This is a genomic window from Streptomyces sp. NPDC044044 (assembly GCF_056434405.1).
In genome coordinates, this window is the sequence record NZ_JBWKFG010000011.1 from 285,623 (window position 1) to 330,283 (window position 44,661).

A 44,661-nucleotide genomic window follows, 5' to 3' on the forward strand; every position below is an offset into this window, starting at 1 on the left:
CCCTCCGTATGAGCCTCGAACGCGTCAACCCCGTTGAACTCTCCCCGCCCACCGGCTTCTCGCACGCCGTCACCGCGACCGGCGGGCGTCTCGTCTTCCTCGCGGGCCAGACCGCGCTCGACGCCGAAGGGAAGGTCAACGGCACCACCCTGCCCGAGCAGTTCGAGCTGGCGCTGACCAATCTCCTCACCGCCCTGCGCCACGCGGGCGGCACCCCCGCCGATCTCGCCCGCGTCACGGTATACGCCACGGACGTCGCCGACTACCGCACCCAGGCCCCCCAACTCGGCAGGATCTGGAAGAAGTTGGCGGGCCGCGACTACCCCGCCATGGCGGTGATCGGCGCAGTCCGCCTCTGGGACGAGGAGTGCCTCGTGGAGCTGGAGGGGGTGGCGGTGCTCGACTGACCCGCATAGCGTCAGGTCCACCATCGGCGAGGAAACGGGGCCGCGGCCATGGCGCGGATCGAGCTCACCGCAGGACCGGTCGAGTACGAGGACACGGGAGGCACGGGCACTCCGCTCGTCCTCCTGCACGGTCTCGTCCAGGACGGCAGCGTATGGCGCCATGTCGTCGAGGAGCTGGGCGAGGAGTTCCGCTGCCTGGTGCCGACCCTCCCGTACGGCAGCCACCGCGTGCCGCTGAAACCGGGCGCCGAGCTGACGCCGCGGACCATGGCCCGGCTGATCGGCGAGTTCGCCGACGCGCTGGAGCTCGGCGACGACGCCGTCTTCGTCGAGAACGACGCCGGGCGGCTCCAGCAGCTGGCGGCCGAGCGCCCCGACCGCGTCGGCCGGATGGTCATCGCGGGCTGCGAGGCCTTCGACAACTACCCGCCGCGCGCGGGCGGCAAGATGATGGACGCCGCCGCACGCGTCCCCGGCGGCATCGCGCTCCTGGTCCGCATCCTCTCCGTCCGCGCCCTGCGCCGCGTCCCGGGCACGGGGTACGCGGTCATGGCACACCGCCCGGTCCCGCACGACCTGATCGACCGCTGGCTCGAACCCCTGCTCACCGAACCCGAGGCCCGCGCGGTCCTGGTCCGCTATCTGCGCTCCGCGCGCAAGTCGGAGATGGCGGAAGCGGCGGAGCGCCTGCGCACGTACGACAGGCCCGCCCTCGTCGTCTGGGGCAGGCAGGACAAGATGATGCCCCCCGAACACGGCCGCAGATTCGCCGAGTTGCTCCCCAAGAGCCGCCTGGTGGAGCTGGACGACTGCCGCACTCTGATCCCGCTGGACCGCCCGGACGGGCTGGCGGCGGCGATCCGGGAGTTCGTGGCAAGCACCTGAGGGGTCCCCTGAAGTGCGGTCATGGACCCGCGGGCCGGTGGGGGCTGGTCCCGCGGTTCCCCGCGCCCCTTACGGGGCGCGGACCTCAGCCCCGCCCCGCGAACCTCGTCGTGGCGAACGCGGCCTTGTCCCGTGACGACGTGCCGTCCGTGATCCACCAGTGCGTGGGGTTCTCGCCGTACAGACCGAAGAGCGTGCCCCTGCCCCAGTTCAGAATCAGCTCCTCCTTGCCGTCGGCGTCGAAATCGGCGGCGGCGTACGGGCGCGCGTGGCGCCACTTGGCCGGGGTCTTCTTGCCGCTCGCGCGGGCGGGCCCCTCTCTCAGGACCTTCGTCCGCTTCTCGCCCTCGATCAGGAGCGCGCCCGCGTTCGTGGCCACGACGATGGCGTCCTTGCCGTCGCCGTCCGGGTCCGCGGAGGTGTAACCGCCGGGCCCGTAGCCGGAGTTGCGGCTCTCCGGGATCTTGTACGTGACCGGGTCGCCGCCCTTGCCGGGGTAGACCGCGAGTGAGGAGACCGTCTCCGGCTCCTCCTCCGTGTCCGGCTCGTCGTTGCGGCTGCCGTCGTCGCCGATGGCCAGATCCCGGGCGCCGTCGCCGTCGTAGTCGCCGAACGCCACCGCGTTGCCCTTGCGCAGCTCGACGGAGGTGCGGGAGAGGCCGCTTCTGTCGCGCGCCGGATAGAGGATCCCGTCTGCCTGCTCGCCGTCGTCGCCCTCGTGGACGAGGAGACCGGTCGCGTGCGGCTCGCCCGACGGGTCGATGTCGTCCGCGGCGAGCCAGGCTCCCCTGCCCGGCCGGGTGTCGGTGCGGGCCGGGGCGCCGGTGCGGGCGAAGGGACCGTACAGAAGGACCACGGACCCGTCCTGCCGGAGCGCCGCGATGTCGTGGTGGCCGTCCCCGTCGAAGTCGCCCCGCTGGGGGCCGGTCAGATCCACCCCCGGGCCGCCCGCCGGTATCGGGATCCGGGCCGCCTCGGCATCGGTCTTGGGACCGCTGGGGCCACCCCAGTCCACGACCGGCCGCTGCCGCTCCTCGTACCAGCCGCCCTTGGACTCTTCCTCCGGCACCTTCTCGGTGATCGTGGTGACGAAGTCGGGATAGCCGTCGCCGTCCAGGTCGGCGGTGGTGACGGTGCCGGGCGCGTAGTCGTACACGGCGTGCGTCGACGGATCGAGCCCCTTGGCGGAGCCGAAGACGACGCCGGTCGCGCCCTGTCCGTTCTCGCTGAGGGGGGCCAGGGGCACCAGCAGATCGCGGTGCCCGTCCCCGTTGATGTCGTCCGGGTCCTTGGAGCCCTTCCCGCCGGAGGGCACCGGACGGGACGCCGTCGGGGTCGACACGGGGTTGTCGTCACCCTTGGACGACCTTCCGCTGTCGCCCTTCTCGCCGCACCCCGCCGCGAGCAGGGCCAGCGAGGCACAGAGCACGACGAGGGCGCGTGTGCCGGGGACAAGGGTGCGATCTGCCATGCACCCACCCCAACACCGCGCCCTCGTACACCTCCAGGGACGACCGGTGATCGTTGCCCAGTCGTAGCGGGAGAGCCGCGCGGCGGGACCCGCTTGGTCCGCTTGGACCCGCTTGGACCTGCTCTAGATGTCTCGGAACGTCTCGATCTGCGCGCCCACCGAGTTGAGGCGCTCGGCCAGCTCCTCGTACCCGCGGTTGATCACGTACACATTGCGCAGGACGGACGTGCCCTCGGCGGCCATCATCGCGAGCAGCACGACCACGGCCGGCCGCAGCGCGGGCGGGCACATCATCTCGGCGGCGCGCCAGCGGGTCGGGCCCTCCACCAACACGCGGTGCGGGTCGAGGAGTTGGAGGCGCCCGCCGAGGCGGTTCAGGTCGGTCAGATAGATCGCGCGGTTGTCGTAGACCCAGTCGTGGATCAGCGTCTTGCCCTGCGCCGCCGCCGCGATGGCCGCGAAGAAGGGGACGTTGTCGATGTTCAGGCCGGGGAACGGCATCGGGTGGATCTTGTCGATCGGCGCCTCCAGCTTGGAGGGCCGGACGGTGAGGTCGATCAGGCGCGTACGGCCGTTGTCGGCGAAGTACTCCGCCGTGCGGTCGTGGTCGAGCCCCATCTCCTCCAGGACCGCGAGCTCGATCTCCAGGAACTCGATCGGGACGCGCTTGACCGTCAGCTCGGACTCCGTGACGACCGCCGCGGCGAGCAGGCTCATCGCCTCGACCGGGTCCTCGGAGGGGGAGTAGTCGACGTCGACGTCGATGGTGGGGACGCCGTGCACGGTGAGGGTGGTCGTGCCGATGCCCTCGACCTTCACGCCGAGCGCCTCCAGGAAGAAGCACAGGTCCTGGACCATGTAGTTCGACGAGGCGTTGCGGATGACGGTCGTGCAGTCGCTGCGCGCCGCGGCGAGCAGGGCGTTCTCGGTCACGGTGTCGCCGCGCTCGGTCAGCACGATCGGGCGGTCCGGTACGACGTCACGCGCGACCTCGGCGTGATAGAGCCCCTCGGTCGCGGCGATGTCGAGCCCGAAGCGGCGCAGCGCGATCATGTGCGGCTCGATCGTGCGGGTGCCGAGGTCGCAACCGCCCGCGTACGGCAGCTTGAAGCGGTCCATGCGGTGGAGCAGCGGACCCAGGAACATGATGATCGAGCGGGTCCGGATGGCGGCCTCCGCGTCGATCGCCTCCATGTCGAGTTTGGCGGGCGGCACGATCTCCAGGTCGACCCCGTCGTTGATCCAACGGGTGCGGACGCCGATGGAGCCGAGCACTTCGAGGAGGCGGTAGACCTCCTCGATGCGCGCCACGCGGCGCAGCACCGTGCGTCCCTTGTTGAGCAGGGAGGCGCAGAGCAGCGCCACGCAGGCGTTCTTGCTCGTCTTGACGTCGATGGAGCCGGAGAGGCGGCGGTTGCCGACGACGCGCAGATGCATCGGCCCGGCATACCCGAGGGAGACGATCTCGCTGTCCAGCGCTTCGCCGATACGGGCGATCATCTCAAGGCTGATGTTCTGGTTGCCGCGCTCGATGCGGTTCACGGCGCTCTGACTTGTGTTGAGCGCCTCGGCAAGCTGCGACTGCGTCCAGCCCCTGTGCTGACGGGCGTCGCGGATGAGCTTGCCGATACGTACGAGGTAATCGTCTGCCATGTTCCGCAGGTTATCTCAGATATGAGATGACGCACGAGCTGGGGTAGGCCATACGTGAAACGTCCGATTCAGTACGGAAGTTCCCGTACGTCGTTTCCGTACGCCACGTGCCCGTACCGGGTCAGCCGCATCCGCACGAGGCGTGCCGCCCACCGTGCACCGCGGCCTGCGCCGTGGGCCGGGGCCCGGCCGCCGCGCGCGTCACCCGGGCGGCTGCCGCGCGCCCGGCCGACGATTCGGCGTCATGCACCACTGTGCCTCCGGTCAACGTCAGACGCACTTCGGCAGAGCTGATATCGGCCACCGGACACCGCGTCACATCGCGGTCGAGCAGCACCAGATCGGCCGACTTGCCCCGTTCGACGGTTCCGGTGAGATGGTCCATACGGAGCTGACGCGCCGTGCCGAGGGTGTGCATGAGCAGGGCGGACGAGCGGCTCAGACCTTCCTGCTCGCGGTACAGGTCACCTTCTGCCTCTTCTCCCTCGGCCCCGAACCGGTCGACGGAGGTGCGCACCTGGTTCCACACCTGGAGCGGATCGACAGGCCAGTCCGAGCCACCGGAGAGCCGCGCCCCGTGCCGCTCAAGGCTGCGCGCCGGGTACTGCCAACGGTGGCGCGCGGCACCGATGTAGGGCAGCAGGGCGTCCATGGTCCAGGTGTTGCGGGTGGCCCACTGGAGCTGCATGCAGGGGATGACGCCGAGCTGGGCGAAGCGCGGCAGGTCGGCGGGGTCGACGACCTGGAGATGGGCCGTGGTGTTGCGCAGGCCGCGCACGCCGGTCGTGCGCAGGGCGTACGCGTACGCGTCGAGCGAGGTGCGGACCGCGCGGTCGCCGATGGCGTGCGCGTGCATCTGCCAGCCGTCCTTGTTGAAGGCGGCCGTGAGCCTGCCGTAGTCCGCGGCGGACACGTACAGCTCGCCGCGGTGGTCGGTCGGCTTCCCGTCCTCGTCCAGATAGGGCTTGAGCAGCGCGGCGGTCTGGGCGGGGTACTCGATGACCCCGTCGAGGAAGACCTTCACCGTGCCGAACCGGAGCCCGCGCACACCGCCGAACGTGTCACGAAGACCGCGCGCGAAGGCGAGGGCCGCGGCCGGGTCCTTCGTCTTGTCGGTGTCGATGCGCAGGGCGGGCACGATGCGCTGCGGCAGCTTCCCGCTCTCGGAGAGTGCTTTGTAGAGGGCCAACTCGCCCTTGCCGACGACGGCCTCCATGAAGGTGGTGATCCCCGACGCGGCGGCCTCGGCGAGGGTCTTCGCGGCGGCGGCGACGAGCTGCTCCTGGTCGGGCTCGGGGATGTGCCGGGTGACGAGCGGCTGTGCGTCGTCCTTGAGCACGCCGGTCGGCTTGCCGTCCGAGCCCTTGACGATCTTGCCGCCGACCGGGTCGGGCGTCGATGCGGTGATGCCCGCGATGTCGAGGGCGCGCTGGTTGACCCAGATGTTGTGCCCGTCGCCGCCGCGCAGGGCGATGGGCCGCCGGGTCGGCAGGGCATCGAGCATGGAGTGGTGCGGAGCGGTCCCTTGCGGCAGCAGCCCCACGGGGTTCCAGTCCTCCACGACCAGCCAACCGTCGGGCTCCTGATCGGCGGAGTCCTTCAGGAAGTCCGTCAGGGTCTTCTGCAGGTCGGCGACGGTCTGTTCGGCACCGGCAAGGGACGGCTTCAGCGAGCGGCTCGCGGCGTCCATCGGGTGGGCGTGCCCGTCGTGGATCCCGCTCATGAGGGTGCCGCCACGCGCGTCGACGACTTCGGTGTCCCGCCCGATGAACCGCTTGAGCGCGCCGTCGCTCCCGACGGCGAGGATCCGCCCGTCCCGCCCGACGGCGACGGCCTCCGCGCGGGAGTGCCCCCGGGTGCCGGTGAAGACACGGGCGTTGTGCACGACGAGGGAGGCGGAGCGGCGGGGCGATGCGGTGGCGGTGGGCGCACCCACGGCGGTGAGCAGCCCGGCGGCCCCGGCGGAGGCGAGCAGTCCGCGCCGGGAGAGGGGAGTGGGGAGGGGAGTGAGGTGCGGGGAAGGCATGAGCGACTCCTGAGGGCGGCCCGGCCCCGGACGCGCGCGATGTGTCGCGGGGTAATCGGACGGGTGGGCGGGAAAGATCCGCCGCGAAGCGGCGGCACAAAGACTCGCCGCGTAACCCGTTAACCAGAACCCACCCGCCACGACGGAATCCGTACGATGTCCCCCGTGCCAAGGCCAACCCTCGCCGACATAGCCCGCGCAGCGGAGGTATCGACCGCGACGGTCTCCCACGCCCTGAACGGCACGGGCCGCGTGGGCGAGTCCACCCGCCGCCGGGTACGCGAGGCAGCCACGGCCCTGGGCTACGGCGCACCCCAGGCCCCGCGCACGCGGATACTCGGAGTAGCCGTCACCACGTACCCCCGAGCCTGGAACTACACGGAAGTCGCCTACTTCTCCCGGGCCATCACCGCCGCCACCGCCACGGCCCACGCCCGCGGCTACGCCCTCACCACGCTCCCCGCGGACCGCGTGACGGAGGACACCTGGCACAGCATCGCTGTGGACGGAATGCTCGTCATGGACAGCCCGCGAGGCGACCCCATGGTCCGTGCCCTGCGCGCCCGCGGCATCCCGCTCGTCTTCGACGGCGTCCCCGGCGACGTACGCCCCGGGGATCACTGGGTGGACAACGACCACGTGGCGACCACCCGCGAGGTCCTCGACCACCTCACGGCCTCCGGCGCGACCCGCATCGCGCTGCAGTCGGGCGACGGCGACGAGCACTACGCGCGCGTGGTGACCGAGACGTACGTCGCCTGGTGCGCCGAGCACGCGGTGTCCCCGCTGGTGGTCCCCTTCATCGCGTACGACGATGAAGGTCACGCCTTCGACGAGGTGCTCGGACGGATCGACGCCGTCCACGCCGCCTATGACCCCGGCGGCCGCCAGCTCCTCGCCGCGGCGGCCCGGCACGGGCTGCGCGTCCCGGACGATCTGCTGCTCGTCTGTGCGAGCGAGGATCCGGGGTACGCGGAGACCGAGCCGCCTGTCACCACGGTGACCCTCGACCCGGAGCGCACGGCCCGCACGGCGGTGGCGCTCCTGGTCGACCTGATCGAAAAAGGGCAGCCCGATACGCCCCGGCCGGTCATGGTCCCGGCGGGCGTGAGGCAGCGCACCTCGTCGCGACGCCGGGTGATGTACTAGAGTTATCTCGACATCGAGATATCTGCCGAGGCGCACCAGAAGCCGCCACCCGGTAAGGGTTACCTAACTAAGCCTTACCTTAGCGGATCGACGAGGAGTCGTGGCGGCAGGATGTGACGGAAACGCGCACATATATGAAGGAGACTGTCGTGTCGGCGAACAGCTTCGACGCCCGCAGCACGCTGCGCGTGGGCGACGAGTCGTACGAGATCTTCAAGCTGGACAAGGTCGAGGGCTCCGAGCGCCTCCCTTACAGCTTGAAGGTGCTGCTGGAGAACCTGCTCCGCACCGAGGACGGCGCGAACATCACCGCCGACCACATCCGTGCGATCGGCTCCTGGGACTCCCAGGCCCAGCCCTCGCAGGAGATCCAGTTCACGCCGGCCCGCGTGATCATGCAGGACTTCACCGGCGTGCCCTGCGTCGTCGACCTCGCCACCATGCGTGAGGCCGTCAAGGAGCTCGGCGGCGACGCGGACAAGGTCAACCCGCTCTCCCCGGCCGAGCTGGTCATCGACCACTCCGTCATCGCCGACAAGTTCGGCACGGCGGACGCCTTCGGCCAGAACGTCGAGCTGGAGTACGGCCGCAACAAGGAGCGCTACCAGTTCCTGCGCTGGGGCCAGACCGCCTTCGACGACTTCAAGGTCGTCCCCCCGGGCACCGGCATCGTCCACCAGGTGAACATCGAGAAGCTGGCCCGTACGGTCATGACCCGTAACGGCCAGGCCTACCCCGACACCCTGGTCGGCACCGACTCGCACACCACGATGGTCAACGGCTTGGGCGTCCTCGGCTGGGGCGTCGGCGGCATCGAGGCCGAGGCCGCGATGCTCGGCCAGCCGGTCTCCATGCTCATCCCGCGCGTCGTCGGCTTCAAGCTGACCGGTGAGCTGCCCGCGGGCACCACCGCCACGGACCTCGTCCTCACGATCACCGAGATGCTGCGCAAGCACGGCGTCGTCGGCAAGTTCGTCGAGTTCTACGGCGAGGGCGTCGCCGCCACCTCGCTCGCCAACCGCGCCACCATCGGCAACATGTCGCCGGAGTTCGGCTCCACCGCCGCGATCTTCCCGATCGACGACGAGACGCTGAAGTACCTCCGCCTGACCGGCCGTGACGCGCAGCAGGTCGCGCTCGTCGAGGCGTACGCCAAGGAGCAGGGCCTCTGGCTCGACCCGGCCGCCGAGCCCGACTTCTCCGAGAAGCTGGAGCTCGACCTCTCCACGGTCGTCCCCTCCATCGCCGGCCCGAAGCGCCCGCAGGACCGCATCGTCCTCGCCAACGCCGCGCAGCAGTTCGCGCTCGACGTACGCAACTACGTCGAGGACGACGACGAGGCGGGCAAGGAGTCCTTCCCGGCCTCCGACGCCCCGGCCTCCTCGAACGGCGTTCCCTCGCGTCCGACCACCGTCACCGCCCCCGACGGCTCGACGTACGAGATCGACCACGGCGCCGTCACCGTCGCCGCGATCACCTCCTGCACCAACACCTCGAACCCGTACGTGATGGTCGCCGCCGCGCTCGTCGCGAAGAAGGCCGTGGAGAAGGGCCTGACCCGCAAGCCGTGGGTCAAGACCACCCTCGCCCCGGGTTCCAAGGTCGTCACCGACTACTTCGACAAGGCGGGGCTCACCCCCTACCTCGACAAGGTCGGCTTCAACCTCGTCGGCTACGGCTGCACCACCTGCATCGGCAACTCGGGCCCGCTGCCCGAGGAGGTCTCCAAGGCGGTCAACGAGCACGACCTGGCCGTGACGTCCGTCCTCTCCGGCAACCGGAACTTCGAGGGCCGCATCAACCCCGACGTCAAGATGAACTACCTGGCGTCCCCGCCGCTGGTCGTCGCGTACGCCCTCGCGGGTTCGATGAAGGTGGACATCACCAAGGATGCGCTCGGTGTCGACCAGGAAGGCAAGCCCGTCTTCCTCGCGGACATCTGGCCGACCGAGGCCGAGGTGAACGACGTCGTCGCCAACTCCATCGGCGAGGACATGTTCAACAAGTCCTACCAGGACGTCTTCGCGGGCGACGCCCAGTGGCAGGCGCTCTCGATCCCGACCGGCAACACCTTCGAGTGGGACCCGCAGTCGACGTACGTCCGTAAGCCCCCTTACTTCGAGGGCATGACGATGGAGACCACCCCGGTCTCCGACATCACGGGCGCCCGCGTCCTGGCCAAGCTGGGCGACTCGGTCACCACCGACCACATCTCCCCGGCCGGTGCGATCAAGGCCGACACCCCGGCCGGCAAGTACCTCACGGAGCACGGCGTCGAGCGTCGCGACTTCAACTCCTACGGCTCGCGCCGAGGCAACCACGAGGTCATGATCCGCGGCACGTTCGCCAACATCCGCCTGCGCAACCAGCTCGCGCCGGGCACCGAGGGCGGCTTCACGCGCGACTTCACCCAGGCTGACGGACCGGTGTCGTTCATCTACGACGCCTCGCGCAACTACATCGAGCAGGGCACCCCGCTCGTCATCCTGGGCGGCAAGGAGTACGGCTCCGGCTCGTCCCGCGACTGGGCCGCCAAGGGCACCGCGCTGCTCGGCGTCAAGGCCGTCATCACCGAGTCGTACGAGCGCATCCACCGCTCGAACCTCATCGGCATGGGCGTCCTGCCGCTGCAGTTCCCCGAGGGCCAGTCCGCCGACTCCCTCGGCCTGACCGGTGAGGAGACCTTCTCCTTCGCCGGCGTCACCGAGCTGAACGAGGGCCGTACGCCCCGCACGGTCAAGGTCACGACCGACACCGGCGTGGAGTTCGACGCGGTCGTCCGCATCGACACCCCCGGTGAGGCCGACTACTACCGCAACGGCGGCATCATGCAGTACGTGCTGCGCTCGCTGATCCGCAAGTAGGCCTCAGCGGCAAGCAGTTGAGGGCCGCACCCCCGTTTCGGCGGGGGTGCGGCCCTCGTGCTCTGTCCGCGGGCGTGTCCTACCGCTGCGGCCAGCCGCCGTACGGGACCGTGATCAGTTCCATGGCGTGGCCCGCCGGGTCCAGGAAGTAGACCCCTCGGCCGCCGTCGTTGGTGTTGAACTCGCCCGGCAGCTTCTGTTGCGGGTCCGCCCAGTGATCGATGCCGCGTTCCGAGATCTTCTCGTACGCCGCCTCGAACTCCTCCTCGGAGACGAGGAAGGCGTAGTGCTGCGGGGTGATCTTGTCCGCGGGGATGGTCGCGAAGTCCAGGGTGACTCCGTTGGTCAGGGCCACCGCGATGAACGGGCCCCACTCCGAGGTGATCTCAAGGCCCAGCAGGTCCGCGAAGAAGTCGGCGGACTCCCGGTTGTCCCGGGCGTGGATGATCGTGTGGTTCAGCTCGACTGACAAGGAATGCCTCCAGAAGGCATCTCCTGACACCTCCATGCCTCACCCAGCCGGTGACCGACACGCGATGTCGCCGTCGATCTTAGCCACGGCGACCTCGCGCTGTCACCCTTCTTCCCAGCCGACACTGCCGACACCCGTGCCGGCGATGCAGCGGGCACTCGACACGTCGGACGCGCCCGGCTTCAGCGTCTTCCACTCTCCGGCGGTGTCGGGCCACTCCCCGCAGACCACCGTGACGCGGAAGGCCGTCACGACACCGGTGTTGTTGGTGCAGTGCGCGTGACCCCAGTAACCGTCGGTGTCCGTGGTGCAGCTGAGGACATTGGCCGCCGCGGCCGGTTCCTGCTGTGCCGCCGCCGCGCCCGGCGCGACGGCGAACACCGGCAGTACGGCGGCCGCCACCGCCGCGAGCTTGAGGGCGAGCCCGGTGAGGCGGCGAGGCTTGTCGTTGTTCATGGGTGGGTCTCCTTCGGGATTTCCGTGGCGGTGCACCGGACGTGCGCCGCTTCTTCCACTGCTGTGATGTTTGCGAGGAGCCCTCTCGTGCCGGTCACTCGATGGTCACTCGACACTCACCCCTCGTGCTGGAATGATGACTCTGGGTTACGGGGGTGAGGATCACGGAGTTCGAGTACAGGCTTCTGGGGCCGCTTGAAGTGCTGTCCGGCGGCAGGCCCGTGGAGATGCGGGCAGCCAAGCAGCGGGCCCTTCTGGCGTCACTCCTGGTGGACGCCAACAAGGTCGTTCCCACCGACACCCTGATCGCCAGACTGTGGGAGGACGAACCGCCGGACGGCGCCCGCAACGCCCTGCAGAATTACGTGCTCCGGCTGCGCCGCACGCTGAGTGGTCCGTCCGGCGGGCCGATCCGCACCTGCGCCGACGGCTATCTCATCGACGTGCCCGACGAGGCCCTGGACCTGCACCGGTTCGACGCCCTGGTCACCCGCGCCCGGTCCGCCGCGGCGGCGCAGGCTGCGGAGAGGGCTTCGGCGCTGCTCGGCGAGGCCCTTGCGCTGTGGCGCGGAGAGCCGTTCGCTGACGTTCCGTCGGAGCGGCTGCGCCTTGACGTCGCCCCCGCGCTGGACGAACGCCGCCTCGGCGCCCTGGAGTTGCGCACCGACGCCGATTTCCAGCTCGGACGGCACACGGACGTACTGCCGCGCCTGCGCGAACTCACCGACGCCCACCCGCTGCAGGAGCGCTTCTGGGCGCAGCGCATGCTGGCCCTCTACCGCTCCGGCCGGCAGAGCGAAGCCCTGGAGTGCTACAGGACCGTCGGCGCGCTGCTGAGCGAGGAGCTGGGCGTCAGCCCTGGCCCGGAGCTGTGGCAGCTCCATCAGCGGGTGCTCACCGCGGACCCCTCCCTGACCACGCCCTCGTCGCCGCGGGGCCCACGCGCCGAGGGCAATCTGCCCGCCGAGACGACGACGTTCATCGGCCGGGAGAGCATGCTCCGCAGGACGCGGAAGCTCCTGGAGAACGCCCGCCTCGTCACGCTCACCGGGCCGGGCGGAGTCGGCAAGACGCGCCTCGCGCTGCGCGCGGCGGCCGAGGCCTCCTGGGCCTTCCCGCACGGGGCATGGCTCGCCGACCTCGCACCGCTGACCGAACCGCAGCTCCTGGACCGCGCGGTCGCCGAGGCGCTCGGCATCCCCGACCAGTCACTGCGCCCCGGCACGGAGGTGCTCGTCGAGCACCTGCGGGAACGGCAGTTGCTGCTCGTCCTCGACAACTGCGAGCACGTCGCCGATGCGGCCGGCCAGCTCCTGAGTACGCTCCTGGCGGCGGCCCCAGGCCTGCGCGTGCTGGCCACCAGCCGCCAGGGGCTGCGCGTGCCCGGCGAGTATCTGCTGCCCGTACCGCCGTTGGCCGTCCCGCACGACCGGGGCGCACCACCGGTGGCCGCGCGCTGTGAAGCCGTGCGGTTGCTGGCCGACCGCGCCGAGGCCTGCGCCCCGCACTTCCGGATCACCGGACGCAACGAAGAAGCCGTGGGTCGCCTGTGCCGCCGCCTGGACGGCATTCCGCTGGCGATCGAGCTGGCCGCCGTGCGTCTCGGCGCGCTCTCGGCCGAGGAGATCCTGGAGCGCCTCGACGACCGGTTCCGGCTCCTCTCCCACACCGGGAAGCCCACAGGACCCCGGCATCAGCGCACCCTGCGCGGCGTCGTCGACTGGAGCCACGACCTGTGCGACGAGCGCGAGCAGAGGCTGTGGGCAGAGGTGTCGGTGTTCTCCGGCGGCTTCGACCTCGCGGCGGCCGAGGCCGTGTGTCCGGGCGAGGACACCCACCGCGAGGACATCGTGGACGTCCTCGCCGCCCTGGTGCACAAGTCGGTGCTCACCGTCGACACCACCGGCCCCCGAGCCAGGTACCGCATGCTGGAGACCCTGCGCCAGTACGGGCAGTGCAGGCTCCAGGAGCTCGGCAGGGACATCCCGCTGCGGCGGCGCCACTGCGCGTACTACGCGGACATGACCGCACGGGCGGCGGAGCGGTGGTGCGGGCCCGACGAGGTCGCCTGGCTGTCCCGGCTGCGCCTGGAGTCGCCGAACCTGCGGGCGGCCCTGGACTTCTGCGTCACGGGGGAGGGCGACGCCACGGTCGGCCTCGGGATCGCCGCGAACCTCACCCGCACCCGGTACTGGTTCTTCAGCAGCTCGCTCGGGGAAGGCCGCCACTGGCTGACCCGCGCCCTTGACCTCGCCCCGACGGCGCCCGCCCCGCTGCGCGTCGGCTGTCTGGCGCTGGCCGCCTGGATCGCGCTGTGCCAGGGAGACCAGTCCGCCGCTGAAAGATTTCTGGCCGATGCCGTGCGGCTCGGCCAGGACAGCGGGGACGGCGAAGCACTGGCCGTGCTCACGTACATGGAGGGCGCCTTCGCCTTCCTCGTCCACGCGGACGCGGGGTCCATCGCGCTCCTGAGCCGGGCCAGGGAGTGCTTCCGGGCCGGCGGTCAGGTGGGTGATGCCCACATGGCGACGATGCTCTGGGCCATGGCGGCGGCCTTCCTCGGTGAGCGGGAGCTCGCCCTGGCGGCCGGGCGGGAGTACGTGACCGAGGCCGACACCCACGGCGCGGGCTGGGCGCACTCGTGGGGGCTGTGGGGCATGGGGCTCGCGGAGCTCCGGCACGGCGACCCGCACCGGGCGGTGGCCCTGTTCCGTGACTCCCTGCGCCGACAGCGGGCCATCGGTGACCGCTGGGGGACCGTGTGGGGCGTCGAGGCCATGGCCTGGGCCGTTGCCGCGACAGGGGACCACGGCCGCGCCGCCCGGCTGATAGGAGCGGCGTGCCGGCTCCTGCGGACGACCGGCGTCGCGCTCACGGGCCTGCGTCCGCTCCACGAGGCGCATGCGGAGACCGAGCGCCTCGTGCGCAGCACCCTCGGCGAGCGGGCTTTCGCGGCGGCCTTCGCGGAGGGAGCGGCGACGCGGGACGCTCTGCGGCTCGCGCTGGGCGGGACCGGATGAGCGGTCAGGGGTCCGCCGGAGTGCACCTGGTTATTCGGGCAGGGCCAGGAAGGCGGTCCAGGCTTCCGGGGCCACGGTGAGGTGGGGGGCGTCTTCCGGGTTCTTGGAGTCGCGGATGTGTACGGCGGTGGGGTGGGCGGCGAATTCCAGGCAGTTGCCGCCGTCGCTGCCGCTGTAGCTCGACTTGTGCCAGGCGTAGGCGACTTCGAGGCACTGGCCGCCTTGTTCGCTGCTGTAGCTGGACTTGAACCACTGCAATGCCGCGTTCATTGCTCTCCTAGCAAACGGTCCAACAGGGCCCTCGTTTCCTCGGGGTTGAGGGCCTGTGTCCGCAGCATCGCATACTTGCGCTCCAGAATGGACACCTCATCAGGGTCGGCAATCAGCTGGCTGCCTCGCTGAGCTTCGGTGTAGCCGAGTCGCTGATGGTCCGGGGTCTCAATCAAGGTGAACGGCCCCGACAACCCCGCGTGGTAGCTGCGGCCGACTGGCATGACCTGGAGGGCAACACCCGGCAGAGCAGCCGACTCTCGCAGGCAGCGCAGCTGCTCGACGTACACCTCATCGCCGCCGAGATGGTCCAACAGCGTCACCTCGGAGATGATGAAGCTGATTGTCGGCGGTTCTTTGCGGTGGAGGATCTCCCGGCGCTCCATCCGTGCTGCAACGCGCAATTCGATCTCGTCCTCGGTGAGCGCAGGGACCTCGTTCTGGAACACGCCCCTTGCATAGTCCGGGGTTTGCAGCAGTCCAGGCAGAACCTGGTTGTCGTACCAGGACAGCGTGAGCGCCTCGCGCTCCAGATCCATGTACTCCTCGGCCCACCGAGGAACCAGATCCACCTCCGGCATATTGTCGACGGCCGTCTCCAACGTCCGGTTGGTGCCGAGGAGTTCGTCCAGCTGCACCGCCAGGTCCAGCTTGAGGGGCCGCCGCCCCTGCTCAATAGACGCAATGTGTTCCTCGCCGACGACGAACCTCTCGGCCAGCGACTTCTGTGTGTACCCGGCCGCCTCGCGGTGGACGGCGAGCAGTGCGCCCACCATCCGCACCGCCGAGGCATTCCTCCGTGACCGTCGTTTTGGGCTGTTCATACGGTCCAACTCCCCATCAAGCGCCGTACGTTCACGCAGCGAACCCGTACAGACCGGCTGTACGGGTTCACCTACTGCTTCATGATGGCCACGGAGTGTGACTCTCGTCACGTGAATGACGAAACTCCACTCCCGTCCCGGCGGGACCCCCGCGAGCGCTTCTACCGGCGCGAACGTCAGTCCGTACCCGCCGCCCGCGCCTTCACGCGCGCCGCGCTCGTCGGCTGGGGGATCCGTGACCGCGCGGACGACATCACTCTCTGCGTCAGCGAGTTGGCGACCAATGCCTTGCTGCACGGCGTCCCGCCCGGACGCGGATTCCGGCTCCACCTCCACCGCGAGGGCGACGTACTCCGCGTAGAAGTGCACGACAGTGGCGGCGGGTGGCCCCGACCCGGCGCCGACGCGGACGGGGATGCCGAGTCGGGGCGCGGGCTGCTGCTCGTGGCGGCTCTCGCCGACAAGTGGGGGGTCGTGGAGCGCGACCCCGGGAAGGTCGTCTGGTGCGAGTTCGTTCCGGCCGACGCCGGAAGCCTCACGTAGCGCTCAAGTCCCTTTCGGCGCGGCTGCCTTGGTCCTCGCTGGTCACGGTGACGGATTCCGCGCCCTCGTCGCCGTCCCACCAGTCGGCGAACGCCTCGCTGAGGGCGTCGACCTTCTCCTGGGTCCCGTTGTCCTTGTGCGTGACGTAGTCGGTCGAGACCGTGACGGCGCCGGAGCCCTTCGCCCCGTATCCGACGCTGAGTTCGGTGATGTGCGGGGCGAGGTGCTTGCCGTTCGGGGAATTCTTTGCGGTCCAGGAGCGGAAATCCTTGAGGAGGTTCGACGGGTCGTCGCCGTCGTACAGCGTGGTCTTCTTCGCCGTCTTTCCGCCCTGCCCGAGGAAGTGCGCACGTCCGGCTGCCGGGTCCTCGTCCCACCATTCCGTGAACGCCTTTGCCAGCGGGCCGACTTGGTCCTCCGCCTCGCCCCACGGGCCGTAGTCGGTGAGGACCTTGGCCACCCCCTCGCGGTCGCCGGACCGGTAGCCGAGGCTGACGTTCAAGGCGTGGCCCGCCAAGTCGTCGTCGCGCTCCGAGTCATTCGTCTTCAGCCACGTACGGAACCCGAGCAGCAGGTTGGGGTTGTCCTCCGGGTGCTCCTCCGCGTCGCCCGCGGAACACCCCACCGTCACGAGCAGTGCCCCCGCCGCGAACACCCCCGCACGCGTTCCGGTTCGAGTGAATCGCCCCGCCTTCCCCACTGCCTTCTCCGATCAACCAGCCGGTGCAATACAACAATTACGGGGCAAGTCGCAAGTTCCACCCCAATCGACACATCGTTCGATCTGTGCGTAACGTACCTTCTCGATTGATCTGTACCAATCGGACCCCGGGTGACCAGGGGTCCGTTTTTGTGGGGGAACACAACAGTGAGAATGAAACGCAGCCTGACTGCGATGGCCGCCGCGGCAGCGATCCTTGCCGCCGCGGGCCCTGCCTGGTCCGCCCCGGACCCGACGCCCACGCCGACGCCGAGCGCGGCCACACCGACACCGGCGCCGACCACGGCTCCGACTGCGGTCCCGACCCCGACCCCGACGTCGACACAGAGCCCGACCTCGGTGCCGACCCCGTCGAAGTCACCCTCGAAGTCGCCGTCCCAGGCCCCGGAGCAGGACCCTGACCAGGCCCTGGCCCGCGAGCTCGAGAAGTTCTGGACGCCCGACCGCATGGCCGAGGCGAAGCCGGTCGAGGAGCAGCAGGTCCGCGAGGCCGCGGCGGCCGAGGACGCCAAGAGGGACGCCGAGCGGGACTCCCAGAAGGACGAGGAGGACGCGGCGCCGCGCGAGCGCGACGGCATGCTGCGCTCGCCCTCGCACACCTTCAAGGGCATCAAGGAAGTCGGCACCTTCTACTGGGCGCAGAAGGCGGGCAACGACTACCCGGACCGCTACGACTACCGCTTCTGCGGCGGCACCGTGGTCCCGTCCCCGGGCAAGAACCTGGTCGCGTCGGCGGCGCACTGCTTCGACAGCAACGACCAGAAGTCGAACCTGGTCTTCGTGCCGCAGCACAGCGCGAAGAGCCCGATGCCGCACGGCATGTACCCCATCAAGAAGGGCCACATCTTCAAGGACCCCGGCTACACCGGGTCCAAGAAGAGCGAGGAAGACTTCACGGACGTCGACGTCGCGTTCCTCGCCACCGAGCCGCGCAGCGACGGCAAGGAGGTCGAGAGCGTCGTCGGGGCCATCCCGATGGGCTTCAACACCGGCTTCAGCCACACCGCGCACGCCATCGGCTACCCGTATCTGTACGGCGGCGGCAACTACAAGCCGAAGCAGGACCCGCTCAGCTGCACCACGCCGACGAAGAAGTACACCTCCGGCAACGCCAAGGACAGCGGCGGCAGGCTCTGGCGCGGCGGCACCTTCACGGAGATCAACTGTGACGGCTACGTCGGCGGCACCTCCGGCGGCCCCTTCATCACCGCGGGCGGCGAGTCGGCCAAGCTGATCGGCGTCACCGGCGGCTGGATGACCGGCGGCCACAGCGCCAACACCTCGTACTCGTCGTACTTCGACGACGACGTGAAGCGGATCTACGACGCCGCGAAGGCGGGCAAGCAGCCGGCGAGCATCAACCCGCCGCCGATGGCCGATCCGGTCCTGCCCGGCGCCGGTACGTGGAAGCACGCCAACGCCATAGCCAACGGCTACTTCGCTCTCGACGGGCCGGTCTCCGACGACCGGATGGACATGTTCGTCATGTGGTCGGACGGCGAGCTGAGCATCTACCGCGGCGCGGGCAAGGCCAAGAACCACTTCGACAAGGAGTTCAAGGTCCAGGGCCCGAACGCCCTGTGGCGCGACCACGCCAAGCAGGTCGTCGCGGGCGACTTCACCGGTGACAACGGCTCCGACCTCATCGTCCGCTGGTCGGACGGCGAGGTGACGCTCTACCCGTCGGTCGACGAGAAGGGCTTCCACGGCGAGTACCAGCTGGCCGCCGCGAACGGCACCTGGAAGCACGCGGAGGCGATCACATCGGGCCGCTTCGGCGGCAACAAGTGGCAGGACGACCTCGTCGTGCGCTGGTCGGACGGCGAAGTCACGCTCTACCAGAACACCGGCGACAACAAGAAGCTCGGCAAGGAGATCAAGGTCGTCTCGCCGGGCACGTCGGAGGCCGGTACGTGGAAGCACGCCACCCAGATCACCGCGGGCGACTACTCGGGCGACGACACCTGGGACCTGGTCGTGCGCTGGTCCGACGGTGAGCTGACCCAGTACCAGGACTTCACCGGCACCGGCTCCTCCTGGGGCGAGCACAAGTGGCAGGCCCCGAACGGCCTGTGGAAGCACGCCCTGCTCGTCAGCGGCGGCGACTTCACCGACAACCCCTGGGCCGACGACACCATCGTGCGCTGGTCGGACGGCGAACTGACCCTCTACGCCGACGGCAACGCCTCCGGCATCGGCTCGGAGAACCAGCTCGTGGCGCCCGCGTAACCGCGGGCGAAGCCCCTTGAGCGTGGGGCATGAGGGGCGGCGGCAACCTCGGGGAGCCTCCGCCCCTCTTCCCCTGCGGACGACCGGATGGAGACCCCACCATGAACCGCCCCGCCGTGCTCCTGTCCGCGGCAGCCGTCTGCCTCGCCCTGGCGGCGTGCGACACGAAGCGCCCGGCCGACCCGGACACCGCCGTACGCGAGCCCCACCACCGCCTCCTGCAGGAGTTCCGCTCCTGGGCCCGTGACACCGGCGAGTCCCGCACCGCACGCCACGCGCAGGCCGTGTACACGGTCGAACTCACCGACTCCGACGCGGATTCCTACGACGTCGAGGTGCAGACCGACCTCTCCGCGAAGTCGGCCGAGGCCAAGCGGCTCTCCGCGCTCTTCCGCACCTGGTGGGACGGCGACGACGGCGACGGCACCGTGCGCGACCTCGTCATGCTCGACGCACGCGGGAACCGCGTCGACGACCACCTTTTCCCGGCGCTCGGCAACAGCGGCTACGACGTCACGCACTACGCCCTGACCCTCGACTACACCCCGGACGGCAACCACCTGACGGGCACCGCCGTGATCACCGCACGGGCCACCGAGGACCTCTCCCGCCTCAGCCTGGACTTCACGGGCCTGCGCGTGCGCCACGCCGACGTCGACGGCTCCGACGCCCGCTTCAGCAGGAAGAAGAACAAGCTGACGCTCACTCCCGAGCGGTCCATCGGCAAGGGGAAGACCTTCAAGACCACCGTCCGGTACGGCGGGACGCCCAAGATGCTCACGGCGGCCGACGGCGGCGACGAGGGCTGGATCGAGACGGACGACGGCGTGGCGGCGCTCGGCGAGCCCACCGGATCCATGACCTGGTTCCCCGGCAACCACCACCCGTCCGACAAGGCGACGTACGACATCGACGTCACCGTGCCGTCCGAGTACACCGCGGTCAGCAACGGAACCCTGCGCGAGACCCGGCAGCGGGGAAAGCGCACCACCTTCCGCTGGCACAACCCCGAGCCCATGGCGAGCCATGCCGCGACCGTCGTCACCGGCATCTTCGACATCTCCACGGGCAGGGCGGACGACGGCCTGCCCGTCTACACGGCCGTCGACCCCGACGAGGCGGACGGGTCCGTCGACGTCCACGACCTGGTGCCCGAGGTCGTCGACTGGGCCACCGACCGCTTCGGCCCCTACCCCTTCTCCTCGACCGGCGCCGTCGTCGACCACCTGCCCGATCTCGGCTACGCCCTGGAGACGCAGACCAAGCCGTACTTCGAAGAGGCACCGGACACCCGCCTGGTCGTCCACGAACTGGCCCACCAGTGGTTCGGGAACTCCGTCACGCCCCGCGCCTGGCAGGACATGTGGCTGAACGAGGGCTTCGCCACCTATGCCGAGTGGCTGTGGGACGAGGAGCACGGACACCGCACCGCCCAGGAGACCTTCGACTCCTTCTACGACGGCTCGCACCCGGAGAGCGAGGGCATCTGGGACTTCCCGGCAGCCGACCCGCCGACCGCGACGCGGGTCTCCGACTCACCGGTGTACGGCAGGGGCGCCATGACGCTGCATCAGCTGCGCAAGGCCGTGGGCGACCGCACCTTCTTCGCCGTCCTGCGCACCTGGACGCGCGAGCACCGGCACGGGAACGCCGACACCGAGCAGTTCATCGCGCTGTGCGAGAAGAAGTCGGGGAAGGACCTCTCGGACCTGTTCGAGACGTGGCTCTTCTCGGCGGACAAGCCCTAGGACTCTCAGGCAGGGACGAAGACGTCCTCGTGGGCCCCGTCGAGGATGAACCCGTTGTCGAAGCGGACCCGCACGCTCACGCGATGCCCCCGTTCCTGGAAGGCGGTCCACGCGGGTTCCAGAGAGCCGACCTTCTCTTCGAGCTGCCTCCTGCTCTCCGTGGGCATCGCGGACCCGAAGGAGTCGAGCAGCGACTTGAGCCGCTCGTACTCGCGCACGTCGTCGCTCTCGTCCTGGAGGCCGACCACCTGCTCGACGGTCCCACAGGTGCCCGCCGCCAGGGACAGGAACCCGACGACGACCCCCGACACCTCGGCCGAATCGGTCAGCCGGGTGTCCGCTGCCAGCACCACCCGCTGGCCTGCCTGCAGAGTCATCGGCTCCCCATCTCCCCTGCGTCGGCTGCGTCCGCCACGTCCGCGCGGCGCAGGAACGCATCGACGAGGCGGTCGGTGAAAGCCTGGTCGACGGGTTCCGCCGTCACCAGGACGCGGTGGTAGACCGGTCCCACGAGCTGGTCGATCTCCGCCGCCATGTCGAGTCCGGCGGCGAGCTGGCCGCGTGCCACCGCGCGTTCCAGCGGGAGCCGGTCGCGTCGGCGCTGTTCGTCGAGGTACCCCGACCGCAGGGCGGCGGCGAACGCGGGATCGTGCTGGGCGTGCCCGATGAGGGCCTTGAAGACGGCGCCCGCGTCGGACCGCGTGAGGAACAGGGCCAGTTGGCGCAGGTGGGCGCGTAGGTCCGGGGCCAGGTCGCCGTGGTCCGGCGGGGTCAGGGCTTCGGCCGCGTCCTGGAGGAAGGCGTCCAGGAGGATGTCGGTCTTGGTCTTCCACCAGCGGTAGACGGTCTGCTTGGCGACGCCCGCGCGTGCGGCGATGCCCTCGATGGTGACGCCGGTGAAGCCCTTCTCGACCAAGAGGTCGTCGGCCGCCTCCAGCACTGCCTGCCGGGCCTGTTCGCTGCGGCCGTGCCGGTTGCCGTGGTGGCGTGGCGCCGGCTGCGGCCCGGCCGCCGCCGCGGCCGTACTTCCTCGTTCCATGTCTGCCTCCTGGGGCCAGAGTAGGCCAGAACCGCTAGACGCAACGCAACGGTGCGTCTAGCCTAGGTTCATGACATCCACCAGCGCCCCCACCACCAACACTCTCGAAGACCCCCGTGTCGCCTCCGCCCTCGACCGGATGTTCCGGCAGGCCGAGCAGGACGAGGTGACCAGCAGGCGGATCCGGGCGGAGTGGCCCCAGGGCTCCGCGCCCCTCAGCCCGCAGGAGCAGGCCGACGCCAAGGCGGAGGTGTACATGCCGATCTCCGCCCAGGGCGGCCGCCTCCTCTACAACCTGATCCGGGCCATCCGCCCCGCCACCGTCGTCGAGTTCGGCACGTCCTTCGGCATCTCCACGCTCCATCTCGCCGCCGCGGTGCGCGACAACGGGACGGGGCGGGTGATCAGTACGGAACTGAGCGCCGCCAAGGCCGCGGCCGCCCGCCGGACGTTCGCCGAGACGGGTCTCGACGACCTGATCACCGTCCTCGAAGGCGATGCCCGCGACACCCTCGCCGCAGACGCGGGCTCCGTGGACTTCGTCCTCCTCGACGGCTGGAAGGACCTGTGCCTGCCCGTCCTGCGACTCCTCGAACCACGCCTCGCGCCCGGCACCCTCGTCGTCGCCGACGACGTCGACCTGGAGGACCTCGCGCCCTACCTCGGCTACGTCCGTGACCTCCAGAACGGCTACCAGAGCGTCACGTTCCCCGTGGAGGACGGAATGGAGATCAGTTGCCGCCTCTAGACCTGCGGTTCCGGACCTGTGGTTCCGGATCACGACATCACGCGGGCCCTAGGAGCGGTCGAGGTCGCGGCACGTGCGCTAGTCCGGGAGCAGGGGCCTGAACACGACCGCGTAGAGCTGGCCGCCGCTCCTCCAGAGGGTGTTCCGCCGTGCGCCCAGGGCGAGTTGACGAGCGCGTACGAGATCCTTCCCCGTCACCACCGCGCACCGGCCCTGCAGGGTCTCCGCCCCGGAGGACAGGGGGCGAAGGGGCCAGGGCCGTGCCGCGGGGTCGTCGGCGCCGACCCCGCCGGTGGCGAGAATCGCCAGGGCGGTCGGTCGGTAGGCGGTGGCCCCCGGCGGGGGAGTGTCCGAAGGCGCGGGCGGGACCCGCGTGCGTACGAAGTCCAGGACGCGGCCCCGGTCACCTTCGCCCCCTGCTTCGGGCGCGGTGACGCACGTGCTGCGAAGGCCGCTCGGGGTGCGGTAGGCGACCGTCAGGAGGGAGGCGTCCGTGGACGTGGTGTCCTCGTGGCGCCGGGCGTGGGTGAGCCCCGCCGTGTGGGCCGCGTCGGTGAGCTCGCGGTAACGGGCGGGCAGTAGGCGGTAGTTGACGGCTGTGCGCAGGGCGCCCGAGGTCCGGGCGGGGGCGATCACGTGGCCGCCGCCGTAGAGGGAGAAGCGGGGCAGATCGCCGCGCTCCCAGGGACGGGGTGCGCTGTGGAGCTCCTGGACGCGCAGGACGAGCGTGCCGGGGTCCGAGGGCGGGGCGGGCGCCGGTGGGTCCCCGGCCTCCGTGCCGCAGGCGGCCACGGCCACCAGCAGGAGCAGGAGCGGGAGCAGGACGGCAGGGCGGAGCAGGGAGCCGCGCACGCGGGTGGGACGAGGGGGTGTTCCCGCCGGTTCCATCCGCATGCACGGCTCATCTATCCCTGGGGTGGGTGAGGACAGGGGGGTTCCGGCCAACGGTCCCGCGGCGCACGCGAGCGGGGGCGGGAGTGGACCTGCCACTCCCGCCCCCGCCTCACGCGGTGCTCCGCCGAGCCCGGTCAGCTCAGGAGCTCGACCTCCGCGAGCGTCGCTGACCCTTCCGGCACGAGCCGGTAGTGCCGGTACGTCCCCGGATCGTCGACCGTGAAGACCCGCGTCTGGTGATCCCAGGCGAAGGACTCGCCGGACCGCTTGTCCAGCTCCTTCCACTTCTCGCCGTCGGCGGAGCCCTGGAGCACCCAGCCGCGCGGCGCCTTCGCCTTGTCGGCCGCCGAAGTCAGCGTGTACTGAACGGCCTTGGTCTCCTTGGCGACCGGCAGATCCACGGCTGCGTCCGAAGTGGCGTCCGTGGCCGAGGTGTTGTCGAAGAGCGCGCCGTCACCCTTGATGGCGTCACCGCGCGGCGACGGCACCTTGTCGTCCTGCGTGACCGACGTCGGCTGGGCGTTCTTGCCCGTGCCCCAGGCCGACGGCTTCGGCCCCATGTCGAACTCCAGGACACCGCCCTTCGCGATCTCCTTGTGGGGCAGGGCGGTTGAGGTCCACTTCTTGCCGTTGACCTTCAGGCCCTGGACGTACACGTTCTTCGCGCTGTTCTTCGGCGCCTTGACGACCAGGTCGCGCCCACCGTCCAGGTGGACGGTCATCTTGGTGAACTGCGGTGAGCCGATGGCGTATTCGCCGCTGCCCATGACCAGCGGATAGAAGCCGAGCGAGGAGAAGAGGTACCAGGCCGACTGCTCGCCGTTGTCCTCGTCGCCGTGGTAGCCCTGCCCGATCTCGCTGCCGGTGTAGAGGCGGGAGAGGACCTCGCGGACCTTCTCCTGTGTCTTGGACGGCTCACCGGCCGCGTCGTACATGTAGGCGGCGTGGTGGGCGACCTGGTTGGAGTGCCCGTACATGCCCATGCGTACGTCGCGAGCCTCGGTCATCTCATGGATGACGCCTCCGTAGGAGCCCGCGAACTCGGCGGAACCGGTCTCCGGAGTGGCGAAGTACGTGTCCAGCTTGTCGCCGAGGCCCTTGCGCCCGCCGTAGAGGTTGGCGAGACCGCGCGAGTCCTGCGGGGCGGTGAAGGCGTAGCCCCAGGCGTTCGTCTCCGTGTAGTCGTGACCCCACACGCGCGGGTCGAACTTCTCGGACGGGACGCGCCAGTCGCCCTTCTTGTCCTTGCCCTGGAAGAAGCCCGGCGCGGTGCCTCCTCCCGCCGCCTTGTCGTCGAAGAGCTTCACGTAGTCACGGGCGCGGTTGAGGAAGTACTCCGACTCCTCCTTGTAGTGCTTCTCGCCCGTCTTCTTGTACAGGGCCTGGCCCATGCGCGCGATGCCGTAGTCGTTGAGGTAGCCCTCAAGTGCCCAGGACAGGCCCTCGTGCGTCTCGCTCGGGGTGTAGCCGAGGAAGGGCGATGTCTCCATGCCCTTGCGGCCGACGCCCGAACTCGGCGGCACGACCGTCGCGTTCTTCAGCGCGGCGTCGTACGCGTCCTTGGCGTCGAAGTCCACGCCCTTGACGTACGCGTCGGCGAACGCGACGTCCGACGAGGTGCCCGTCATCAGGTCCGCGTAGCCGGGCGACGACCATCGCGACGTCCAGCCGCCGTCCTTGTACTGCTGGACGAAGCCGTCGACCAGCTCACCCGCCTTCTTCGGCGTGAGGAGCGAGTAGGCGGGCCAGGTCGTGCGATACGTGTCCCAGAAGCCGTTGTTGACGTACGGCTTCCCGTCGACGATCTTCGCGCCGGTGTGGGTCGGGGTGTCGGGGCCCGTCTGCGGCGAGAAGGGCGAGGCGTACTGGTACTTCGACTTGCCGCCCGAAGTGACCTTCTCGAAGCCGGAGTTGGGGTAGAGGTAGAGGCGGTACAGGCTGGAGTAGAGCGTGGTCCGCTGGCCCTCGCTCGCGCCCTGGACCTCCACCTTGCCGAGGATGTCGTCCCAGCTCTTCTGCGCGCCGTTCTTCACGCGGTCGAAGGAGGTGCCGGACGGGATCTCGCGGTCGAGGTTGGCCTTGGCCTGGTCGAGGCTGATGAGCGAGGTGGCGAGGCGCAGGTTGACCGTGCGGTCCTTGCCCGCCTTGAAGCGCAGATAGCCGGTGACGTCACCGCCGCCACCGCCTTCGAGCTTGCCGCCCGCGGTGACGGGCGAGTCGAAGGTGCCGTACACGAAGAGGCGCGTGGCGCCGGTGGAGAGCCCGGACTTGACGTCCGAGAAGCCGCTCACGATCCCCTTCTCCTCGTCGAGGGTGAGGCCGCCCTTCTCCGAGACGTTGTCGAAGATGACGCTCGCGTCGTCACCGGGATAGGTGAACTTCATCATCGCGGCGTGGTCGGTCGGGGCCATCTCGGCCTTCAGACCGTTCTCGAACGTCACGCCGTAGTAGTGCGGGCGTGCCGTCTCCTTCTCGTGCCTGAAGGGCAGCGCGCGCTTGGTGCGGGACGCCGACGGGGTGTCCTTGTCGACCGACGGCATCATCTGGAAGGTCTGCCGGTCGCCCATCCACGGGCTCGGCTCGTGGCTCGCGCTGAACGCCTGGATGGTCGGCAGGTTGTCCGAGTTGTTGCCGCGGGCGTAGTCGTAGAGCCAGCTCAGGGAGCCGGCGTTGGTCACCGGCGTCCAGAAGTTGAAGCCGTGCGGCACGGCCGTCGCCGGGAAGGTGTTGCCGCGCGAGAAGCCGCCGCTGGAGTTGGTGCCGCGGGTGGTGTCCGCGTAGTCCGAGGGGTGGGCCTTCGGCTTCGCCGGGGCCTTCTCCTTCAGGGACACGTCGTCCACCCAGCCGCGGAACTTCGCCGGGCCCTTGGGGGAGTCGTAGGCGAGGAGCACCCGGTCCACGGTCTTGCCGCCCGCGACCTGCCCGATCCGCGAGGCCACGTTGTTCCACTGGTTGACGTAGAGGCCCTTCGCGGCGCCCTGTCCCTGCGGATTCAGCGGGAAGCCGTGCTGGTCCATGGCCTTGAGGTCACTCAGATAGGTGCCGTCGGTGAAGGCCAGGTCCATGGACACGTTCGTGGCGTCGTAGTCGAGGTCGCCCTCCGCCATGGACGGGAAGACCCGGTACGACAGCTCGGTGTCACGCCGCACCGCGACGTTCACGTCGAAGACCTTGTTGTACGAGTAGCCGCGGCCGTCCGCCTTGTGGGTGCCCGCGTAACGCATCGCGTGCTTGCCGGTGAACCCGGCGCCCGACTTCGCGGTCGGGGAGCCGCTGGGGCCGCGGTCCACGAGGGAGAGCATGTCCTCGGGGACGGGCGCCTCGCCGCCGCCGACGGAGAGCTGGACGTCGGCGAGCTGGAGGGCGTCGGACGCGCCGTTGTTGGCGGTGATCTCCAGGCGGAAGTGCGCGTACGCCGTGTCGTTCCGGACGTCGTACTTCTTCGTCTGGTGGCGCTTGTCGAACGCCTCACCCTTGCGGGTGTCGAGGACCTTCCAGTCCTTGCCGTCCGTGGAGCCCTGCAGGGTCCAGTCCTTGGGGTCGCGCTCGTCGTGGTCGTTGGCCGACGTGAGCGCGTACGTCACGACCTTGGCGGGTTCGTCCAGGTCGAACTCCGCCCACCCGGTCGGCTCGAAGGAGAGCCACTTGCTGGTGGGCTCACCGTCGACGAGATTCTCCTTGACCTCGCCGCCGCCCGCGTTCTCGTCGCTGGCGCGGACCTCGGTCACGTGGTCGTTCACACTGCCGGGGATCCCCGAACTGAACGCGCCGTTGACGCCGGCGGTCCGCTTCTTGCCGTCGGGGCCGGTCTCCACGGTGTTCAGCCAGTCGGGCTGGGCCTCGCCCTCCTCGAACGAGGAGACGAACTCCTTAGCCGCTTTGGGTGGTTCCTCCGGTTTGGCGACGGCGGCGCCCTGCGCTGTCGCGACGAGCGTGAACGCGGCCGCTCCCAGGATCGCGGCCGAACGGTGGTGTCTGAAGCGAGGTCTGCGTGATCTGTGCGGCATCCCCGAACCCCTCCCTGCGAGTTGGACAACGTTGTCACATCGCTGCGCAAGGTCCAGTAGGTCCGCAAGGGGCCAGTGGTGTCAAGGCTGTTGGAGCGACAGCTGGACGCAGAACCAGCAATTCAGGAGAACAACCTCGGCACCTCACGTACTTACGATGCCGACGTACCCTGGCCGGCCGTGCCATCACGATGGCTGCTGCGGCACGCCGACAGGCAACCGCTTCTGTCGTGAGGAGTCAGAGAATGAGCCCTGGCACAGCTGGGTCCACCGTGCTCGCGCAGCAACACCCGGAGGCCGAGCAGCTCTATTTCCAGCTGCTGAGCGCCCCGCCGGCCGACCCCTTCCCGGACTACCACCGCCTGCGTGAGATGGCTCCCGCCCTGCTCACCAGTGACGGCAGCACTCTGGTGCTGACCCGGCACCAGGACGGCGACGCCGCACTGCGCAACCGCAATTTCGGCAAAGGTGACGAATGGCTGCGGCTCCATGTGAAGGACATACCGGAGGCCGAGCTGCGACCGGTCATGGAGCGCATGCAGCGCAGCATGATCCTGACCAATCCGCCGGACCACACCCGGCTGCGCCGCGTGGTCAGCTCGGCCTTCACGGCCCGGCATGTCGCGGCTCTGCTGCCTTCCATCGAGCGCTGGAACAATGAACTCATGGACCGGCTCGTGGCGGATCCCGGCGGCGACTTCATGGCCGCCTTCGCCATGCCGCTGCCGGTACATGTCATCTCCGACCTGCTGGGTGTCCCCGAGTCCGACCGGGCACGGATCGCGCCGGCCATCCATGACATGGGACTGCTCATCGAGCCGGCCGCGACCTCCGACGAGATCGTGCAGGGCGCCAGGGCTGAGAACACGCTGGCCGCGTACTTCTCCGAGCTGCTCGCCGACAAGCGCAAGAACCCGTGCGACGACATGCTCAGCAGGCTCATCGCCTCCGAGGCGGACGAGGTGCTCGACGAGACGGAGGTCATCGCCACCGCGATCCTGCTCTTCGCAGGAGGGAACAAGCCAACCGCCAACATGCTCGGCAACGGCCTGTACGCGTTGCTGGAGACGCCGGGTGCGCTGGAGCGGTTGCGTGCGGACCGCACGCTGATCCCTTCGGCGGTGGAGGAGATGCTGCGCTACGACGCACCCGCTCATGTCGACATCATCAGTGTCCTCAAGCCGACGACCTTCCTCGGGGCCGATCTGACGGAGGGGCAGAACGTCATCATCATGCTGGGTGCGGCCAATCGCGATCCGGAGGTGTTCGCCGAGCCCGACACCTTCGAGGTGGGTCGCGGCGAGAACCCGCATCTGTCGTTCGCGGCGGGGCCCCACTACTGCCTGGGCGGTCCGCTCGCCCGCATCGAGGGCGAGGTGTTCCTGAACCGGCTGCTCGACCGGTTCAGCGGTGTGACGCTGGGGGAGCCCGAGCGTTGCCCGGGCCTGGGGCACCACGGATTCGAGAGCCTGCCTATCACCCTGCACGCCTGAGGGTGCTCCGGCCCCTCCTCGCCTGCCGTGGCGGGTGCGGGCCTCTCTCCGCGCACGGCGGTTGCGCGGGGAGAGGCCGTGCGCGAGCCGGCCTAGGCCTCGTGTGCCCTGGTCAGCTGATGGATGCGGCGGACGCGCCGTCCGTCGTCCGCGAGTTCGGCGAACACGTAGAAGTCCACATCCATCGTGCCCCCCGCCTTCATCACCGCGTGGAAGGTGAGGCGGGCTGCCACCGACGACCCGCTGTGCACGGCCTCGTGCACTTCGTAGTGCCCCTTCTCGAAGGTCTGCCGGGCGGTGGGGGCATGCTCGGCGAGCTGCTGTCGGTTCATCTCGGAGCCGTCGGCGATCTGTACGAAATCCGGCGTGTAGAAGCGGTCAATGCTTTGCTGCGGATCTTCGCTCCCGAAAATAACCTCCTTCACGTACGAATTGAAGAATTCGGAGACAAAGGATTCGGGGGTGCGGTCGCTGTCGACTGTCATGCCGTTCCTTCCGGTTCTGCTCGTCGATGAGTGAATACCCTCCCCAGGTATACACCGCAAGTCCCGGACCGGCAAAGGGGGTTGGAAGTGATGACGGCTTCCAGGCCCCCAGGCGTGAGGACGCCCCTGCGGTGAACTCCATGTCCGCAAGGGCGTGTTGTCGAGCTTGTTGTCGAGCAGAGGGAGGGGGTCGCGTCAGGCGGGGCTTGCGCCCAGGAGGGGCAGCGGTCCGGTCCGGTCGAGCTGGGATTCGATCAGAGTGACCGCGTCGTCGCGCTCCAGCGAACGTCCGTATTCGTAGGCCTCCGTGTGGCCGGTCTCGCCCAGTTCCGCGGTCAGGGATCCGGTGAGCCGCGAGACGTCGGTGTTGGCGGCGTCCGCGGCCCCGCGCAGCACGTGGGCGGCGCCCAGTACGGTCGACGCCGCCTTGGCGTCCCGGCCCCGGTGCAGGAGTTGGGCCACCGCGACACCGACCATGGCCACCAGTAGCATGTCGGCCGCCGTGTGCGCCGCCGCGAGCGCTCTGCGCAGCATGTGCCGAGCCGTCGTCAGATCACCTTGCGTCAGGGTGATCTGGGCATTGCCGGTCCAGTAGAGGACACCGAACGCGGAGTCGTCGAAGGTGTCCGGTGCGGCGGCGTCCCTGGCCAGCGCGTACTGCTGCGCGGCCTCGGTCAGTTCACCGTCGAGGCGGGCCATGTCCCCCAAGTTGAGTCGCGCCAGGCGCACATGGCGGGCCGACGAGGGGCCCGCGACCACGCTCTGCAGCACCTCCCGGGCGGTGTCCGTGTGTCCGGCCTGCCGGTGCGACACGGCGAGCCAGATCCGCTGTGAGTCGTCACCGCCCAGTTCGCGGGCCGGCACCATCGCCTCCGTCAGCGCGGCCACCGATTCGTCGAACTCTCCCTGCGACATCAGCGCGATCCCCAGGTGTGTCAGCGAGGTGGCGAGGCCCCAGCGCTCTCCGATGAGCCTGAACTCACGGGCGCTGGCCCGCAGCGCGCGGCAACCCTCCTGCAGATCACCGCTGTTGAGGGTGAGCATGGAGCGGGTTAACCAGAGCATCGCCCGGGTCCACGGGTCGGGAGGCGGCGGCGATGCGTCGATCGCCCGCAGGCCGCCCTCGGAGTCGCCACTGATCCACGCGAGCAGCGGAGCGAGCAGGGGCAGGGCCGGATACGAGCCGGACGGCGCCTGCTCGGCGAGGGCGGCCCGGTCGGAATCGGCCTGCGCGACGAGGCCGCCGCGTACGTTCGTCGAGTCGCCCGAGAAGATGGAGTTCAGCAGATATCCGGTGGTGGCGGCAGCCCGTATCTCCGGAGCGACGTCGCCCGGCACGTCCAGCGCCGACCGCAGCTGTCGGGTCGCTTGCGCGTGCTCGCCGCGCTGGACCCAGAAGTACCACAGCGCGGACCCCAGACGTACGGCGGTGTCGGCGTCCTGGGACTCGCAGGCGAAGTGGAGGGCTGCGACGAGGTTGTCGCGCTCCGTGGCGAGCGTCCTCGCCCAGCGCACCTGGCCCGAGCCGCTGCGCAGATGGGGCTCCGCGGACTCGGCGAGCCGCAGGAAGTAGCGCGCGTGGGCGCGCCGGGCCCGGTCCACCGACCCGGTCTCGGCCAGCCGCTCCAGACCGTAGGCGCGCAGCGTCTCCAGCATCCGGAAGCGGACCTCCGGGCCGTCCACGGCCTGGAGCACCGACTTCTCGACGAGCGAGGCAAGTGTGTCCAGGGTGCGGTCACCGTGCTCGCCCAGGCTCTCCGCGGCCTCCAGCGAGATCGTGTCGGGGAACACCGCGAGAAACTCCGCGATGTGGCGTTCTTCGTCGTCGAGCAGGTCCCATCCCCAGGCCACCACCGCGCGCAGCGTGCGGTGGGCGGGCCGTGCGGTGCGGCTGCCGCCGGTGAGCACGCGGAAGCGGTCGTCCAGGCGGTCCGCCAACTGCTCGACGGAGAGCGTACGAAGGCGGGCCGCCGCCAGTTCGATGGCCAGCGGAAGACCATCGAGCCTGCAGCAGATCTCGGCGACTGTTCCGGCGTTCTCCGCGGTGACCGCGAAGTCGGGGCGGACCCGGGCGGCGCGGTCGGTGAACAGTCGCACCGCCGGGCAGTCGACCACATCGCTCGTGGGTGCGTCGGGATCCGGGAGGCCGAGCGGCGGCACCGGGAAGAGGGATTCGCCGAGGATGCCGAGCGGCTCCCGGCTGGTGGCCAGGATCGTCAGCTTCGGGCAGAACCCGAGCAGTTCGTCGGCCAGGTGCGCCACGGCTCCGACGACGTGCTCGCAGTTGTCCAGCACGAGCATGGTGCCCACGGCGGACAGGGCCTCGACGAGTTGCTCGGTCACCGCACGCGGACTGCCCGCGGCCTCGGACAGGCCCACGGCGCGGATGCCGAGGGCGGCGACCACGGCGGGTGCCACGTCCTCGTCGCTGGTCACCGCAGCCAGTTCGACCAGCCATACGCCACCGGGGGTGCCGTCCACCAGATCACCGGCGACTGCCTTGGCGAGCCGGGTCTTGCCCGTGCCGCCCGTGCCGACGAGGGTGATCAGTCTGCTGTCGGAGAGCTGAGTGAAGAGCCCCTGACGCTCTGTCTCGCGGCCGACGAAGCTGGTCAGTTCCGCGCGCAGATTGTCCCGCCGGTTTCCCAGGAGCTGCTGCACCGCGCCCTGCTGCCCGCGCAGGACCTCGAGATGCGTCTCCTGCAGATCCCGCGAGGGGTCGGTGCCGAGCTGTTCGGCCAGCCAGGTCCGGAACTGTTCGTAGGCGCCGAGGGCCTCTGCGGACCTGCCGTCGGCATGCAGCGCGCGCACCAGCAGGGCCCGCAGCCGCTCACGGTGCGGATGCAGCGCGGCGAGCGACTCCAAGTCGGCTATCAGTCGCGGCAGTTCGGAGCCCATCTGGACACGCGCCGTCGCGCGGTCCTCCAGCGCGGTCAGCCGCAGCTCCTCCAGGCGGGCGACGGTTCCGGTCATGAACGGCGAAGCGGACATGTTCGCGAGCGGCTCCCCGCGCCACAGTCCGAGCGCCTCGTCGAGCACACGGACGGCGTCCTGCGGCTCGCCCTCCTGGAGCGCGCGGCCTCCCTCGCGGGCGAGCTTCTCGAACAGCGCTGAGTCGACCGAGTCCGGCGGGATGTCCAGGCAGTAGCCGTTGGTGGACGACTCCAACGGTGTGCCCTCCGGCAGCGCCCTGCGCAGTCGGCTGACCAACGACTGGACCGCGTGCGCGCTGTTGACCGGGAGGTCGTCCGGCCACAGCGCCGCGGCCAGCGAGCCGACCGAGACAGTCCGTCCCGCCTCCAGGGCCAGCCTGATGAGGAGCGTACGGAGCCGGACCCCGCTCACCGTGACGGGCTTCCCCTCCGATTGGACCTCCAGCGGTCCCAGACAGCCAACATCCATGGCCCCATGGTGTCATCCGCTGCCCGCGTGTGAGCTGGGAATGAAGCTTCCGTGCGAGCGATATGACAGCGACCTGGGAGCGGCGGAGGGCAGCCTGGAGCGTGTTGGCAGTTGAGCCGACACATGGAGGGGGCGGGGCCGCGGGTTGTCTGACAATCCCCCCGGGCTTCCTGACGCCTGTCGCCCCCTCCCCCACCCTTGGTTTCGCTTCCCTGTGCCACGCCTGAACTCCGTGCCACGCCGGGGCAGGCCGGGGCCTTGTCACCGAATTCCTTTCGAGAGAGCACAGGAGAGCTATGACTGCCTTGGCGCGATGGTGTTGCACACACCGGGTTGTGGTCCTTCTGCTGTGGCTCGTGGCGCTGATCGGATCGGCGACCGTGGGTGCGACAGCAGGCGGGGCGTACTCCAATGCGTTCGACGTCCCCGGGACCGAGTCGACGCGTGCGACGGAACGCATGGAGAAGGCCTTTCCCGAACAGGCAGGCGACTCCGACCGTGTGGTGTGGGAAGTGGAGGAGGGCAGTGTCCGTGACGCCGCGGTACGCGCGCGCATGACGGACCTGCTCGACGACATCTCCAAGATGCCCGAGGTCGGCAGCGTGCTGAACCCCTACACCGACAAGGCCGCGGGGGGCATCAGCAAGGACGGGCAGGTCGCCTACGCGAACATCACGTTCACGAAGCAGGCGTTCGACCTGGACAAGGACAAGACCAAGGATGTCGTCGACCGGGCCGAGGAGGCCCGCACCGACGGCTTGCGGGTGGAACTCGGCGGCCAGGCCATCGAGTACGCCCAGCAGCCCGCCGAGGGATTCGCGGAGCTGATCGGGGTCCTGGCCGCGGGTGTGGTCCTGCTGATCGCCTTCCGCTCGTTCATCGCGATGCTGCTGCCCATCCTGAACGCGCTGTTCGGCGTCGCCACCGGTGGTTCGCTGCTGGGGCTGCTCGCCCACGGGATGAGCCTGCCCGACTCGGCGCCGGTCATCGGTTCGCTGGTCGGTCTGGGGGTCGGCATCGACTATGCGCTTTTCGTGGTGAGCCGGCACCGCAAGAACCTCAAGGCGGGCATGGAGGTGGGTGAGTCGGTCGAACGGGCCCTCAACACCTCCGGCCGTGCGGTGTTGTTCGCGGGCGGCACCGTGTGCATCTCCCTGCTGGCGATCTTCACGCTCGGCATGCAGTTCCTGAACGGGATCGCCGTGGCCACGGTGATCACGGTGCTGTTCACCATGTTCAGCTCGGTCACCCTGCTGCCCGCGCTGCTCGCCCTGTTCAAGATGAAGGTGCTGAGCCGCAAAGAGCGGAGGGCGCTGGCGGCCACGGGCCCGGTGCCCGAGGTCGACGGCGACACCATGTCGGTGCGCTGGTCCGCCTTCGTCGGCCGCCGCCCGAGGGTCATCGCCGTGGTCGCCGTCGCGGTGATGGTGGTGCTCGCCCTTCCCACCTTCTCGCTGCGCCTGGGAGCCAGCGATCAGGGCAACCAGCCCGAGGCGCAGACCACGCGCAAGGCGTACGACATGCTCGCCGACGGCTTCGGCCCCGGCTTCAATGGCCCCTTGCAACTGGTGGCCGATGTGCCGGGCGGCGAGCGCGACGTACGTGCCCTCGACGGCCTGGTCGACGAGGTGCGGGGCACCGAGGGCGTCGTCGACGTCACCGAGGTGTCCGTGCCGGAGACGTCCACGACCAGGGTCTACCAGGTGGTGCCCTCCTACGCGCCCCAGGACGAGGAGACCGACGATCTGATCGACGAACTGCGCGACACGACGGTGCCAGCGGCCGAGCGCGGCAGCAGCCTCCAGGTGGACATCGGCGGCAACACGGCGGTGCAGAAGGACTTCGCGTCGGAGATCACCGAACGGCTGCCCCTGTTCATCGCCGTCATCGCGCTGCTGGGCGCCGTACTGCTCATGATCGCGTTCCGTAGCGTCGTCGTACCGCTGATGGCCGCCGTGATGAACCTGCTGGCCGCGGGTGCCGCGTTCGGCATCATCGTCGCGGTCTTCCAGTGGGGCTGGGGCCTGGATGTGCTCGGCCTCGGCAAGGAGGGGCCGATCACCTCCTACATCCCCGCGTTCATGCTGCCGCTCCTGTTCGGCCTCTCCATGGACTACCAGGTGTTCCTGGTCAGCCGGATGCACGAGGAGTGGGTGCGGGGCAAGGACAACGCACGCGCGGTCCGTGTGGGTCTGTCGGACACCAGCCGGGTCATCAATTGCGCGGCGCTGATCATGGTCTGTGTGTTCGCCTCGTTCGTGCTCAGCGGTGACCAGGCCGCGGTCATGACGGGAGTCGCGCTCGCCGGCGCCGTCGCCGTCGATGCCTTCGTGCTCCGGATGCTGCTCGTGCCCGCCCTGATGCACGTGATGGGCAAGGCCAACTGGTGGCTGCCCGAATGGCTGGACAAGACCCTGCCGCGCGTCGCGCTCGAGGCGTCGGCCGAAGTGGAGCCGAGCGGTCCGGTCCGGCGCGAGAAGGACCTGGTCGGCGACCGGTGACACAACGGGTGCCCGCGAGGCACTTGCGGTAAACTGAATACCCCCAGGCGGTATACCGGTCGGGCCCGCCGTCCCGGAGAGATCGACGACAGGAGTAGCTCATGGAGGGTGTCACCGCGAACTACACCGTCGAGGGCATGGTCTGCCAGCACTGTGCCAGCAGTGTCACGGACGCCATCACCACTCTCAGCGGTGTGCGCGACGTGACGGTCGAGGTCCAGTCCGGACGAGTCTCCGTGCACTCGGACCAGGAGCTCGACGAGGCCCAGCTGGCCAGGGTGCTCGACGACATCGGATACGAGTTCGCACGCTCGGCCTGACAGCGAGGACGTACAGCACGATAGGGCGCCACCCCCGAGGGGTGGCGCCCTATCGTGCTGTACGTCCTCGCCCCGCTAGCCGATCTCGCCCGCGATCCACCTGGTGACGTGCCGGGCGATCTCCTCCTGGCGGTGCGCTAGGCCGATGCCGGCGTGGTCGGTGGCCACCGGCATCACCTCGATGCCCGGACAGGCCGCTCGCCACGCGGGAACCGTGTCCGGCTGGGGCTCATCGACCGCGTCGAACAGCAGCACCGGCTGATCGTGCCAGCCGGGGTGCCACGCCGCGGTCAGCCTGGTCTCGTGCAGCTGAACGCGCAGCAGCCTCTCATAGCCGGCCACATCGACTTCGGAGGGCAGCAGCCCATGGGCCACGCAGGTATCGCGAGCCACCTGGGCGAGCGAATCCGGGAGGGCGCCCCGCACCGCGGCCACCGCTGACTCGGGCGGCGGGCCGAGCGCCAGCGTGACGAGGAACGCCAGGTGCCGGCCCACCTCGGTCTGGGCCACCCGCAGGTCGGTGAACCGGCTGTCCATCATGAAGACGTGCGACTCATGGCCCGACTCGCGCAGTCGGCAGGCCACTTCGTACGCGATGAAACCGCCCATCGACCAGCCGCCCAGAACATAGGGACCCTCCGGGCGGCGGCGCAGCAGCTCCTGCGCGTACCCCTCGGCCATCGTCGCGAGATCGGGGGCGAACGCATCTTCCGAGGTGTCGACATGCGGGCGGCTCTGGAAGGCGTGCACCGGCCCCGGCCACGCCCTCGCCAACGGGATGTACGGAGCGACCGAACCGCCCATCACGTGGAAGAGCACCAACTCCTGGCCGGTGCCGTCGGCGAGGCGCACACCGCACGACGGGCTGCGACTCGTGTCTGCATCCTCGTCGAGACAGGCCGCGAACTCCCGCACCGTCGGTGCTTCGAAGACTCGCCCGAGCGGCAGGTCGACGCCGAGCTCGGACCGCACCCGGTTGACCATGCGCAGCGCGAGCAGTGAATTGCCGCCCAGCGAGAAGAAGTTGCTGTCCGGGCCGACCGACTCCACCTCGAGCAGCTCCGTCCACAGCTCGGCAAGCTGTTTGAGACGGGGATCGTCGTCGGCTGCCGGACCGTCCACGGCCGGTACGGGCCCGGCGGCGGGCAGCAGCTGCAGGGCACGTACGGCGTCGACCTTTCCGTTGGGCGTCAGTGGGAGCTGATCCACGACGTGCGTCTGGCCCGGGATCATGTAGTGCGGCAGATGCCGGCGCAGATGGGCCACGAGAGCAGTGCCGTCGAGTCCTTCGCCGGGCCCACCCGGCTCGGGAACGGCGAGGGCGACCAGGCGCCGCTGCCCGCCGGGGGAGTTGTCGACGCACACCACGCACTCGCGTACCCCTGGATGTGAGCGCAGAGCAGCCTCCACCGAACCCGGCTCCACGCGATAGCCGAGTATCTTGACCTGGCGGTCCTCGCGGCCGATGAACTCGATGGTCCCGTCCGGCCGGTAGCGCCCCAGGTCACCCGTCCGATAGAGCCGTTCCCCGGTACGCGGGTGGGTGATGAAACGGTCGGTGGTGCGCTCCTCGTCCCGCCAGTAGCCGCGCGCCAGACCCGCGCCGCCGATGTGGATCTGCCCGGTCGCCCAGGGCTGGCGGATCTCCAGACGGTGGTCGAGCACCCGCATCGTCTGGTTCTTCAGGGGCTTGCCGTACGGGATGCTGCGCCAGGCGGGATCCACCTCGTCCACCTCGTGGATGTTGGACCAGATGGCTGCCTCGGTGGCGCCGCCCATGGCGATGACGCGCACGTCGCTCCACAGACGCCGCATGCGGCCGGGGAGCGACGTGGGCACCCAGTCACCGCTGAGCAGGAAAGCGCGGATCGGCGCCGGACTCAACTCTGGTCGCTCCTCGGCCACTTCGACGATCATCTCGGCCAGTGCGGGCACCGAGTTCCAGACGGTGACACCGTGGCGGTGGGCAGTCTCCGCCCAGGCGATCGGGTCGGGCAGCGGCATCGGGGCCGGCAGGACCAGCGCGGCGCCGGCGGCCAAAGTTCCGAAGACGTCCCACACGGACAGGTCGAAGGCCAGCGAGGAGATCCCGAACACCCGGTCGTCCGGGCCGAGTCCGGTCCGCTCGTTGATGTCGATGACCGTGTTGAGGGCTGCGCGATGCTCGATCATCACCCCTTTGGGGCGACCGGTGGAGCCTGAGGTGTAGATGATGTAGGCGAGGTCGTCGGCGGCCGCCGCCACGTCGGGCAGCGGACGTGTCGCCGGCCCGGCTCTGTCCACATGGAGCACCGGAAGAGAACGCAGCGCCGGCGTGAAATCGGGCTCTGCGTGCGACTGGACCAGGGCCACCCGTGCCGAGCACTCCTCCAGCAGGTCGTGCATCGGCCCCGTCGGCATGCGCGCGTCGATCGGTACGTAGGCGGCGCCGGCCCGCAGCACGCCGAGCGCCGCGACCACCTGCTCCCAGCCCTTGACCATGATGACCGGCACGATGTCGTGACGGTGCACTCCCTGGTCGAGCAGCCAGTGCGCCACCGCCCGGGAGCGTGACTCCAACTCGCCGTATGTCAGGGTGAGTTCGTCGGTCATCAGTGCAGGGGCGGTGGGGTTCTCCGCCGCCCGCAGCAGGAAGCGCTCCTCCAGGCGGCCCTCGGGCAACCCGTCCCCCGTGTCGTTGACCGCCGCGATCAACGCCCGGTGGGCGGTCGGCACCGGGTCGGGCTCCTGTTCCGCCCCGTCCGGGCTGGACAGTACGTCGAGGAGATGCTGGTAGGTGGCGACCAGCATCTCGGGCAGGCCCTGCGGGAAGGCATCGTCGATGAAGTCGATGTTCGAGGCGAGGCCGCCGTCAGGAAGGTCGCGGACCTGGTTGTCGAGGAGGACCTGCGGGGTGTGCTGGACGCGCTCCACGGGACGGAACGCGGGCCTCGGCCTCTCGGGCGGGGTGTCCCACCCCGGCCCCTGGTTGCTGGTGAACACATAAGGGAAGGAGGCGCGCTGGGTCCAGCCGCTGCGGGCCGCGAGGTCACGGCTGATCCGTACCCCCGTCACGTCGCTGTGAGCCATGTCCTTCCACAGCCGCCGCTGCAGCGTCTTGGCGCGCTCCCAGAAGCCCGTGCCCCCGCGGTGATCCACCTCAAGGGGCAGCGTCGCGGTGCGCTGGCCCACCGCGGCCGGGCCACCGTGGCGGGCCACCAGGTTCAGGTGCACCACGTTCAGACAGAAGTGCGGTGCCGAGGCCCAGGAAGCCAGGGCTTCGGAAAGTACGTGCATCAGGGCGGTCGCCGGAAGAACCTTGTGCTTACGGAAGTTGACGCAGAACTGCTTCCACTGTTCTTTGCTGAGGTAGGCGGTGCGGGCGGTGAACATCACCGATTCGATGCCAGCGGGCTGCTTCACCAGGGGCAGCTGAGGCGCCTCCGGCAGCGTGTCGAGCCGGTCTCCCCAGTACGTCAGCTGCTTCTGGAAGTCCTCGCTCTGCTCGTGGGCGAGGAGATCCATCCGCCAATCGCGGAATGTCCTCTCCACCGGGGGGAGCCTGAGGTCCGGGTCGTGATACAGCTCCAGCCACTCCGTCACGGTCGTGTTGAGGCTCGGCGCGTCCACGAGGATGAGGCTGTAGCGGAAGTGCACCCGTGCCCTGTGCCGGCGCAGCCTGCTCACCACCACCTCGAACAGCGGCCAGCCGGTGGGATCCAGGCCCTCGCCGGTCATCCGCTCCCGTGTGGAGCGCAGTCCCACTTCCTGCGCCCGTGCATCGAGCCCGGTGAGGTCCACCTCCGCTATCGGCACATGCGGCACCGAACCCGGCTCCAGGACGCGCCCGTAGCCGGACTCCTGCATGACGGTACGCAGGGTCTCGTGCCGCTCGACCACCAGGTTCAGGGCGTGTTCGGCCCGAGCGGTGTCGAAGCCCGCGGAGTCCAGCTCGATGTAGTACTGCTGGATGCCGCCGAGCTCCATCAGCCGGCTCTTGCCCACGATGTACGCCGACTGAATGTCCGTCAGCGGAAATTGATCCGCGCGGTCCTGGCCGCTCCGGTCCATGTCACTCACAGTGCACTCCCAAGTTCCCGTGGTCAGGTGATGTGCTCGCCGCCGACCCAGCGCGTCCGTGTCCCTCACCCCGCCCAAGGCCGCCGATCCGTCAGTCCGTCGAAGCCGCCATGCGCTCGGCGAGCATGATGCAGCTCAGATTGGTCGGGGCGCGCAGGGGAACGGGCACGACCGAGGCGTCCACCACACGCAGCCGCTCGGTCCCGTACACCCGGCAGTGCTGGTCCACGACCGAGGAACCGCTCGTCGACGGACCCATCCGGGCTGTGCCGGAGGGGTGCCACATGGGAGTGGTGAACCGGCTGACCGCCCGCCGCAGCCGGACGTCGTCGTCCGCCATGCCACGCGTCCACAGGAGCATCTCCCGTATGTGCGAGGAGAGATGATCCGTGTCGAGCAGGGACCAGAGCAAACGCATGCCCGTCATCAGGCGGTCCACGTCCGCCGGGTCGGTGGCGAGCCCCAGGGTGATGGTCGGCGGGTCGTCGGGCCGGGGGCCCGAGGCATGCACCGACCCCCGCGAGGCGGGGGCGAGCAGCATGGCGGAGAGCGCCACGAGCGTCCCGGCGTCGGTGACCTTCGCGATGTCGGGGACGGTGTGCGCCGCCACATTGCCGGCAAGGAAGAGCGCCAGGTCGGGGTCGTCGCCGTACGGCCCGGTGCGGTCGAGGCCGCTCGACACCCGGGCCAGGACCTGGTGGCGCGGTGCGGTGGGCCGGCAGGAGCCCGGTTCGGGGACACCCCAGATCACCAGCGCCGCATGATCGGCCAGGTCCGCGCCCACGCCGGGCAGCTCCGCGAGCAACGGCAGGCCGAGCCGGGAGACCCGCCCCGGATCACCGATACCCGAACGCTCCAGAATGAGCGGCGTGTTGATGCCGCCGGCGCAGAGCGTGACGCGGTCCGCGTGCACCCGGGTGAGGATTCCGTCCCGCAGCACCTCGACGCCGATGGCCCGGTCACCGTCGAACAGCACCCGGGACACCGGCGCCCCGGTCCACACGTCGAGATTGGGCCGGTCCCGCGCCGGTTCCAGATAGGCGTCGGCCGTGGACACCCGGCGTCCGCGGTGCTCGTTACTGGGCAGGCGGCTCGCGCCGACGCCAGACACATTGATGTCCTCGACCAGGGGTATGCCGCGTTCGCGGCACGCCTCCAGAAAGCCCGTCGCCACGGGGTCGAGGGTGTCCGGTGGCGATCGACGGACCGGCACGGGGCCGTTGCTGCCGTGGTCCTCGCCCGTGAAGTCGGCGTCGGCCTCCAGCCTGCGGAAGTACGGCAGTACGTCCGGCCAGGCCCACTCCGGGTTCCCCGCCGCGGCCCAGGCGGCGAAATCGCCGGGCAGGGCACGGAGCGCGATCGCGCCGTTCACGGCGGACGAGCCCCCAAGCAACTTTCCTACGCCATAAGGGAATCGGCGCCCTTCTGCCTTGGATCCCCGGAACGCGGTGTAGTCCCAGTTGTGGCCGGAGTGCACGGAGGTGCCGAGGGGGGCGGAGGCCGCCGGTCCGGTGAGCCGCTCGCCCCCGGCCTCCAGAAGCAGCACTCTGCGGTCGGGATTCTCGGTGAGACGGGCGGCGAGCGTCGCGCCGGCGGATCCGGCACCGACCACCACCTCGTGCCAAGCGGCTTTCGGCACGTCGTCAACTCCTCCTGGGGTGCGGAACGGAGCCGGTCCGCCGGCCGGGAACGGCCGACGGACCTCTGTGCTCCCGCGTTCGGTGGGGCCGTGGATCGATCAGGCGTTGGCGTCGGAACGCTGTGCGCGGCGGCGGAACCAGAGCAGGCCGCCACCGGCGCCGAGCACACCGGCGGCAGCGGCGCCGGTGGCCGCCGAAGAGCCGATGCTGTCCGAGGTGCCGCTCTCACTCGCCGTGGCGTGCTTGCCCAGCGTGGTGGTCGCCGCCTGGGTGGTGCCGGCAGAGGACGCCTTGGGGACGACCTTCAGGCTCGGCGCGGGGTGCTCGGGCTCCTCGCCGCCCGGCTCGGGAATCTGCTCCCAGCGCACGACCTTGCCGTTGCTGTACGTCTGTATCGCGGTGAAGTAGATGACATCGGTGGCGGGGACCTGCCCGGTCGCCAGCTTGAACTCCTCGAACTCACCCGGCTTGATGCCCCCGGCGGTCGCCGTCCAGGTCACGGACGTCACGCCCGCACCAGGGGTGCTGCCGCTGCCCTTGGTGGTGGCCTTCCAGCCAGGGTTGGCCTTGTTGAGGGCGACGGGCAGCTTCTGCGAAGCGTCAGTCGGCAGGATGATCTGCAGTTTGACGGTGGAAGCGTTGTTCTCCTCGGTCGGAACACGGAACGTCAGTGTCGGAAAACTGCCGACGGAAACCGTGGCGTCGGGGCCACTGACGGAAACGTGAGCAGACGCGGGAATGGTGCTGGCAAGCGTCATCGCCGCGGCCCCCAACAGGGCTGCGGCGATCTTGGGAAACGCTCTGTGCATGATCGTCCTTCCGTTACCGAATGAGACCTCAAGGTCAAGGCATCTGGATTCTTTCGGAAGGGCAGACGGTCAAGCATCTCCCAAGTTGCCACGTCAGGACGGGGAATACGGAGGGCCCGTCGGATGGGTCGACGGGCCGGGCGGTGCACGGGGGTGAAGGGCTACTCCGCGGTGAGTGTGCGAGTGATCTGGTCGACCCGCTGGAAGCGGCCGTCCGGCGTGAGGTCGGCGAACATGAAGATCTCGGTGTCGATGACTTGGCCGGTCTTCGTCGTCGCGCGAATCGTGTAGCGAGCCGATACGTGGTCTCCGTCGCGCAGGGCCTGCTGCACCTTGAACTCGGCGCCGGTGAACTGCTTGCGTACGGGGCGGATGTGCTTGATGAGGCGTGCACGGTCGATGGTGATGCCGTCGCTGACCTCGACGAAATCAGGTGCGTAGTAACGGTCGATCACCGAGCCGGTTTCGTCCTCGCTGAAGAGCGCTTCGTCGTTGAAAGAGGAGAGCATGTCCTCGAGGAGTTTCTCGGTACTCATGTCTGAAACAGAGGTCATGGCTCTTCCCAATCCGACTCGGAGAGTACTCCCGGGGGGTACCTGAACTTGATTTGAGTAAACCAGGGGTGGTGGACACCTGCAACCCGAACTCTGTTATCACGCCATGGGATTCACGCAAGCAATCTCGGAGATGCCCGGCGTATCGCGTTGCCCAAGGATGAGTGACTGGGGACGAAACTCGACAGAGGGGCTGGACTGTGGGCGTTGTGGGTGACCGGAACGGAACAGGGGCCTCGGGATCCGGACCGGATTCGACGGCTCCGGTCGCCGTCGTCGGGATGGCGTGCAGGCTGCCGGGTGCGGAGAACCCCGAGGCGTACTGGACGTTGTTGCGCGACGGCGTGGACGCGGTCGGTGAGGTGCCGGCGGACCGCTGGAACCTTCCGGGGCGGCACGAGGCCGCGCGCCCGGAGCAGCCGGGCACGCAACGCGGTGGATTTCTGCCCCGGGTCGATCTGTTCGACGCGGAGTTCTTCAATGTCTCGCCGCGGGAAGCCGCGGCGATGGACCCGCAACAGCGGCTCATGCTGGAACTGAGCTGGGAGGTCCTGGAGGACGCCGGCATCGTGCCCGGCACGCTGCAGGGTACGGACACCGGCGTTTTCACGGGTGTGATGTGGGACGACTACGCGACACTGGCGCGCAGACGTGACCCCGACGCGCAGACCCGACATTCGGTGACCGGTGTGCACCGCAGCGTGATCGCCAATCGGGTCTCCTACGCCTTCGGGCTCCGGGGCCCCAGCTTGGCCGTGGACTCAGGGCAGTCGTCGTCGCTGGTCGCGGTGCACATGGCCTGCGAGAGCCTGCGGACCGGCTCGTGCACGCTGGCTCTGGCGGGCGGCGTCAATTTGAACCTCGCCGCCGAGAGCGCGATCGGCACAGCGAAGTTCGGGGCCCTCTCACCGGATGGCCGCTGCTTCACCTTCGACGCACGGGCCAACGGCTTCGTGCGGGGGGAAGGCGGCGGCGTGGTCCTCCTGAAACCGCTCGACCGTGCCGTGGCCGACGGCGACTTCATCTACTGCGTCATCCGCGGCAGCGCGGTGAACAATGACGGTGCCACGGACGCCCTGACCCGCCCCAGCGTCGCCGCACAGGCGGAGGTGGTCCGCAGGGCACAGAGGCTGAGCGGGATCGGCCCCGACGAGGTGGGCTATGTCGAACTGCACGGCACAGGAACGCGGTTGGGTGACCCGGTGGAGGCGGCGGCCCTCGGCGAGGTTTTCGGTCCCTGCCGAACCCCCGACCATCCCGTGCGGGTTGGTTCGGCGAAGACGAATGTCGGCCACCTGGAGGGCGCCGCAGGTGTCACAGGCTTCCTCAAGGCAGCCCTGAGCCTCACCCACGCCCAGCTTCCCCCGAGCCTCAACTTCGAACACCCCAACCCGTCCATCCCCCTCGCTGACCTAGGTCTGCGGGTGCAGACCACCTTGACCGAGTGGCCGGGCGACGGCCCCCGTGTGGCGGGGGTCAGCTCCTTCGGTATGGGCGGCACGAACTGTCACATGGTGTTGTCGGGTGCTCCTATTGCTCCCCTTATGGAGACGTCGGCGGAGTTCTCTGTGGTGTCGGGTGGGGGTGGTGGGTCGGTGGCGTTGGTGTTGTCGGCGAGGTCCCGGCGTGCGTTGGCGGGTCAGGCGGGTCGGTTGCGTGAGCATCTGGAGGCGCGTCCGGGGGTGTCGTTGGAGGGGGTGGCCGATGCGCTGGTGTCCACGCGGACCCTGTTCGACCGGCGGGCGGTGGTCTGTGCGCCGGACCGTGCGCAGGCCCTGGAGGCGCTGGGGGCCCTGGAGCGGGATGCCCCGCACCGTCACCTGGTCACCGGGCCCGAGACCGCCACCACCCACAACGTGTTCCTCTTCCCCGGACAGGGCTGCCAGTACCCCGGCATGGGACGCGACCTGCACGGCACCCACCAGGTATTCACCGACGCCCTGGACGAAACCTGCCGCGCCCTGGACCAACA

General features: G+C 69.6%; 32 protein-coding genes (1 of these 32 running past the window's edge). 14 read left to right on the forward strand and 18 right to left on the reverse strand.

Annotated elements, in window-relative coordinates; all coding sequences use genetic code 11:
• The 3 genes in view from AC07AG_RS37180 to AC07AG_RS37190 are tightly spaced (at most 48 nt apart) and all read left to right on the forward strand, a layout consistent with a single transcriptional unit that may run on beyond the window.
• Positions 1 to 12, forward strand: partial view of an acyl-CoA dehydrogenase family protein gene (locus AC07AG_RS37180; protein WP_478760971.1) — the 3' end only. It extends 1,263 nt beyond the left edge of the window; only the last 12 of its 1,275 coding nucleotides appear in the window; the start codon falls outside the window, past its left edge; its stop codon occupies positions 10 to 12.
• Complete coding sequence (locus AC07AG_RS37185; protein WP_478760973.1) at positions 9 to 407, forward strand: RidA family protein; 399 nt, start codon at positions 9 to 11, stop codon at positions 405 to 407. The genes AC07AG_RS37180 and AC07AG_RS37185 overlap by 4 nt, the downstream gene beginning before the upstream one ends.
• Positions 408 to 455: 48 nt before the next feature.
• Positions 456 to 1,292: an alpha/beta fold hydrolase gene (locus tag AC07AG_RS37190; RefSeq protein ID WP_478760975.1), complete on the forward strand. Its 837-nt coding sequence runs from the start codon at positions 456 to 458 to the stop codon at positions 1,290 to 1,292.
• A gap of 85 nt (positions 1,293 to 1,377) precedes the next feature.
• Here the strand turns inward: AC07AG_RS37190 and AC07AG_RS37195 are convergent, their stop codons facing one another.
• The 3 genes from AC07AG_RS37195 to AC07AG_RS37205 all read right to left on the reverse strand — a co-directional run bounded on the left by AC07AG_RS37195 (position 1,378) and on the right by AC07AG_RS37205 (position 6,442).
• Positions 1,378 to 2,763, reverse strand: coding sequence for an FG-GAP repeat domain-containing protein (locus tag AC07AG_RS37195; protein WP_478760977.1), 1,386 nt, complete (start codon positions 2,761 to 2,763; stop codon positions 1,378 to 1,380).
• 123 nt (positions 2,764 to 2,886) lie between these two features.
• On the reverse strand, positions 2,887 to 4,416 hold the full coding sequence (locus AC07AG_RS37200; RefSeq protein WP_478760979.1) for a helix-turn-helix domain-containing protein: 1,530 nt from the start codon (positions 4,414 to 4,416) through the stop codon (positions 2,887 to 2,889).
• Positions 4,417 to 4,537: 121 nt separating this feature from the next.
• Positions 4,538 to 6,442, reverse strand: a complete 1,905-nt coding sequence (locus AC07AG_RS37205; protein ID WP_478760980.1) for an amidohydrolase — start codon at positions 6,440 to 6,442, stop codon at positions 4,538 to 4,540.
• A gap of 156 nt (positions 6,443 to 6,598) precedes the next feature.
• Between AC07AG_RS37205 and AC07AG_RS37210 the strand changes: the two genes are divergently transcribed.
• Both AC07AG_RS37210 and acnA read left to right on the forward strand, forming a co-directional pair.
• Entirely contained in the window at positions 6,599 to 7,591 is a 993-nt protein-coding gene (locus AC07AG_RS37210; RefSeq protein ID WP_478760981.1) for a LacI family DNA-binding transcriptional regulator, read from the forward strand.
• A 149-nt stretch (positions 7,592 to 7,740) separates the two neighbouring features.
• Positions 7,741 to 10,455 (forward strand): aconitate hydratase AcnA, encoded by a 2,715-nt coding sequence (gene acnA, locus AC07AG_RS37215; protein WP_478760983.1) that lies wholly within the window; start codon positions 7,741 to 7,743, stop codon positions 10,453 to 10,455.
• A 79-nt stretch (positions 10,456 to 10,534) separates the two neighbouring features.
• Here acnA and AC07AG_RS37220 read toward each other — a convergent pair whose 3' ends face one another.
• The gene (locus AC07AG_RS37220) at positions 10,535 to 10,927 is read right to left on the reverse strand and encodes a VOC family protein (protein ID WP_478760985.1); all 393 of its coding nucleotides are present in this window, start codon (positions 10,925 to 10,927) and stop codon (positions 10,535 to 10,537) included.
• A 102-nt stretch (positions 10,928 to 11,029) separates the two neighbouring features.
• Entirely contained in the window at positions 11,030 to 11,383 is a 354-nt protein-coding gene (locus AC07AG_RS37225; protein WP_478760987.1) for a hypothetical protein, read from the reverse strand.
• Positions 11,384 to 11,538: 155 nt separating this feature from the next.
• On the opposite strand from AC07AG_RS37225, the gene AC07AG_RS37230 reads away from it, so the two are divergent.
• Complete coding sequence (locus AC07AG_RS37230; protein ID WP_478760989.1) at positions 11,539 to 14,403, forward strand: AfsR/SARP family transcriptional regulator; 2,865 nt, start codon at positions 11,539 to 11,541, stop codon at positions 14,401 to 14,403.
• 30 nt (positions 14,404 to 14,433) lie between these two features.
• Here AC07AG_RS37230 and AC07AG_RS37235 read toward each other — a convergent pair whose 3' ends face one another.
• Both AC07AG_RS37235 and AC07AG_RS37240 read right to left on the reverse strand, forming a co-directional pair.
• The gene (locus AC07AG_RS37235; RefSeq protein ID WP_478760991.1) at positions 14,434 to 14,673 is read right to left on the reverse strand and encodes a DUF397 domain-containing protein; all 240 of its coding nucleotides are present in this window, start codon (positions 14,671 to 14,673) and stop codon (positions 14,434 to 14,436) included.
• Positions 14,670 to 15,497, reverse strand: coding sequence for a helix-turn-helix domain-containing protein (locus AC07AG_RS37240; RefSeq protein ID WP_478760993.1), 828 nt, complete (start codon positions 15,495 to 15,497; stop codon positions 14,670 to 14,672). The genes AC07AG_RS37235 and AC07AG_RS37240 overlap by 4 nt, the downstream gene beginning before the upstream one ends.
• Positions 15,498 to 15,608: 111 nt before the next feature.
• Between AC07AG_RS37240 and AC07AG_RS37245 the strand changes: the two genes are divergently transcribed.
• The gene (locus AC07AG_RS37245) at positions 15,609 to 16,040 is read left to right on the forward strand and encodes an ATP-binding protein (RefSeq protein ID WP_478760994.1); all 432 of its coding nucleotides are present in this window, start codon (positions 15,609 to 15,611) and stop codon (positions 16,038 to 16,040) included.
• Here the strand turns inward: AC07AG_RS37245 and AC07AG_RS37250 are convergent.
• On the reverse strand, positions 16,033 to 16,695 hold the full coding sequence (locus AC07AG_RS37250) for a hypothetical protein (protein ID WP_478760996.1): 663 nt from the start codon (positions 16,693 to 16,695) through the stop codon (positions 16,033 to 16,035). The genes AC07AG_RS37245 and AC07AG_RS37250 overlap by 8 nt on opposite strands.
• 240 nt (positions 16,696 to 16,935) lie before the next feature.
• Here AC07AG_RS37250 and AC07AG_RS37255 point away from each other — a divergent pair, with 240 nt between their 5' ends.
• Together AC07AG_RS37255 and AC07AG_RS37260 are read left to right on the forward strand one after the other, a co-directional pair.
• Positions 16,936 to 18,990 carry a trypsin-like serine peptidase gene (locus AC07AG_RS37255; protein ID WP_478760998.1) on the forward strand — a complete coding sequence of 685 codons (2,055 nt, stop codon included), beginning with the start codon at positions 16,936 to 16,938 and terminating at the stop codon, positions 18,988 to 18,990.
• 101 nt (positions 18,991 to 19,091) lie between these two features.
• Positions 19,092 to 20,738 (forward strand): M1 family metallopeptidase, encoded by a 1,647-nt coding sequence (locus tag AC07AG_RS37260; protein WP_478761000.1) that lies wholly within the window; start codon positions 19,092 to 19,094, stop codon positions 20,736 to 20,738.
• A gap of 5 nt (positions 20,739 to 20,743) precedes the next feature.
• On the opposite strand, the gene AC07AG_RS37265 is transcribed toward AC07AG_RS37260, so the two are convergent.
• Together AC07AG_RS37265 and AC07AG_RS37270 are read right to left on the reverse strand one after the other, a co-directional pair.
• Complete coding sequence (locus AC07AG_RS37265) at positions 20,744 to 21,115, reverse strand: hypothetical protein (RefSeq protein ID WP_478761002.1); 372 nt, start codon at positions 21,113 to 21,115, stop codon at positions 20,744 to 20,746.
• Positions 21,112 to 21,777, reverse strand: a complete 666-nt coding sequence (locus tag AC07AG_RS37270; RefSeq protein WP_478761004.1) for a TetR/AcrR family transcriptional regulator — start codon at positions 21,775 to 21,777, stop codon at positions 21,112 to 21,114. The genes AC07AG_RS37265 and AC07AG_RS37270 overlap by 4 nt, the downstream gene beginning before the upstream one ends.
• A 70-nt stretch (positions 21,778 to 21,847) precedes the next feature.
• On the opposite strand from AC07AG_RS37270, the gene AC07AG_RS37275 reads away from it, so the two are divergent.
• Positions 21,848 to 22,525 (forward strand): O-methyltransferase, encoded by a 678-nt coding sequence (locus AC07AG_RS37275; protein WP_478761006.1) that lies wholly within the window; start codon positions 21,848 to 21,850, stop codon positions 22,523 to 22,525.
• Positions 22,526 to 22,603: 78 nt separating this feature from the next.
• On the opposite strand, the gene AC07AG_RS37280 is transcribed toward AC07AG_RS37275, so the two are convergent.
• Together AC07AG_RS37280 and AC07AG_RS37285 are read right to left on the reverse strand one after the other, a co-directional pair.
• Positions 22,604 to 23,419 (reverse strand): hypothetical protein, encoded by an 816-nt coding sequence (locus AC07AG_RS37280; RefSeq protein WP_478761008.1) that lies wholly within the window; start codon positions 23,417 to 23,419, stop codon positions 22,604 to 22,606.
• Positions 23,420 to 23,553: 134 nt separating this feature from the next.
• Positions 23,554 to 27,426 (reverse strand): GH92 family glycosyl hydrolase, encoded by a 3,873-nt coding sequence (locus tag AC07AG_RS37285; protein ID WP_478761010.1) that lies wholly within the window; start codon positions 27,424 to 27,426, stop codon positions 23,554 to 23,556.
• A 245-nt stretch (positions 27,427 to 27,671) separates the two neighbouring features.
• On the opposite strand from AC07AG_RS37285, the gene AC07AG_RS37290 reads away from it, so the two are divergent.
• A complete protein-coding gene (locus AC07AG_RS37290) occupies positions 27,672 to 28,919 on the forward strand; it encodes a cytochrome P450 (protein WP_478761012.1) in 1,248 nt (415 codons plus the stop codon).
• 92 nt (positions 28,920 to 29,011) lie between these two features.
• Here the strand turns inward: AC07AG_RS37290 and AC07AG_RS37295 are convergent, their stop codons facing one another.
• The gene (locus AC07AG_RS37295; protein ID WP_478761014.1) at positions 29,012 to 29,404 is read right to left on the reverse strand and encodes a nuclear transport factor 2 family protein; all 393 of its coding nucleotides are present in this window, start codon (positions 29,402 to 29,404) and stop codon (positions 29,012 to 29,014) included.
• Positions 29,405 to 29,599: 195 nt separating this feature from the next.
• Positions 29,600 to 32,806, reverse strand: a complete 3,207-nt coding sequence (locus AC07AG_RS37300; protein ID WP_478761016.1) for an AfsR/SARP family transcriptional regulator — start codon at positions 32,804 to 32,806, stop codon at positions 29,600 to 29,602.
• Between the two features lie 296 nt (positions 32,807 to 33,102).
• Between AC07AG_RS37300 and AC07AG_RS37305 the strand changes: the two genes are divergently transcribed.
• Together AC07AG_RS37305 and AC07AG_RS37310 are read left to right on the forward strand one after the other, a co-directional pair.
• Complete coding sequence (locus AC07AG_RS37305; RefSeq protein WP_478761018.1) at positions 33,103 to 35,307, forward strand: MMPL family transporter; 2,205 nt, start codon at positions 33,103 to 33,105, stop codon at positions 35,305 to 35,307.
• Positions 35,308 to 35,408: 101 nt separating this feature from the next.
• On the forward strand, positions 35,409 to 35,627 hold the full coding sequence (locus AC07AG_RS37310) for a heavy-metal-associated domain-containing protein (RefSeq protein ID WP_478761020.1): 219 nt from the start codon (positions 35,409 to 35,411) through the stop codon (positions 35,625 to 35,627).
• Positions 35,628 to 35,702: 75 nt separating this feature from the next.
• Here the strand turns inward: AC07AG_RS37310 and AC07AG_RS37315 are convergent, their stop codons facing one another.
• The 4 genes from AC07AG_RS37315 to AC07AG_RS37330 all read right to left on the reverse strand — a co-directional run bounded on the left by AC07AG_RS37315 (position 35,703) and on the right by AC07AG_RS37330 (position 42,671).
• Entirely contained in the window at positions 35,703 to 39,677 is a 3,975-nt protein-coding gene (locus tag AC07AG_RS37315; RefSeq protein WP_478761046.1) for a non-ribosomal peptide synthetase, read from the reverse strand.
• A 100-nt stretch (positions 39,678 to 39,777) separates the two neighbouring features.
• The gene (locus AC07AG_RS37320; RefSeq protein ID WP_478761022.1) at positions 39,778 to 41,325 is read right to left on the reverse strand and encodes a GMC family oxidoreductase; all 1,548 of its coding nucleotides are present in this window, start codon (positions 41,323 to 41,325) and stop codon (positions 39,778 to 39,780) included.
• A 99-nt stretch (positions 41,326 to 41,424) separates the two neighbouring features.
• Complete coding sequence (locus AC07AG_RS37325) at positions 41,425 to 42,135, reverse strand: YcnI family copper-binding membrane protein (protein ID WP_478761024.1); 711 nt, start codon at positions 42,133 to 42,135, stop codon at positions 41,425 to 41,427.
• A gap of 161 nt (positions 42,136 to 42,296) precedes the next feature.
• A complete protein-coding gene (locus AC07AG_RS37330; RefSeq protein ID WP_478761025.1) occupies positions 42,297 to 42,671 on the reverse strand; it encodes a nuclear transport factor 2 family protein in 375 nt (124 codons plus the stop codon).
• 227 nt (positions 42,672 to 42,898) lie between these two features.
• Here AC07AG_RS37330 and AC07AG_RS37335 point away from each other — a divergent pair.
• Positions 42,899 to 44,661, forward strand: a 1,763-nt coding sequence (locus AC07AG_RS37335) for a type I polyketide synthase (RefSeq protein ID WP_478761027.1), incomplete at its 3' end; no start/stop codon positions are given.

Bases quoted from the DNA above. Each gene is read 5' to 3' on its own strand.
- AC07AG_RS37185 (WP_478760973.1), top strand. From the start codon at position 9: ATGAGCCTCGAACGCGTCAACCCCGTTGAACTCTCCCCGCCCACCGGC.
- AC07AG_RS37190 (WP_478760975.1), top strand. From the start codon at position 456: ATGGCGCGGATCGAGCTCACCGCAGGACCGGTCGAGTACGAGGACACG.
- AC07AG_RS37195 (WP_478760977.1), bottom strand. From the start codon at position 2,763: ATGGCAGATCGCACCCTTGTCCCCGGCACACGCGCCCTCGTCGTGCTC.
- AC07AG_RS37200 (WP_478760979.1), bottom strand. From the start codon at position 4,416: ATGGCAGACGATTACCTCGTACGTATCGGCAAGCTCATCCGCGACGCC.
- AC07AG_RS37205 (WP_478760980.1), bottom strand. From the start codon at position 6,442: ATGCCTTCCCCGCACCTCACTCCCCTCCCCACTCCCCTCTCCCGGCGC.
- AC07AG_RS37210 (WP_478760981.1), top strand. From the start codon at position 6,599: ATGTCCCCCGTGCCAAGGCCAACCCTCGCCGACATAGCCCGCGCAGCG.
- AC07AG_RS37225 (WP_478760987.1), bottom strand. From the start codon at position 11,383: ATGAACAACGACAAGCCTCGCCGCCTCACCGGGCTCGCCCTCAAGCTC.
- AC07AG_RS37235 (WP_478760991.1), bottom strand. From the start codon at position 14,673: ATGAACGCGGCATTGCAGTGGTTCAAGTCCAGCTACAGCAGCGAACAA.
- AC07AG_RS37240 (WP_478760993.1), bottom strand. From the start codon at position 15,497: ATGAACAGCCCAAAACGACGGTCACGGAGGAATGCCTCGGCGGTGCGG.
- AC07AG_RS37255 (WP_478760998.1), top strand. From the start codon at position 16,936: ATGGCCGCCGCGGCAGCGATCCTTGCCGCCGCGGGCCCTGCCTGGTCC.
- AC07AG_RS37260 (WP_478761000.1), top strand. From the start codon at position 19,092: ATGAACCGCCCCGCCGTGCTCCTGTCCGCGGCAGCCGTCTGCCTCGCC.
- AC07AG_RS37265 (WP_478761002.1), bottom strand. From the start codon at position 21,115: ATGACTCTGCAGGCAGGCCAGCGGGTGGTGCTGGCAGCGGACACCCGG.
- AC07AG_RS37270 (WP_478761004.1), bottom strand. From the start codon at position 21,777: ATGGAACGAGGAAGTACGGCCGCGGCGGCGGCCGGGCCGCAGCCGGCG.
- AC07AG_RS37275 (WP_478761006.1), top strand. From the start codon at position 21,848: ATGACATCCACCAGCGCCCCCACCACCAACACTCTCGAAGACCCCCGT.
- AC07AG_RS37280 (WP_478761008.1), bottom strand. From the start codon at position 23,419: ATGCGGATGGAACCGGCGGGAACACCCCCTCGTCCCACCCGCGTGCGC.
- AC07AG_RS37285 (WP_478761010.1), bottom strand. From the start codon at position 27,426: ATGCCGCACAGATCACGCAGACCTCGCTTCAGACACCACCGTTCGGCC.
- AC07AG_RS37290 (WP_478761012.1), top strand. From the start codon at position 27,672: ATGAGCCCTGGCACAGCTGGGTCCACCGTGCTCGCGCAGCAACACCCG.
- AC07AG_RS37295 (WP_478761014.1), bottom strand. From the start codon at position 29,404: ATGACAGTCGACAGCGACCGCACCCCCGAATCCTTTGTCTCCGAATTC.
- AC07AG_RS37300 (WP_478761016.1), bottom strand. From the start codon at position 32,806: ATGGATGTTGGCTGTCTGGGACCGCTGGAGGTCCAATCGGAGGGGAAG.
- AC07AG_RS37305 (WP_478761018.1), top strand. From the start codon at position 33,103: ATGACTGCCTTGGCGCGATGGTGTTGCACACACCGGGTTGTGGTCCTT.
- AC07AG_RS37310 (WP_478761020.1), top strand. From the start codon at position 35,409: ATGGAGGGTGTCACCGCGAACTACACCGTCGAGGGCATGGTCTGCCAG.
- AC07AG_RS37315 (WP_478761046.1), bottom strand. From the start codon at position 39,677: ATGGACCGGAGCGGCCAGGACCGCGCGGATCAATTTCCGCTGACGGAC.
- AC07AG_RS37325 (WP_478761024.1), bottom strand. From the start codon at position 42,135: ATGCACAGAGCGTTTCCCAAGATCGCCGCAGCCCTGTTGGGGGCCGCG.
- AC07AG_RS37330 (WP_478761025.1), bottom strand. From the start codon at position 42,671: ATGAGTACCGAGAAACTCCTCGAGGACATGCTCTCCTCTTTCAACGAC.